We start from the raw sequence: 52577 nt of genomic DNA, 5'->3' as shown, positions 1-52577 counted from the left end.
TGAATGATCGTTCAAATCGTCGGCAAGGGAGGACTTCAATGCTTGCACTGGCGATCGCAATGCTCGCCGCGCAGACGGCGCAGACGCCGGCGCTGGCCACCGAGTTGCAGCCTTTGGCCTTCCTCGTCGGCTCTTGCTGGCGCGCGACCTTCCCGAACAGCACGAGCACCGACACCCATTGCTACACGGCGATGCTCGGCGGCCGCTACATCCGCGACGTTCATGTCGTCGAGGGCGGGCCGACGCCTTATGGCGGTGAGGCAATCTACCGCTGGGATCCGCAGGCCCGGCGGCTCCGCTTCGAATATTATGCGACCGACGGCGGCTATAGCAGCGGTTTCGCCGATCCCGCCCCGCTCGGAATCAATTTCCCCGAGGAGAATTATGTCGGCGGCAACGGCCAGGCGATGACCCTGCGCACGGTGCAGAGCGGCCAGGGCGACGCCTATTCGCGCACGACCTCCGCCCGCCAGGCCGACGGCAGCTGGCGCGAGATGTGGACGATGCGTTTCACCCGCGTCGGGCCGGCGACGGCACCGCGCTAGACCAGGCCGTAAATCCCCGGCTCATCTTCCCGCGCCCACCATGGCCTGATCGAGCGTCCGGGGAGCTTCGCCATGTCGCTGCTGCTGGCCATGATGCTGACGTCGATCACGGCGCGCGGACCCATCAATCCGATCGTCGTCGCCGCCCCCGCGGGGGCGAACGCCGCGCTCTATTTCACGCTCCGCAATTCGAGCCACCAGGAGGACCGGCTGGTCCGCGTGACCTGCGACTGCGCCGAGCGGATCGAACTTCTCGCCGCGGGCGATGGCGGCCTTCACCTGGAAGGGGAGTCCCTCTTCATGCCGCCGGAGCGGCTACTGGAGCTCAGGCCGGGGGCGAGCCGTCACCTGATGCTGCTCCGCCTCCGCCGTCGCCTGGTCGCGGGCGAGACGGTCGAGATGGTCTTTCATTATGCCCAGGGCTCCGAGGAAGAGACTGTCCTGGTCGTGGCGGACTCCCAGGCGGGCTGGACGACGGGCATGGCGGCGATCAGGCCGCGGATCATGGCGCTGGCCGGCCTCGCCGGCTGGTGCTGGCGCGGTACCTTCCCCGGCGGGCGGCGGACCGACATGCGCTGCTTCTCGCCGGCCTACGGCATGTTCATGCAGGACCGCTACCTCATCGAGGGCGGGGCGGCACCCGTCTCGGGCTACACCAGCTATCTCCACGACATCATGGCCAGGTCGACCGGCTACCGCTACCGCGCGCCCGACGGCGGGCAGCGCTATGGCCGCCTCGTCCCGATGGGCACGGGCGTGCAGTTCCTGGATTATGCCGACCCGCCCACGGCGGAACCCGATCGCCGCACGTCATGGACCCCCGACGGAACCGATGCCTGGCTCGTCACCGGTGAGGTGCGGCGGTCCTCCGGCTGGCGGGAAAGCTGGCGCCTGCGCATGGTCCGCGCGGGGCCGTCGCCGCCGTTTCTCTGGCCCTAGATCAGCCCCTCCGCGCGCAGGCTCTTGTGGCCGTTCGCGCCCATGATGATGTGGTCGTGGAGGGTGACGTTGAGGTGGCGCCCCGCCTCGGCAAGGTCGCGGGTGAGGCGAATGTCCTGCTGGCTCGGCGAGGGATCGCCCGACGGGTGGTTGTGGACGACGATGATCGCGGTCGCGTGCAGGTCGAGCGCGCGGCGCATGATCTCTCGGATATAGACCGCGGATTCGTCGACCGAGCCCTCCCACATCTGCTCGTTGGCGATCAGGATGTTGCGGGAGTTCAGGAAGAGCACGCGGACATGCTCGACCGGCAGGTGCGCCATGTCGGCGCGCAGATAGTCGAGCAGGGCCTGCCAGGAGGCGAGCACGGGCCGTGCCTTCACCCCCTGCTCGAGCAGGCGCAGCGCCGAGGCCTGGGCGATCTTCAGCGCCGCCACCGCGCCCTCGCTCAGCTCGCCGACCCGCGCGATCGCGGCCGGGTCCGCGGCCATCAGCCCGCCATAGCCGCCGAACTCGCGCAGCAATTTCTTGGCGAGCGGCTTGGTGTCGCGGCGGGGAATCGCCAGGGCGAGCAGATATTCGACCAGCTCATGGTCGAGCAAAGCGTCCGGCCCGCCCTCGAACAGGCGCTGCCGCAACCGGGCGCGATGCCCGCTGCCGTCTTCGGAGGCGTCGGCCATGCGTGGAAATTAGGCCGGGACGTAAGCCGAAGTAAATGCAGGATAATTCCTCCATTTCGGAGGAATCCGCGGGTCAGGCGCCCGGACAGCTCCGCCGCCGCCGTCCCCGCGTCTCGCCGGGGAGGCCGAAGGCGACGCGGTAGCGCTGCTTCATCACCCCGATCATCTCGGCGGTCATGTCGAAATCGATCGCGTAAGGACGCGGCGCGTCCGGATCGACCGCCCGCGAATCCTCCGGCGTCACATAAGCCCGCATGGCGAGGATGCGGCCGCGGCCGTTGCAGATCGGGGCGACCTGCTGATCCTCGATGTCCGGGCAGGCCATGTCGAGCTCGCGCAGCTGCAGCTCGGCGCGACGGGCGCGGACCGCTTCCGACAGCGCATGGCAGAAGCTGTCCTGCGCCGCCCTGATGCCGCGCGGCCGGCTCCAGAAGAAGAAATTGTCGAACGTCTCGGCGCCGAAGAGATTGACCAGGTCGAGCCGCTCGCGGTTACGCGGATCGAACATGATCGTCTCGACCCGTTGCCCGTCCCAGGCGTCGGTGGTGCCGGTCAGCGCGACGATCTCCGGCAGCTCCGCGTCCAGGCGGTAATTTGTCTCGAAGCGCAGCCGTCCGTTTTGACCATTCTCGGCCGCCGCCTCGGCGAGCGCGGCCTCGGCCTCGGTCGCCCGCTCGCGCAGGAGCCCGTCCAGCCCCGCGATCCGCGCCGCCGCCATCGGATAGGTGAAGCGGAAGCTGTACGTCTCGGTGTCGCGGATGACGCAGGCCGTGTCGGCCGGGCAGGGGGCCGGGGCCGCGGCGCTCAGGGCGAGCGAAAAGAGAAGCGGATTCAACATTGCCGCCCGATTATCCTGCCGCGCGTTGTTACGCCAGCCTCCGCGCGATGATGCGGTGCAGCATGGATGTGTTGACTTGGCCCCCTGCCTTGCTAAAGGGACCGCGCCTTGGCGGGTTCGTTCGCCGGCATGTCCCCCGCCCTCGTGCATCGCGCTTTCCCAAGCGTGCGGCGGCACAGGAGAAGGACGACGTGCAGGAAGACGAGCCCGGGCAGGACCCGAAGTCTCCCCAGGATGCGCGACTGGCCTCGCTCGATGAGCGGCTCGCCAGAGCGCAGGCCGAAGAGGCGAAGCGGACCGGCGCGAACGGCCCGATGGCGGACAATATGGTCTACTATCGGTCGCCCGCCTACCGCGTTCTCTCGGTTCTGGTCGGGTTTCCGCTCGGTGCGGCGCTGATCGGTCTGCTGATCGATCGTCTCGCCGGCACGCGGGGCGCCTGGGTCGTGGCGGTGCTGCTCGGCTTCATCGCCGCGGTCTGGGAAGTGTGGAAGATTTCAACGCAGAAGCCCGGACGGGCTGAGGGAAGCGACTAAGTGGCGGCCGAATCCAGAATCGACCCGATGCACCAGTTCCAGATCAACCCGCTCGCGGGCAATCTGGACGGGAGCCCCTTCGTCTTCACCAACAGCGCCTTGTGGATGCTCATCATCCTCGCGCTCCTCTGGCTGTTCATGCTCGGCGGGATGAAGCGCCAGCTCGTTCCCGGCCGCTGGCAGGCGATGGTCGAGGGTGTCACCGGCTTCGTCGAATCGATGCTGTCGATGAGCGTCGGACCGCAGGGACGCAAGTTCGTCCCCTGGGTCTTCACCATCTTCATGTTCATCCTCTTCGCCAATTTGCTCGGGCTGATGCCGCTCGCTCTGGTCGGCGTGCATCCCTTCACCGTGACGAGCCAGTTCACGATCACCGGCGTGATGGCGGTGATGAGCTTCTCGATCGTGCTGATCACCGGCTTCTGGCGGCACAAGCTGCACTTCTTCTCACTGTTCGTGCCCCACGGCACGCCATTCCTGCTCAAGCTGCTGATCGTGCCGATCGAGTTCATCTCCTTCATGGTGCGTCCGTTCAGCCTCGCCATCCGACTGTTCGTGGCGATGATCGCCGGCCACATCCTGGTCGAGGTGTTTGCCAATTTCGTCGTGCAGGGGCTCAATGCCGGCGGCGCGATCGGGCCGGCGATCAGCGCTGTCTCGTTCGTCTTCATCATCGGCGTGATGGCGCTCGAGATCCTCGTCTGCGCGATCCAGGCCTATGTCTTCGCCTTGCTGACGTCGCTCTACATCAACGACGCCGTGAATCTTCACTAGCTTTCCAACCGTTTCACAAAGGAGATTATCAATGGAACTTCTCGCAGCCAAAGTGATCGGCGCCGGCCTCGCGGCCATCGGCGTCGGTGCGGCCGCCATCGGCGTCGGCATCGTCTTCGGTCAGTTCCTCAACAGCGCGATCCGCAACCCCGCGGCTGCCGACGGTCAGCAGGGCCGCCTGTTCATCGGCTTCGCGGCCGCCGAGCTGCTCGGCCTGATGGCCTTCGTCGTCGCCATGATCATCCTCTACGCCGTTTAGGAGCGGACGCGGCGGGCCGGGGCGCAGGCCCCGCCCGCTGCCGGAGGAAGGCCGATGCCTCAGCTCAATCAGATCGCGCTCGTCGCCTATTCGCAGCTCTTCTGGCTGCTGCTCGTCCTTGCCGTCATCTATTTCGGCATCGGCAAGCTGATGCTGCCGAAGATCCAGTCGACCGTTGAGGCGCGCGACAAGCGCATCGCGGACGATCTCGCCGCCGCCCAGGCGGCAAGGCTCGCGGCCGACGAGACGGAGGCGGCCTATCGCGCCCGCATCGACGAGAGCCGGGCCGAGGCGCTGAAGGTGTCGGCCGCCGCCAAGGCCTCCTCCGCCAGGGCGACCGAGGAGCGGATGCGGGTCGCCGCCGAGGCGAACCAGGCGAAGGTCGAGGAAGCCGAAGCGCGGATCCGCGCGGCGGCCGATGCGGCGCTCGCCGAGATCGAGGACGTCGCCGCCGGGGCGGCGCAGGACATGGTGAGCCGACTGGCGGGGGTGAGCGTCTCCGCCGCCGACGCGAAGCGGGCCGTGAAGGCGGCAATGGCCAATGGCTAATCACAACCTCCCGGTAGCGAACGACGCCCATCCCGCCCCCGCGGCGGGCGAGACCCATGCGACCACCGAGGCGCATGGCGGCGCGGCCGCGCATCACGAGGAACCGACCGCCCTCGGCCTCACCCCGCCGATGTGGATCGCCCTCGCCATGGTCGCCGTCTTCGCGATCCTGCTCTGGAAGCGCGTCCCGTCGCTGATCGGCAAGGCGCTCGACAAGAAGATCGCCGGCATCCGCGAGCAGCTGGACGAGGCCGCGACCCTGCGCGCCGAGGCCGAGGCGCTGAAGGCCGAATATGAGGCCAAGTCGGCCCAGGCCGGGGCCGAGGCCGCGACCATGCTGGAGCGCGCCCGCGCCGAGGCCGATTCGATCGTCTCCAAGGCCGAAGCCGACGCCGCCGCGCTGGTCGAGCGCCGCACCCGCATGGCCGAGGACAAGATCGCCGCCGCCGAGCGCGCCGCCCTGGACGAGGTCCGCGCCAGGGCCGCCCTTGCCGCCTCTGCCGCCGCCGAGATGCTGATCCGTGACAAGCTCGACGCCGCCGCCGACAAGGCGATGATCGACTCGACGATCGCGGAGCTCGGCCGGCGCTGATTTCTTCTCCCCAATCGGCGATTGGGGAGGGGGCCACCAATTTTGGTGGTGGAGGGGTAAGGCCCTCCGACTCCCCGCTTGTTACCCCTCCACCGGCAAATTGCCGGTTCTCCTCCCCATCGGCACGATGGAGAGGAAACTCACTTGGGCGCCCGTTTCGCCCAAGCCCAGGCCAGCGCCCGCTCCAGCCACTCGTCGGACACCTCGGCGAGGCCCACCACGGTCGATCCGTCGCGCCCCCACGCCCCCGCGGCCGGCCGGAACGCCTCGGGCTCCGCGGCCATCGCCAGCTCCTGCTGCTCGGGCAGAAGCATCACCGCGCCAGTGCCCTTGCCGGCGCCGTGCAGCGTCGCGAAGATCTTACCGCCCACCCGGAAATCCGGATGGCCCATATGCGCCTGCTCCTCGGCGCCGGGGAAGGCGAGGGCGAGGCGGCGGAAATCGTCGGCGCTGGCCATGGCGCAGGCTTATCATGGTGGCGGGAGGCGCGCCAAATCCCTAGATCGTCCCCATGTCCGCCGACCGCCCCGACTTTCCCAACGCGGCCACCCGCTTCAACGAGGAGAAGGCGACCTATGCGCTGAAGGGTTCCGACAAGCCTGACCTCGATGCGGGCGTCGCGGCGATCCGCGCCGTGGTGAAGACGCTGCCGGTGCGCCCCGGCGTCTACCGGATGCTCGATGCGCGCGGCGACGTCCTCTATGTCGGCAAGGCGCGGGCGCTGAAGAACCGCGTCACCCAATATACCCAGGTCGCACGCCAGCCGAAGCGGATCCAGCGCATGGTCTCGCAGACCCGCGCCATGCAGATCGTGACCACGCACAGCGAGGCCGAGGCCTTGCTGCTCGAGGCGCAGCTGATCAAGCGCTACCGGCCGCCCTACAACGTCCTGCTGCGCGACGACAAAAGCTTTCCCTTCATCCTGCTGCGCGAGGATCACGATTTCCCCCGCGTCCAGCTCCACCGCGGCGCGCGCCGCTACAAGGGCCAATATTACGGGCCGTTCGCAAGCGCCGGCTCGGTCCGCAACACGCTTAACAGCCTGCAGAAGCTCTTCCTGCTAAGAAGCTGCACCGACAGCTTTTTCGCCAACCGGACGCGGCCCTGCCTGCTCTACCAGATCCGCCGCTGCAGCGCGCCCTGCGTCGGCCGGATCGACGCGGCCGGCTATGACGAACTGGTCCAGGACGCCAAGGATTTCCTCGGCGGCAAGTCGACCAAGATCCAGCAGAAGCTCGGCACGCTCATGTCCGAAGCGTCGGAGGCGATGAACTTCGAGCTGGCCGCGGTCTATCGCGACCGCCTGCGCGCGCTCACCTATGTCCAGGGCAGCCAGGTCATCCATGCCGAGCGGCTCGGCGATGCCGACATTTTCGCATTGGCCTGCAAGGGCGGGACGATGTGCATCCAGGCCTTCTTCATCCGCGGCGGGCAGAATTGGGGGCATCGCAGCTTCTTCCCGGCCCATACGAACGACGTGCCGGAAGCTGAGGTTCTGCAAAGCTTTCTTGTCCAGTTCTACGAGGAGGTCCCGCCGCCGCCTCTGGTCCTGACCGACCGGGCCATGCCCGAGACCGCCTTGCTCGCCGAGGCCTTTACCGAACGCGCCGGCCGCAAGGTGCAGCTCAGGGTGCCGCAACGCGGCGACCAGGTGCGGATGATCAGGCAGGCCGCGCGCAATGCCGAGGAGGAACTGGACCGCCGCCTCGCCGAGACCTCGACCATGGCCAGGAACCTGCGCGAGATCGCCGACGCCTTCGAGTTGCCCGAGCCGCCCGAGCGGATCGAGGTCTATGACAACAGCCATGTCATGGGCACGAATGCGGTCGGCGCGATGATCGTCGCCGGGCCCGAGGGCTTCCGCAAGAACCAGTATCGCAAGTTCAACATCCGCCGGGCCGAGACCACGCCCGGCGACGATTTCGCGATGATGCGCGAGATGCTCGGCCGCCGCTTCGCCCGGCTCGAGAAGGAGGATCCGGACCGCTCGAAAGGCGACTGGCCGGACCTCTTGCTGATCGACGGCGGCAAGGGCCAGCTCAGCGCCGTCTGCGAGGTGATGGAGGATGCCGGCGTCCACGACGTCCCCGTCGTCGCCGTCTCCAAGGGCCCGGACCGCAATGCCGGCCGCGAGATCTTCCATCTCCCCGGCGGGCGCGAGATCACCTTCCCGATGAACGCGCCGGTGCTCTTCTACCTGCAGCGTCTTCGCGACGAGGCCCACCGCTTCGCCATCGGTGCCCACCGCCAAAAGCGCGCCAAGGCCTTCACCGGCAGCACGCTCGACGACGTGCCGGGCATCGGCCCGGGCCGCAAGCGCGCGCTGCTGATGCATTTCGGGACTGCGCGGGCGGTGCGGAACGCGGCTCTGCAGGATCTGGAGAAAGCGCCCGGAATCTCATCTTCGGTGGCGCGCAAGGTCTACGATTATTTCCACCCTGGCGGATAATTTCCTCCCCAATCGCCGATTGGGGAGGAAGTTACGCCCCCTTGGGCAGCACGCCCGCCTTGCGCAGCGCCCGATAGGCATAGGCCTTGCCGGCACTCCGTTTCGGGAAGGCGGCGGGCGAGGCCGGGTTCATCCCCCATTTGCGCAGCAGATGGTTCATCCCCCGCGCATCCGCCTCCTCATAGACCCAGCGCGACTTCCAGGTGATCGAGAAGCTGATCGACGGCTCCGGTCCGTTCTTCACCCAGTGCGGCCACATCAAGGGCACGTGCACGGCATCGCCTGGCGTCAGCTCGAACTTGTGGCCGCGGCCTTCGTAATCGTCCTGCCAGGGCACGTTGCGGTGGCCGCCGACATGATAGGCCTCGTGCTTCTCGTCGGGCACCACGTCCTTCTCGCCGGGGACGATCATCATCGTCTTGGAACCGCGGATCTGGAGCAGGACGTTGTGTTCGGGATCGAGGTGGAAGGGGGTCACCGCGTCGGGCGAGGAGACGAAGATGAAGCCGACCCGGGTCAGCATCTCGCCCGAGACCGGCTCGATCACCGGCGCCAGCTCGTTCAGCGCCTCGTCGAGCAGGGCCTTGTAGGCCGGGTCCTGGTCGACATTCTTCAGCACCATCCAGCTGCCGCATTCCTCGATGCCGCGGATCGTGTCCTCGACCGAGAGCCCGGTGTGGCTCACCTTGTCCGGATCGACCCCATAGGGAAGGTCGCCGGCATTATATTCGACGCTCTTGCGCGGCAGGCGCTTGCCGAGCTCGACCAGCGATTCGAGCGTCAGCAAAGGATGGCCGGTCAGCGTGTGGCTCAGCTCCCCCGGGCGCTCGGGATAATAGGACCTGAGCCGGTCGAGATCGTCGTCGCTGAAGATGGCCATGGATACTCCTTCGCGCTGCGCGGGCCCGCCTAGCGCAAAGTCGTATGCAAGGGGTTACCGCCGGGCCTGCGGCGGCGCCCCTGTGCCGGAATGGGCCATTTACGATTGCTTTCCTTCACCTGGTTTATGGCCGGCCGATGCAGGCGCCCGTGCTTCTCAGCGTGGATACCGAGCTCACCTGGCGCCATTACGAGCCGGGCGATTGCTGGCGCGCCAATTTCGAGCGCAGCATCGAGCCGGCGGGCGTCGGGCTGGCCTGCCAGCTCGAGACGCTCGCGCGGCACCGGCTCAAGGCCTGCTTCTTCGTCGATCCGATGCCGGCCTTGCTCTACGGGATCGAACCGATCCGCCAGATCGTTGCGCCGATCCTCGCCGCCGGGCAGGAGGTCCAGCTCCATCTCCATGCCCAATGGCAAGCCGTCGCCGAGGGCCGCGATCCCGCCGGCATCGAGCTGACCTCTTTCGGCAGGGCGGAGCAGAAGCGCCTGATCGCCCTCGGACGGGACCTGCTGGTCGCCGCCGGCGCGCCGCGCCCGACCGCCTTTCGCGGCGGCTCCTATGCCGCCAATGCCGACACGCTCGCGGCGCTTGCCGAGCTCGGCTTCATCGCCGATTCGAGCCACAACGGCAGCCATCATCCCTTCCCGAGCGACCTGCCCTTGCCGCCGCGCGCGATCGCACCGGTCCGCATCGGCGGGCTGGTCGAGCTTCCGGTTTCGCAAATCGGCGGGCGGAACGGCGGGCTCCGCCACCTCCAGCTCTGCGCGGTCTCGACCAATGAGATGCGCGCCGCGCTCGGCCATGCGCTCGCCGATGGCCACCCGCTGACCACGATCGTAAGCCACAGCTTCGAGCTGGCGACGCGCGACGGCCGGCGCGTCAACGCGCTGGTTCGCGGCCGCTTCGAAAGCCTGTGCCGGCTGCTCGACGATCGCCGCGACAGCCATCCCACTTTCAGCTTCGATCAGCTTGACTCGCTCCGGCTGGGTGCTGCCGCGACCCTGATGCCGCACCGCCGCCGGCGCACGGTCCGCCGCTTCGCCGAGCAGCTCTGGGCCGGTGCCCGCTACGAGCGCCCGGTCGAGGCCGCGACCGCCACCGCCGGCTCCTCCGTCCAAGGCCTGGAACTGCTGCTCCCCGCCCTGGGCCTCTAAGCTGCTGGCCCATCGGGGCCCGCGTGCCTAAATGCCCCGGTGCATCTCGACACCCAGGCCATCATCCTAGCCGTCCGCCCGCATGGCGAGCATGGCGCAATCGTCCGCGCGCTGACCCCCGCGGAGGGCCTGCGTCCCGGCTATGTGCGCGGCGGCAAGTCGCGGCGGCTGCGGCCGGTGCTGGTGCCCGGCAATGTCGTCCAGGCTGATTACCGGGCGCGCACCGAGGAGCAATTGCCGCACCTCGCCGTCGAATTGATCCACAGCCGCGCCTTCCTGCTCTCCGAGCCGCTCGCGTCGGCGGCTATCGACTGGACGACGGCCCTGACCGCGGCGGCGCTGCCCGAAGGCCAGCCTTATCCCGCCCTCTATCAAGGGCTGGACGGCGTGCTGACCGCGATCGAGGCGGCGCCCAGCGCGCGGGGCTGGGCGCTGGCCCTTGTCCGCTACGAGCTGCTGCTGCTCGGCCAGCTCGGCTTCGGCCTCGACGAGGCAGAGATGGCGGCCATTCCGCGTACCATCCGCGCCGCGATGCGGGTCACCGGCGACCTGCTCGCGGAGCATGTGCTGACCGACCGCCGACAGGAGATTCTCGCCGCTCGCGAGCGGCTGGTGGAACGCCTCAGGCGCATGGGCGCTTCATCCTCCCCATCCGGAACACCGGCGGGGAGTTGACCTTGCCGCCCGCCCGGCACAGGAAAAGGATGTGAAAGAGCTCTTCCCCCACAGCGCGACCACGAACGACATCACCGTCCGGGTCTCGGTCAGCTTCCTTCCCGAGCAGTCGGAGCCGGGGCAGGGGCGCTGGTTCTGGGCCTATCATGTCCGCATCGAGAATGACGGCGGGCAGGCGGTGCAGCTGGTCAGCCGCGAATGGGTGATCTCGGACGGCCGCGGCTCCCGCCAGGAGGTGCGCGGCGAGGGCGTGGTCGGCGAGCAGCCGGTGCTCGAGCCGGGCGCTTCGTTCGACTATGTCTCGGGCTGTCCCCTGGGCACGCCGACCGGGTCGATGGAGGGCCGCTACTTCATGATCGCAGCGGACGGCTCCAGCTTCCCCGTCGACATCCCCCGCTTCCCGCTGATCGCGCCGGCGGTCGCGAGCTAGACCTCGACGAGCTCCGCGCCCCTGGGCGTGCCCACCGCCTCGGCGTGCATCTGTTTGAGCCTCATGCCGTCGACGAGCATCCATAGCCACGACAGGACCAGGCCTGCAAAGGCCGGGTAGATCTGGAAGCCGAAGACCGCGGTGACGCAGGCGAGGAAGATCGCCGCCTGGATGGCCCCGCTCGCATAGCGGCCGAGATAAAGGCGGTGGGCGCCGGCCAGGCCCCACGGGAACCAGAGCGCCCAGGCCAGGGTCAGCGAGCGCGGCCCCACGGGCGCGCGCACCTTCTTCGGCTTCTCGACGAACTCGATCCGGTCGGCGATCGTCCTCACCGGCCCGGCCGCGGGGAAGACGTCGGTTTCAGCGACCCGGCTCTCGCCGTCGGCCCGCGCCCGCTCCTGCGCGAGGAAGGCGGCGCGGCGCGAGGCAGCGGCACTCTCGCCGCTGGCAGTGCCCTTTTTCCCGAAGGTGCGCGCGTTCATCGTCCGCTCCCGAAAGTCAGGCGCGCGAGCCTAGCCGCGGAGGGCAAAGATAGGGTTAATCAGCCCGCCGTCATTGTGGGCGAAGGGAAGCGATGCCGGTAAACTAACGAAGCAGCATCACCGCGCGCGCCGCGAGCCCCGCGAGCCGGTTCTCGTCCACGGGCGCGGCCGGATTGTTCCAGCCCAGGCTGACCGCATACCAGCCGCCCGCCCGCGTCCGGACGAGATAGGTGAGGTTGGCGACGCCGGGCTCCGAGCCGCCCTTGAAGCCCGCATAGGCATGGCTGCCGCGCTGTTGCGGCGGCAGGCCCGGATTGATCGCGAGGATCGCCCTGGCGCTCTCGTCCGCATGGCGGCGCAGCCAGTCCATCACCCGCGTCAGGTCGCTCGCCGACGCGAACCATTCGACGCTGTCGATCCGGATCGGGTTGCCCGCGAACAGCGCGATATTGATCCGCGACGGATCGCGCGCCGCATATTCGTTGGCGAGCAGCTGCCGCCGCGTCGCCTCGTCCGCCTGCTGCCAGAGCGCGAAACTGATGGCGGGCGCGGTCTTGAGCAGGCCGAGCTCCAGCGTCGACAGCAGGGGCCGGTTCCGGGCCGGGTCGCGCACGCCCATCGTCGCCATCATCCGCTCGACATTCTCGCGGCCGGCAACGTGCAGCAGGATGTCCGTCGCACTATTATCGCTGATCGAGATCATCAGCGAGGCGAGCGTGTGCAGCGTCACCGGCGCGCCCTGCGGCAGGCCGCCGACGATGCCGCCGGCCAGCGAGCGGCGGTCGACCGCGACGACATCGCTCCAGCGCCTTTGGCCGGCCTGCACCTGCCGGCTGAGTTCCGCGAGGATGAAGAGCTTGTAGGTCGAGCCGATCGCCAGCGCCCGGTCCGGGCCCAAGCTGGAGGTCAGCACCGGGGCGCCGTCGCCGAGCCGGGCGACCGCGAAGCTCACCTGCCCGGGCAGTGCGCCAAGCTCGGCGAGCACCGCCTCCATCGTGTCGCCCGCCATGTCGGCGCCGGTCAGCTGCAGGCCCTGGACGAGATGCGGCGGCGCCGGCTCGATGGCGAGCTGCATGTGTACGATCGCCCGTTCGTAGCGGATGTGGATCACGCCCGCCTCCGCCGAGGCGGGATCGACGCCTTGGAGTCCCTGCACCGCGCCATACTGGGCAGTGAACTGGGCGATCACGCCCTGGATCTGCGCCTCGGGCACCTGGGCGCGGAAGGCGGGAGTGAAGATCGCCGCGGGTTGCGCCTCGCCCCTGAGCAGCGCCACCACCCGCTCGGCCGCGCCGCGGAGCGCCGGGCTGGCGACCGGCTGCGGCTGCGCCAGGACGGGCGCGGCGACCATGACGAGCAAGACGACAAGCAGGCGTTTCAGCATGAGATCCTCCCCGGTCGCGCGAACATAGGCGAAACCCTCCCGCCGCTCCACCGTTACACCTCCGGGACTTCTTGAGGAGCTTGCCATGCCGGTTTCCAACCTTGACGTCGTCGAGCGGATCGCGAGGGTGATCGCCGGCCGCGTGCTCAGCGCCAATGCGGAGGGCGAGGATTGCTCCGCCTCCGCGGAGGTCGACGCCACCTGGCGCGACTATCGCGACGACGCCATCGCGATCCTCAAGACCCTGCGCGAGCCCGATCCGGCCATGGCCCAGGCCGGCGACCTCGCCACCTGGCAGCGGATGATCGAGGCCGCGCTCAGCGAGGCCGGCGCCGACGCCTCATAGGCCCGGGCCTATAGACCCAGCAGCGCCCAGATCCGGTACAGCCCCCAGCCCGCCGGCAGCACGAGCAAGGCGCCCATCGTCAGGTCGAACATCCGGATCGGCCGCACCCTCTCGCCGCGCTGCCGAGCATGGGCGTCGACCAGGCTGATCAGGAGGATCGAGGCGCCGCAGACCATGGTCAGCAGCAGCAAGGCCGCATAGACCCAGAGCATCGCCCGGCTCTCCGCGAAGGCGGAGACGAGCAAAGCGGCGAGCCCGAAGCCGAGCCCCGTCACCGTCGCCCGCTGGATCGTCCAGGCGGAGAGCGCGCCTTGCGGCGGCGGTGGCAGCTTGCGGCGCCTGCGACTCATCAGGCGTCGATCGCTTCCTCGTCCAGCTCGGCCGCATGATGCTGGATGAAGTGGTAGCGGTGTTCGGGATTGCGGCCCATCAGCCGGTCGACCAGGTCGCGAACGCGGTCGCGTTCCTCGTAGGTCTGGGGCAGACAGATCTTGATCAGCCCGCGCGACTTCGGGTCCATCGTCGTCTCGCGCAGCTGCGAGGGGTTCATCTCGCCGAGGCCCTTGAAGCGCGACACCTCGACCTTCTTCCCCTTGAACAGGCTCGCTTCCAGCTCGGCGCGATGCGCATCGTCCCGCGCATAGGCGACCGTCCCGCCCGCGGAGAGCCGGTAGAGCGGCGGCTGGGCGAGGAAGAGATGCCCGTCGCGGACGATGGGGGCCATTTCCTGGAAGAAGAAGGTCATCAACAGGGTCGCGATATGGGCGCCGTCGACGTCGGCGTCGGTCATGATCACCACCCGCTCGTAGCGCAGATCGTCGACATTGCACCGGTCCCGGGTGCCGCAGCCCAGAGCCAGGATCAGGTCGGCAATCTCCGTATTGGCGCGGATCTTGTCGGCGGTCGCGCTGGCGACGTTCAGGATCTTGCCCCGGATCGGCAGGATCGCCTGCGTCTTGCGGTCCCGCGCCTGCTTGGCGCTCCCGCCGGCGCTGTCGCCCTCGACGATGAACAATTCCGTCCCCGCCGGATCGTCATTGGCGCAGTCGGTGAGCTTGCCAGGCAGCCGCAATTTCCGCGCCGAGGTGGCGGTCTTGCGCTTGATCTCGCGCTCCTGCCGCCGCTTCAGCCGTTCGTCCATCCGGTCGAGGACGAAGCCCAATAAGGCACGCCCGCGCTCCATATGGTCGGCGAGGAAATGATCGAAATGGTCCCTGACCGCGGTCTCGACCAGCCGCGCCGCGTCGGGCGAGGTCAGCCGGTCCTTGGTCTGGCTCTGGAATTGCGGCTCGCGAATGAAGACGGAGAGCATGATCTCGGCGCCCGTCACCACGTCCTCGGCCTGGATGTCCTTGGCCTTCTTCTGCCCGACCAATTCCCCGAAGGCCCGAAGCCCCCGGGTCAGCGCCAGCCGGAAGCCCTGCTCGTGCGTGCCGCCGTCGGGCGTGGGAATCGTGTTGCAATACCAGCTCTGGTCGCCCTCGCCCCAGACCGGCCAGGCCACCGCCCATTCGACACTGCCCTGCTCGTTGGGGAAAGCGTGCCGCCCGGTGAAGGGGACGTTGGTCGCCACCTCCTTGTCGCCGACCTGCTCCCTGAGGTGGTCGGCGAGCCCGCCCGGAAACTGGAAGACCGCCTCCTCGGGCACCTCCTCGGTGGCGAGCGCGGGATCGCAGCGCCAGCGTATCTCGACGCCCGCGAACAGATAGGCCTTGGACCGCGCCAGCCGGTAGAGGCGCGCCGGCTTGAAGCGGGCGTCGGCCCCGAAAATCTCCGGGTCCGGGGTGAAGCTGGTCGTCGTCCCGCGCCTGTTCTGGGTGCTGCCCACCTCGATCAGCTTCGAGGTCGGCAGGCCGCGCGCGAAGGTCTGGCGGAAGACCTGCTTGTTGCGCGCCACCTCGATCACCGTCTCGATCGACAGCGCGTTCACCACCGAGACGCCGACGCCGTGCAGGCCGCCCGACGTGGCATAGGCCTTGTCCGAGAATTTTCCGCCCGAATGCAAAGTGGTGAGGATCACCTCCAGCGCGGACTTGCCCGGATATCTGGGATGCTCGTCGACCGGGATGCCCCGGCCATTGTCGATCACGGTCAGCCGCCCCGGCGTGCCCTCGACGGCCTCCAGGATGACCTCGATCCGCGTCGCATGGCCGGCGACCGCCTCGTCCATGCTGTTGTCGATGACCTCGGCGGCGAGATGGTGCAGCGCCCGCTCGTCCGTGCCGCCGATATACATGCCGGGGCGCCGGCGGACGGGCTCCAGGCCTTCGAGCACCTCGATGGCGGAGGCGTCGTAGTCGGTGCCGGGGCGGGTGGAGGACGCGAACAGGTCTGACATGGGGGAGGTATAGGAGGGTGGGAGTCCGTGGGGCAAGGTTCTTGGAGTGTTCTATCCACAGGAAGGAGGTGTGCGAAGCACCTCAGTCCCAGCCCCCGATCAGCCAGACCGTTGCCCGGCCGCCGGCCGGAACCAGCAGCAACTTGACGTTCAGCTGCTGCCGATCGCTGCTCCAGCTCCCGGCCTCGGATTGGGGCGTTCGGCGGGGCTGCCACCAGGACGGCGCCATATCTCCCCCATCCACGCTCGCAACCCCGTCTCGCGTTGGAGGCATACGCAGGATTTGGGTCGCGAAGCGGCGGGCATCAGCTTCGCTGGCCTCGAAGGACAACATCATGAGGGTGTCCTGAAAACGTGTTTCGAAGACGCGAACATTGGTGGCGCTGGCAGGCAACCTCGTGTCAGCCACCTGAAAGCCCTCGATCTCATTCTGCCGCAAAACCCGATCGCTCTCCGTGCCTGAGAACCCGCAAGAGGGCAGCAGGAGGACAGCGGCAAGAATAGCGTGACGAAACACAGCCTCGGTATAATGGCTGGCGCTTCCCGGCGACAAGGCTGTGATCGCTCCGCCCACAGAAGAGAAGAAGGTTGATCTCACGCAAAGACGCAAAGGCGCAAAGGTGCCGAGAAAGTGCCGAAGCAGCGCGTTTCCGGCGAAGCCGGCACACTCTCCACGGCTTTCGATATGATGCGCTTCGCGACGAGAAGGACTGGAGCCTCTTCGCGCCTTCGCGCCTTCGCGTGAACCAAATCCCCGGGCCCGCCGAAGACCTGCGGGTGGAGGACCCGCCCAAACACCACCCTTGCCGGCTTTCCCGAGACATGACAGAGACTTGCTCATCCGTCTCTGGGGGGAGAATCACGTTGATCAGGAAACATATGCTCGTCCTTGCCGGCGTCGCGGCGCTCAATGTCGGCGCGGCCGTCTGGGCGCAGGGCAATAATAGCGACGCGCTGCCGCCGACGCCGGCCACCTGGGCCGAGGTCGTCGCGGCGCGGCCGCCGGTGACCGACCAGGACATTACCGACCGGCCCTACCGGATCCTCGGCGAGGTCCGGGCCGAGGTCCGCAAGGCCACGATCTTCAGCCGCTCGCCGTCGCGCGACAAGGTCTTCCGCGAGCTCTGGGAGCGCGCGGTGCGGCTCGGCGCCGACGCCGTGGTCAACGCCCGTTCGGGCGGCGCCCGCGTCACCGCCATGAGCTGGGGCTCGCGCCGCTCGATCGGCCAGGCGGTGAAGTTCCTGACCGACGCGGAGATCGCGGCGGGGCAGACGGGGGAGCGGCGGCCGCTGACCCGGGATCCCGAGGCGCCGAACGACTGACCGTCACCGGGTAAGGAAGGGGGCGGTGGCCGGCGGCCGCCGCCCCTTTGTCTTGGACGTCCGGCGCCGCCGGGCGGATCGCCCGCTTCCCGGCCTCAGGGTGCGGGGCGCGCCTGTTCGAGCCGGGGCGACCAGTCCGCGGGGATGGGTCTGACCGTGATCAGAGCCGGTGCCTGCCATGGCGGCATATGTCTGAGAAAACGGCCATCGGCGCTTCTGAACAGGGTGAAACAGCCCTCCCGGTTCGCCGACATGCAGACCCGCTCGCGATGAACGACATAGGCCCCGCGGCCATGGCCAAGCCGGAAGCGGCTCCAGTAATAGGTGCGGCCATCGGCGGCGAACCAGGCGCCGTCCGCGTGCGAGGTGCCGGAATCGAAGACCACCGACGGGTCGAGGAAGATCATGTTGCCAACCACCGCGCGCCGGAGCTCCGCACCGGTCAGGCGCCGGAACAGCGTGCCCGCGACGCGGATTTCCTGCGCATTCGCCCGGATTGCGGGCGGCTGGGGACCGTCCAGGTTGAACGGAATGCCGCTGGCCTCGGGGACAATGCCCGCGCATCCCGCGGACAGGGTCAGGGCCAGGACGGAAAGCAGACAACGCACGCCTCACTCTGGACCCCTGCGGATTAACGGATCGCTTATGCCTGGCCGGGACACTCCAGGCGCGCCCATCCGTTACCCTGCTCATCGCCTCATGCGGCAGGAGAACGCATCATGGCATGCATCCGCTACATCGCGCCCGACGTCGACGCGGCGCTCGCTTTCTACCGGGACCAGCTCGATTTCGCGGTCGACAAGCATAACCCCGGCAAGTTCGCAGCGCTCGTGCGCGACGACCTCATCCTCTACCTCAGCGCGCCGGGCGCGGGCAGTGGCGGGCAGGCTGGCGGGACCCCGGAGCCGGGCAGGTGGAACCGGTTCATGCTGGTGACGGAGGGGCTGGACGATGTGCTCGCGCGGCTGCGGGCGGCGGGGGTAAGATTCCGCGGCGAGCTCAGCGGCGGCGGGGCAGGGCGGGCGCAGCTGGTCGAGGATCCGGCGGGGAATCTGGTGGAGCTGTTCGAGTTCAAGCGGGGGTAAGAGGGAAAGGATTGGTTCACGCGGAGGCGCGGAGACGTCTACACCATCTGGAAATGAGCGAGGGGCAGCCTCGATTGCTCCGCGCTTCTCGGGCGGGCACGGTTACTCCCGACGCCCAAGATTAATGCGATTAGGCGCTGGCGCGCGGGTGAGGCCGGGTGCTGATTTCACGTCAGCGACCCAACACGTCTTGGGTGTGAAGCCATGGGTCGCCTTCACCCGGTCCTGAATTTCTGGATAGGTTGCCATTTGCTCTGACTTCCGCATTGCAAATTGAAGGAATAGTCTTAGCCACACGTTGGAACAGGACTATAGGCTTTCATGGGTGATAGCAGGCACGAGTTCGGGGGAGACTGGACCGAGGTAAAGCTCGAAGCAATCAGCGCCTATAGCAAGTTCTTCACTGGGGCCATTGGGGGCATCTTCGATCTCTGGTACGTCGATCCTTTTGCCGGCACTGGGGAGAGGACGGCGAAGGAGCAGGCGGGAGGCTTGTTTGATCAGCAACCACTCTCAACAATCGAAAGACAATATCCAGGCAGTGCCGCGAGAGCGCTCGCACTCAAACCACCATTCGATCACCTGCGGTTCGGTGATGCAAAAAGGAGGCACGCCAAGGCATTGCAGGCCTTGGTTGCTCTTCATCCCACTAGGGATGCCAGCGTCATTCCCGGCGACGCAAACCACTTCATTCAGAAAATGTTCTCGGAGCCGCCTTGGACGGCACCGGACAGGGGGGCGGTAAGGAGCCGAGCCCTGGTTTTTCTCGATCCGTATGGAATGGAAGTGAAATGGCGGACGCTGGAAGTGCTGGCAGCGTCAAAGAAGGCCGACGTTTGGTTCCTCGCCAATCTGAAAGCAGCCGTGCAGCAGCTGTCCCATAAGCACGGCATGCTCACCGAGGAGAAACGAGCTGCACTCTGTGAGTATTTCGGCACTCCCCACTGGGAGGAACGGTTTTATGAGCTGCATAAGGATGAGTCTGACCTATTCGGAAATCCAACCAACAGCTCAAGGCGGCAGGCAACAAAGCAGGAAGTGGCCCTGTTCCACAAAGAGTGCCTAGGCACGATATTTTGCTATGTTTCTAACCCGTTGCCTCTCGCCGTGGGGTCGATCGATGACTATTTTCTCCTTTACTGCTTAAGCAATAACTCCACTCCGGCGGCCAGAAACCTAATTCACAAGGGAGCAGATTGGGTCATCCGGCGATACAAGCAGGCATCTCATCATAGGTCTGCCCTCCGAGGAGGCGGCCAGTAGCCTTCTTGTTGACGCCTCCCCATTGTTTAAAAAAGAATGCTGTGCCGTAGGAGCGGCAGAGGCGTTGGATCGCCCAAACCCACTCTTCCTTGATGGGCCGGGCGCCGGGGCCAGACTCACCGCCTACAATTGCCCACGCAATTCCCGCGAGATTAGCCTCTGAGATGGGGCCGATCAGCGGTTCGAATGATATGAACCGGATTGCGGCGGGTGTGTGCCGTAGCTCGTCAATCCGCCGAGCAACTTCCGAGTTCTCGACGCTCGTTCCAAGCCATGCATTTGGCAGAACCTCGAAGCCAGGCTTGGAGAGGACCTGTCGCATGCGGTCAGGGCGCTTGGTGAGGAGCTGATAATCGTGACGAGGAGTATCCTTCATCACCTGCCAGACGCGTCGGATAAACTCTTCGGGGACCTCAGGGTGGAAAAGGTCCGACATCGAATTGACGAAGACCTTACGGGCCTTTCGCCAGCGGTGCGGGACATCAAGAGCCTTGTCGTCACAACGGACCTTGCCAGTCCATTTTGCTCGTCCCGCACTCTTACGGGTAAGTGCTCGGTACTTTTCGACACCCATCGCATCCAAGCGTGCTGCCATCCGCATGGCATAACAGTTGGTGCACCCCGCTGAGGCGATCGAACAACCAGCCACGGGGTTCCACGTCGCGTCAGTCCATTCGATTGGTGAATTTTCGGCCATTAGGCCTTCTCCATCCCGCGAGCCCGGAACATCCAGAATTTGGCGCTTGAATCATGAAGAGTCCCGCGCTGCAATCGATTTCATCGCGAAGCTCTTTGCAGGATCCTTGGGGTACCGACCAAACTGAACTCAAGAAGCGCCGCTTCTGGAACTCAAAAGTACCAAAAGGGTTCAAGAATGTTGCAATGTAGGAATTCATCTGGTTTCCTGATCCGCTGCCGCCGCAACGGAAGAGGAGAGACGGATGAAGGACGAGTCGCGGATCACGGGGGGCAATAAGAGAAAAATCCAGAAGCGCCGCGCGCCGCGGCAGAGCTTCACCGCCGCGCGGCGGCAAGTGTTTCTCGATACGCTCGCGTCCTGCGCGAACGTCACTGCCTCTGCCGCGGCGGCCGGGGTGGGGGTGAGCACCGTCTACGACGCGCGGCGGCGCGAGCCGGACTTTGCGGAGCAATGGGCGGACGCGCTGGACGCGGGCTATGCGACGCTGGAGGCCTTGCTGATCGAGCGGGCGGCAAAGGGCGCGCATTATGTGCCCGGGCAGACGGTGGTGCCGGGGCCGGAGACGATCGACACCTGGCTGGCGCTGGACCTGCTGCGGCTCAGCAAGCTGGCGAAGGCGCCGCGCAAGGCGCCGGGGGCGCCGGCGCGCCGGGCGAGCGAGCAGCAGGTGGCGGAATCGATCATGGCGAAGCTGGCCGTGCTGGAGAGGCGGCGGAAGGGGGCGAAGGGGAAGGGGACGAAGGGAGGTGAAGCGACAGCTTCTGCCAATTGTCCGCGCCGCCGAGCCCCCTCTCCCCGACCAGAGGTGGGCCGACCGCGCCCCGCGCGGTCTGAAGACTGCCGGGGGCAGCCTTTACCCACCTCTCCCCGGCGGGGAGAGGGAGATTTGCCGCGTAGCCGGTGAACCGGGGCGAGCGGGCGCTGAAGCGGGCTTTGGCGGCGCTGGCGGGCAAGCCTGAACATTGGGCGCGGGTGGTGAATTCACTGCCGATCACCGAGCAGCGGACGCTGGACGAGTTCTGGCCGGCATGGGCGCATGACGGGCAGGAGGTTCCCGACGCGGCGCGGTCTCGCACCGCTCCGGCCTTCGCCGGAGCACAGGCGGCGGCCGGGCTGCCGACATGGCTGATCATGGCCGGGCGGGGATTCGGGAAGACGCGGGCCGGGGCGGAGTGGGTGAGCGCGCTCGCGCGGCGGCTGGGGCCGATCCGCATCGCCCTGGTCGGGGCGACGATCGAGGATGCGCTGGGCGTGATGGTGACCGGACGGAGCGGGCTGATCGCGGTGGCGCGGACCGGGGAGAAAGTGGTGCTGAACCGGTCGCAGCGGGTGGTGCGCTTTTCCTCGGGGGCGGAGGCCTTTCTCTATTCGGGGGCGTGCCCGGAGAAATTGCGCGGGCCCGAGCATCACTTCGCCTGGTGCGACGAGATCGCCAAATGGCGGCATGCGGAGGCGGCGTGGGACAATCTGCAGCTGGGGCTGCGGCTCGGGGAGGCGCCGATGAGCCTGGTGACCACGACTCCGAAGGCGTCGTCGGCGTTGCTGCGGCGGCTCGCCGAGGGGGCGGAGGCGGCGGGGCTGCTGACCGGCGGGCGGACGCGGGACAATCTCAACCTGCCCGGGAGCTTCGTTGCGGGGATGGAGGCGGCCTATGGCGGCACGCGGAAGGGACGCGAGGAGCTGGACGGGGAGTTGCTCGGCGAGGCGGAGGGGGCGCTGTGGACGCGGGATCTGCTGGAGGCGTGCCGGATGATCCTCCCCGATGATCCGGTACGAACTGCCCCCGGCAGTCCGCAGCCCGTCCGGGGGACGGGCGACCGGATCATGGGGAGGGGGACCGCCGAAGGCGGTGGGGGGGGCTCTGTGCAGGTCTCTGAACCCCCTCCGTCAGCCCCGCGGGCTGCCACCTCCCCGTCCCGGGGAGGATTTGTGCGCATCGTCATCGGCGTCGATCCGCCGGCCTCGGCCGAGGGCGATGCGTGCGGGATCGTGGCGTGCGGGGTGGATGATGCGGGGATCGGCTACGTGCTGGCGGATCATACAGTGAGCGGGCTGTCGCCGGAGGGGTGGGCGTCGGCGGTGGTGGCGGCGGCGCGGACCTGGGGAGCGGAATGCGTCATCGTCGAGAAGAACCAGGGCGGGGACATGGTGAAATCGGTGCTGCACGCCGCCGACCGGACGCTGCCGGTGCGCGACGTGTTCGCGCGCTTCGGCAAGGGCGACCGGGCCGAGCCGGTGGCGATGCTGTTCGAGGCAAAGCGGGTGCGGATTGCGGGGCGGTTCGACGCGCTGGAGGACGAGCTCTGCGCGATGGTGCGGGGCAAGGGCTGGGCGGGGCCGGGGCGCTCGCCCGACCGGGCGGACGCGATGGTCTGGGCGCTGACGGAATTGCTGCTGGGGAGGGAGCGGGTGGCGCCGAGAATCAGGGGGTTCTAGGCCGGCGGTTCTAGCGCAGCAGCCCCTCGGAGATCGCGCCGAACAGCAGGCCGACGGCCAGCGCGAACAGCCCGGCCACGCGATAGCGCCAGGGGGCGCCGCTATCGACCCTGGACTGGGCGCGGAGGAGCGGGCCGGGGGCGAGGAGGTTGGCGGCGGTCTTGGCGAGGAGGAGCCAGCCGGTGATCGTGATCAGGAGGGCGGGCCAGGTGTAGAGCTGGTGGCCGCCAACGATCAGCAAAGCGAGCGGGGCGTTGAGCAGGCCGTTCTTGAGGCCGCCCGTCGCGCCCTCGGCCCGCCAGGCGGCGAACAGGCTCGCCCAGGCGGCGGGCGCGGCCAGGTGCGAGAGGCCGGTCAGGATGAAGGACAAAGCGGCAATGCGCTCGACCGCAAGCTCCACAGGCGCCTCCCGCGCGCATGGTCGCATCCGCGCCGCCGCGGCGCAAGCGCGGGCATGGATAAGCAGCGCTTATGCCAGCCTCCGCCCATTTCGTTGGCGCTGCCGCCGCCCTTCGCCCAGATTCGGGGGACAGGGCCGCCCTGTAAACCCCTTGCGGGGCGGCCCGACCAGGAGCTGCGACCATGAATGCCCAGACCGCGATCCGCGCCCTCTTCGCCCCGCCCTTCGGCGCCGTCACCCTCGCGCCGCTCAATTTCCTGAAGCCGATGCAGGAGCGGCTGGTGTCCTACCAGTACGATCCGCCGCCGGGCATTCCGCAGCGCAACGGCGAGGACGAGCCGCATCTGGTCGCGATCGCCGACGCGCGGCCGCTGGCGGCGGACCTGTCGCTCGACGCGGAGGGCTTCGAATTGCTGCAGGCCGCGAGTGCCTTCGCCTCGTTCGACGATAATGACGCGATCAGGACGGCTTATTATGCCGAGGTGGAGGCCCTGCTCGCCGACGCGACCGGCGCGCAGAAGGTGATCGCCTTCGACCATAATGTCCGCAGCATGGCGCGCGCGGCCGGCGGCGAGGCGGGGATCCGCGGGCCGGTGCCGCGCACGCACAACGATTTCACCGCCAGATCCGGGCCGGAGCGGGCGGCGGCGGAGCTGGCCGCGCGGGGGATCGACCCGCTCGCGCTCGAGGGCCGGCGCTTCGCCATCATCAATCTCTGGCGGCCGATCGGGCGCGCCGTCGAGAAATCGCCGCTCGCGCTCGCCGACGCGCGCAGCATCGCGCCGGGCGACTGGGTCGAGACCGACCTCGTCTATCGCGACCGGGTCGGCGAGACCTATGCGCTCGGCTACAGCGCGGGCCAGCTCTGGTACTGGTTCCCGCGGCTCGCGCCGGACGAGGCGATATTGATCAAGGGCTTCGATTCGGCCCCGGACGTCGCCCGCTTCACCCCGCACAGCGCCTTCGACGACCCCGCGGCGCGCGCCGACGCGCCCGCGCGCGAAAGCATCGAGGTCAGGGCCCTGGTGATCTACTGAGCGGCCGCGAGGCCACGCGTGGTGACGTGGAGGAGCCGGAAGTCGGCGGCGGCACGAGCCAGCCGCCAGGGCCGGCCCGGCGGGATCGTGAAGGCGTCGGCCGGGCCGAGTTCATGCTCGCCCTGATGGTCGAGGCGGGCCGCGCCGTCGAGGACGAAGCCGAAGACCAGCTCGCCCCGATGCGGCGGCACCGCGATCGCCGCGGCCGCGCCGGGCCTGACGAGCCGCGCGGCGGCAAGGCCGTTGGTGGCCGCCTCGAGCCCCGTCTCCTGCGCCGCGCCGCCATGCCAGGCGGTCCAGCGCGTGATGGCGGCGACATGGCGGAGGAAAGGCTGGCCGCCCCAGGTCCGCGCTGGATCGGCGGTACCGTCGGGCAGGGCCAGGTCGTGATCGGCGAAGGTCTCGTGCACCGCGGGGCTGCCGAGCTCGATCACCTCGAGCCCCGGCGAGGCCTCCAGCACAAGGTGGCGGATGCCCGGCGGCTGCAGCACCATGTCGCCGGCCCGCATCACGAAGGGCGCGCCCTGGCCCTCATAAACCAGGCGGACCCAGCCCTTCGCGACGACGATCAGCTGGAAGGCGATGCGGTGGTAATGGACCCAGTCGGCGACGGGCCCGCCCTCGGGAATCGTGATGTGCGAGGCGATCACGTGGCCGCCGAGCCGGCCCGGGATCAGGTCGCGGTAGCGCATGCCGGCGCGGCCTTCGCCGCCGGCGGCCCCGGCCCTGGTCAGGACGAATTCGGGCCGGAAGGCGGGCAGCGCGGCGGGGAGCGGGGGCGCTTCGGGCCTTGAGGTCAGGCGGACGCGCCGGCCCTCGCGGGTGAGGATCGCTGTATGCGGATCGTCCGCGGGCCAGATCATGTCCAGCCGGGCCCCGCTGTCGCGCAGCCGCCCGAGCGCGGCATTGAAGTCCGCGCAGACCAGCAATTCCGTGTCGGGCGTCCCGGCCATGAAGCCACCCTAGCGGCACAAGCTTGCGCGCGCGATCCCGCGGGTTCAATGTCCCCCGGGGGACGCGGCCATGCTGATCATCCTGCTCATCCTGCTCGGCCTGGCGGTGCTCGCCTACGGCACTGCGCTGATCCGCGCGGCCATCGCCAGGCGAGTCGCGCCGAACCCCGAGGCGCTCGCCCTCGGCGCGGTCGTGAACTTCCTCGACACGCTCGGCATCGGCTCGTTCGCGCCGACCACGGCCTGGTTCAAGTTCCGACGCATGGTGCCCGACCGGCTGATCCCGCAGACCATGCTCTGCGGGCTGACGCCGCCGGCGATGACCGAGAGCATCATCTTCCTGCTCATCCTGGGCGTACTGGTCGATCCGCTGCTGCTGTTCAGCTGCATCATCGCGGTCTTCATCGGCGGGCTGGTCGGCGTGGCGCTGGTCACGCGGGCGCGGGTCTGGGTGGTCCAGGCGATCGTCACGATCGGGCTGCTGCTCGCCGCGGCGGCCTATCTGATGACCAACCTGCACCTCTTCCCGGGCGGGGGCACCGCGAACAGCCTGCCGCCGGGGCTGATGATCCTCGCCATCCTCGTCAATTTCGCCTGCGGCATCCTCGCCAATTTCGGGGTCGGCAATTACGCGCCCACCCTCGTGATCCTCAGCCTGATGGGCATGGACCCGCGGCTCTGCTTTCCGATCATGGCCGGCGGCGCCTGTTTGATGGGCGCGGGCGCCAGCATCAGACATATCGGCATCGGCGAGGTCGACATGCGGGTCGTGCTCGGCCTCGCCATCGGCGGCATTCCCGCGGTCTTCGTCGCCGCCTATATCGTCAAGGAAATGCCGCTCGAATATCTGCGCTGGCTGGTCTTCGTCGTCGTGCTCTATGCGGCGGCGGTGATGGCCCATTCGGCGCTGAAGGGCTGGCGCGAGCACAAGGCCCGGCCGGGGACGGCGCCGCTCGCCCCGGAGGCGGAGGCCGCGTCGTGACCCGCGACCTTGCCGAGCCGGCGGTGAACCAGCAGTTCAGCCGCTACGACCAGGTCAGGAAGACCCACACCTACAGCCTGGCGGAGCAGGAGAGCGACGCGTTCGACGAGGATTATGCGATCGCGACGCTGGATTTCGCCCGCTTCCTGCGCGGCGATGCCGGGGACCGGGCCCGCTTCGCGGCCGATTTCGCAGGCGCGCTGCAGGAGATCGGCTTCGCCGTGCTCACCGGCCATGGCGTGGATCCCGCGCTCTATGACGAGATGCACGAGACGGTGCTCGACCTGTTCACGGCGACGCCGCTTCGGGAGAAAATGCGGTTCCGCGCCGCCCGCCACGGCTCCGTCGCCCAGGGCTATTTCCCGATCGAGGAGACGAGCGACATCCATCCCGACCTGGTCGAGGGCTGGGTCTGGTGCCGGCGCGCCTTCGACATGCCGCAGCTTCGCTCCGAGCCCTTCCGGCCGGAGCGATTCTGGCCGCACGCCGGCTATGAACAGCGCTTTCGCCGGCTCGCGCTCGCGCACGAGGCTTTGTTCAGGCCGATCATGCAGGCGATGCTGCAGGGCCTGGGCTGCGATCCGCATCTCTACGACGGGAGGCTCACCGGGACGAATTTCGGCCTGCGCGCCAATTATTATCCGCCGATGAGCGCGGGCCAGGACCGCTCGGGCGCCGGCCGGCTGCTCGGCCATGAGGATGTCGACCTCTTCACCATCCTGCCGGCGACCCGGGCCGAGGGCCTGCAGATCTGGAACCACCGCAGCCGCGCCTGGGTGCGCCTGCAGGCGCCGCCGGGCGCGCTCATCATCAACACCGGCGACTATATGCAGCGTCTCTCCAACGACCTGCTGCCCTCGACCACGCACCGCGTCGGCAAACCACGCGACGGCTCGCACCGCGAGGAGGCGCGCGTCTCCGTGCCGATCGCCGTCTATCTCTGGGAGAATGAGCTGCTGGAAGTGCTGCCGGGACTCGGCCCGCCGAAATACGAACCGGTCAAGGCGATCGCCTTCCACACGCGCAGCACGAGCAAATTCTACGGCGACGATTATGCGGTGGAGGGGGACTGAGGGCCGGGCGCGGCTCCGCGTAACCGCCCCCTTGCTTCCCACCTGACCCGCGGACCGATCAGGACGCCTGTCCGGGCTGCGGGACGGCAAGCCTGTAGCCCACCGCGGGTTCGTTGATCAGTCCGGGGACTGCGCATCATGTCGAAGGATGAAGAGCTCCGAAAGCGCGATGGAGTTCTTCAGGCTTCCCTCCAACCGGGTTGTCGAGCTGGGAAGCCTGCTGCAGATTTAGCCGCCGTCAGCGCGTCCGCGGCCCGCCGGACGGCAGCGGGAGGACGCGGATGCGAATCCGATTGCCTTCCACGGTCATGATCGCCGGCCGGTCCAGGCGCAGGTCCAGCCCCTCGCCGCGGATCGTCCCGCCCTCGATCCTTCGCTCGCCCGCCGGCGCAGTCCGGCCGTCGAGCAAGGGCGGCGCGGGCAGCAGCACGGTGATCGTCGAACCGGCGCCGCGGCTGTCGAGGAGAACCGGCCGCCCCTCGACGGCAAGCTCCACGCCGGGTCCGTTGCTGGCCAGCCGGTCGGCCCGGGGAAGGGCGACGATGGCCGGCGAAAGCGGGACCAGCGCCCGGCCGGAGAAGCCCGTTCCGGTCCGCTCCATCTCCACGACCAGCTGGACCGGGGCAAGCGCCAGGAATTCCGCGACGCTCTTGATCTCGGTCCGCTCGGCGGCGCGGATGACCGGGCCGAGCGCGGCGGCGATGGCGGCATGGCCGAACTCGGCCCGCGCCGCGGCGGCGAGCCGCCCGGGGTTGCGGATCGGCCCGATCCGGCGTTCGAGCAGCAGGTCGAGCTGGCCGCCGCTCTCGACGGCCCGCTGCCAACCGGCGGGATCATAGAGGCTCAGCAGGTAAGAGAGCGCCGCTCCGTTGCCATAGGCGCGCGACCGGAACCAGGTGGTGAGAAAGGGCGTCGAGTCGCTCGGCACGAGCGGTGAGAGCTCCGCCCGCAGCAGGGCCGGCAGGGCCGTCGGCCGCTCCGAGAAAATGGCGTGCGCCCGCCGGTCGACATATTTGGCGACGCCCTCGCTGCGCTCGAACCCGCGTTCGACGCGCACCACCGCCTCCGGCACCGACGCCTCGCGGGCGCGACGCAGGGCGAAATATTGGCGCAGCCGCCGGCTTCGGGAGGCCTCGGTCGTGGCGGCGAGCGCGGCGTCGAGGACGCGCCGCTCGACCTGCGCGTCGGCCGCGAACGCCACCCGGTCCCGGATCGCAAGCGGATCGACGAATTGCGGCGCCGCGGGGCCGAAAGCCGCAAGCTGGAAGGAATGGAACTGCTCATGAAAGAGCAGGGTGAGGATGTCCTCGCTGCTGACATCGACGATGACCGCGGTGCGGCCGTCCCCGATCGGAAGATCGATGTCGAAGGGCCGGCGCATTCCCGGCAGGCGGCCCCGGTGGAAGAAGAGGCGCCCGCGGAGGGAGGCGGGAACGTCCGCTTCCCGAAGCGGCGCATAGGAGGCCGGATGCGCGCCGGGCGAGACCAAAAGGGCGCCGGCCTCCGGATCGTAGAGGATGAAGGCCTGGTCTTCCGGCCAGTAGCCGGGCCAGATCGCCGCAAGCGCGTGCGATCGCGACTGGATACGGGCCGCCAGATCGATGAGTCGCCGGGGCGCCTGGACCGGCGCGGTCGTTCCCGCCTCCGGTGGCGGTTGCGCCGAGACGGCGCAGGCGAGCGCCGCCAGCAGGAGAGCGACCTTGCCGCCGCGGATACGCGCCGAACCCCGGAAGCGCTTCGCCCTCGCCATGCCGGACCCCTATCGCACGAGCCTCGATGTTACAAGTGTAGCGCCCCGGGCGAAGCCGCCCGGGCCGATCGAGCGGGCCATGGGCCCGGCCGGCGCGGCGGGGGCAGGCGGGGCGGCGCTCTCGCGGGAACCTTACAAACGTTAGCGAATTGACCAGCGCGTCCGTGAACTCGCCGCCCCGGGGGAGAATGAATCGCGCATGTCCGAGACGCTTTCCGAAAAGGCCGCATTCGGCATCGAAGGACTGGACGACATCAGCGCGGGCGGGCTGACGCGCGGGCGCCTGTTCCTGCTCGAAGGCCATCCGGGCACCGGCAAGACCACGATCGCCACCCAGTTCCTGCTCGCCGGCGCCGCGGCCGGGGAGCGCGGGCTCTATGTCAGCCTGTCCGAGACGGACAGCGAGTTCCGGGCCGGCGCGGAGTCGCACGGCTGGTCGCTCGAGGGAATCGAGATCTTCGAGCTGATCCCGCCCGAGAGCCTGCTCGACGAGGACCAGCAGCAGAGCCTGCTCTATTCGTCCGACCTCGAGCTCGGCGAAACCACGAAGCGCATCTTCGAGGCCTTCGAGCGGGTGAGGCCGCACCGCGTGGTGATCGACAGCCTCTCGGAAATCCGGCTGCTCGCGCAAAGCTCGCTGCGCTACCGCCGCCAGATTCTCGCCCTCAAACACTATTTCGCGCAGCACGAGACCACCGTCCTCATGCTCGACGATCTCACCAGCGAGGCCAATGACAAGACGATGCACAGCGTCGCCCATGGCGTGATCCGGCTCGAGGAGCTGTCGCCCGATTATGGCGCCGAACGCCGGCGGCTCAGGATCCACAAATATCGCGGCCAGCGCTACCGCGGCGGCTTCCACGATTTCGTCATCGAGACCGGCGGCGTGCGCGCCTTTCCGCGGCTCGTCTCCGCCGAGTATAAGGGAGGGTTCAAGCGGGATGTCCTGCCGAGCGGATCTGCCGAGCTGAACGCGCTGCTCGGCGGCGGCGTCGAGCGGGGCTCCAGCGCGCTCATCCTCGGGCCGGCGGGAACCGGCAAATCGCTGCTGGCGCTCTCCTTCATCCTCTCCGCCTGCACGCGCGGCGAGCCGTCGGCGATGTTCGTGTTCGATGAGGAGCTGGGTCTGCTGTTCGACCGGGCGAAGGGGCTGGGCATCGACCTGCAGGCCATGGTCGATGCGAACCAGCTGGTGATCGAGCAGGTCGATGCCGCCGAGCTCAGCCCCGGCGAGTTTTCCCAGCGGGTGCGCCGCTGCGTCGAGATGCACAACGTCCGCACCGTGGTGATCGACAGCCTCAACGGCTATCAGGCGGCCATGCCAGCAGAGCAGGCGCTGATCCTCCACATGCACGAGCTGCTCCAGTTCCTGAACCGCCACGGGGTCTCAACCTTCCTGACCGTTGCGCAGCACGGGCTGGTCGGCGACATGAAAGCGCCGGTTGACGTCACCTATCTCGCCGACACGGTCATCCTGCTGCGTTATTTCGAGGCGGCCGGCCACGTTCGCCGGGCCATCTCGGTGATCAAGAAGCGCACCAGCGCGCACGAGCATACCATCCGCGAATATCGGATTGGTGCGAGCGGCATCAGCGTCGGCGAGCCGCTGACCGGCTTCCACGGCGTGCTGCGCGGCGTGCCAATGCTCGTCGACGACGACAATTCCAGGCTGATGGCGGCGGATTGATCCCGCATCTCTCCGAGCGGGCCCTGATCCAGATGCCCCATGGCCGCGACGCGCCGGTCGCGGCGGCCATTCTTCGCGAGGCCGGGTTCCTCGCTGCGATCTGCGACAGCATCACCGGGCTGGTCGCCGAGATGGAGAAAGGCGCGGGCTTCGGGTTGCTGACCGAGGAGGCGATGGCCACGGCGGACCTGCACGCGCTGTCCGCCTGGATCGCGCGCCAGCCCGAATGGTCCGACTTTCCGTTCATTCTCGTGACCCAGCGCGGCGGCGGGCTGGAGCGCAACCCCGCCGCGAGGCGCTATCTCGAGATGCTGGGCAACGTGACCTTTCTGGAGCGGCCCTTTCATCCGACCACCCTGATCAGCCTGGCGCAGTCGGCGCGGCGCGGACGGCGCCGCCAATATGAGGCGCGCGCCCGCCTGGACGAGCTGCACGCTCTGGCCGCCGATCTGGAGAAGCGCGTCGAGGAGCGCACCGCCGAGCGCGGGGAGGCGCTGCGCCAGTTGCACGAGGCGCAGAAGCTCGAGACGATCGGGCAGCTGACCGGCGGCGTCGCGCACGACTTCAACAATCTGCTCACCCCGATTATCGGCGCGCTCGATCTGCTCAGCCGGAAGATGCCGGGCGACGACCCGCGCCTCAGCCGGCTGATCGGCAACGCCCTGCAGTCCGGCGAGCGTGCCAAGGTGCTGGTGCAGCGCCTGCTCGGCTTCGCGCGCCGGCAGGATCTGCAGGCGCGCGCCACCGACGTCGGCGCCCTGCTCGACGGCATGCGCGACCTGATCGCCAGCTCGGTCGGCCCGGTCATCGAGGTGCATATCCGGCGCGAGCCCGACCTGCCGCACGCGCTCGCCGATCCCAATCAGCTGGAGCTTGCCGTCCTCAACCTTTGCGTGAACGCGCGCGACGCGATGCCCGAGGGCGGGCGGCTGACCATTGCGCTCGAAGAGGTCCTGCTCGGCCCCGGGTCGGAGCCGCGCCTGTCCCCCGGCCCCTATATCCGGCTGTCGGTGATCGATGCCGGCGTCGGCATGGACAGCGACACCCTGGCGCATGCGGTCGAGCCCTTCTTCTCCACCAAGGAGACGGGCCGGGGTACCGGCCTCGGCCTCTCCATGGTCCACGGCCTCGCGGCGCAGCTTGGCGGCGGCTTCCGGCTCACCAGCGCGCCCGGCGAGGGCACCCGCGCCGATCTCTATCTGCCGGTCGCCTCCACGCGCGCCGAGGGCGGCGCGATCCTGTCGCGGCGCGAGCTCGTCACTCCCCGGACGCTTCGCATCCTGCTCGTCGACGACGAGGACCTGGTCCGGGAGGGCACGGCGGAGATGTTGCGGGACATGGGCCATGAGGTGCATTGCGCGGCGGGCGGCGCGTCGGCGCTCGCCTGGCTTGCCGACGGGGCGCCCGCCGATGTCGTGGTCACCGACTTCAAGATGCCCCAGATGGACGGGGCCGAGCTCGCGGCCGAGGTCCGCCGGCTTCGGCCCGACCTGCCGGTGCTGCTGATTACCGGCTATACCGGCGCGAGCGGGCAGGCGCACGATCTGCCGCGCCTGTCCAAGCCGTTCGGGCTGCACGAGCTGGCGGATGCGCTCGCCGCCCTGTGCGAGGCCGACCGGAAGGTCGTGCCCTTCCGGCCTCGCTAGCGAACGGACCGGCCTAGCGTACCCGCGGCCCGCCGAACGGCAGCGGGGGCGGCGGCTTGCGGTCGCGGCGGGGGAGCTGCGCCTGATAGGCGACGCCGCAATGCTCGACGCAATAGGGAAAGCCCGGATTGGCCTGGTTGCCGCAGAAGTGGAAGTCCGGCTCCCCGGGATGGCCGATCGGCCATTTGCAGATCCGCTCGTTGAGATCGAGCAGGCTGGTCTTGTCGGCGACCTCGGGACTCGGCTTGGCGGGCACGAGGCGGCGCGGCGGCGCCGGCGGGATCGGCGCCTGCTGGTCGCTCGGCCCCTGGCGGACGAAGCCGCCCGGGCCGATCGAGCGGACGATCGGTTCCGCGGCCTTGTCGGACGCGGCGGCGGGCTGGGCCGGCTCGCGGACGGTTTTGGCGGGGGCGGGCGCAGCGGCGCCGTCATCCTCCCAGGGCGCGGCCGGAGCGGGGGCGGGCGCGGCAGTCCTGGGCGCCGGCGCGGCGGCCTCGGCCTTCTCGCGCGGCTTCGCCTTCGCCTTGGGCGCCGGCTCGTTCGGCTTCACCGGCGAGGGGCGCGACTGCAGGCCGAGCCGGTGCGCCTTGCCGATCACGGCGTTGCGGGAGACCCCGCCAAGCTCGTCGGCGATGTAGCTCGCGGTCTTGCCCTGGCTCCAGAGCTCCTTCAGGCGGTCGATCCGTTCGTCGGTCCAGGACAGGGACATGCATCTTCCTCGGCGTCATGGCTTGCGGGTCACGGCGTCTGCGACTAGCGACGGCGCCGTGAGCGACCAGCCTTCGAATTGGGTCCGGACCGCCCCGGGCGTCCCCGTCATCAGGAACGTCAATTGGGGCGGCCTTGCGACCCTCTATGTGAAGGAGGTGAGGCGTTTCTTCAAGGTCCAGCTGCAGACGATCTGGGCGCCCGCGGTCACGACCCTCCTGTTCCTGGTCATTTTCACCGTCGCTCTCGGCCGTTCGGGACGGACCGTGCCGCTCGATCATCTGCAGATCCACTTCGCGGATTTCCTCGCGCCCGGCCTGATCGTCATGGGCATGCTGCAGAACGCCTTCGCCAATTCCTCCTTCTCCCTGCTGGTCGGCAAGGTGCAGGGGACGATCGTCGACTATCTGATGCCGCCGCTCTCCACCGGCGAGCTGATGCTGGGGATGATCGGCGCCTCGGTGACGCGCGCCTTCCTGGTGGGGCTGGCGGTGTGGCTGGCGATGCTGTTCTGGCCCGGCGTCCATGTCGCCCCGCAGCAGCTCTGGGCGGTGTTCTGGTTCGGATTGATGGGAAGCATGATGCTGTCCCTGCTCGGCCTGATCACCTCGATCTGGGCGGAGAAGTTCGACCATGCTGCGGCGGTCGGCAATTTCGTGGTGGCGCCGCTCTCCCTGCTGTCCGGCACCTTCTATTCGGTCGACGCGCTCTCGCCGACCTTTGTCGCGATCAGCCACGCCAACCCCTTCTTCTACGTGATCTCTGGCTTCCGCTACGGCTTCCTCGGCGTCGCCGATTCGCCTGTGATGTTCGGGGCGCTGCTGCTGCTGGCGATCAACGTCGCGCTGGGCCTGCTCTGCTACGCGCTCCTGCGGGCGGGCTGGAAGATCAAGGCCTGAGGGACCTCCTGGATCCGACCGCTATATGGGGCGTGCCCCCTGGGCGCAGCAGGCATGGGTCGGCTCCGCGCCGGGGCGGTCAGGCTGCCCTGCCGGCCTCGTCGGCGGCAACCGCTTCGAGTGACGCGGGGACGCGCCATGTGATCGTGCCGTCCCGCCTGCGCAAGGCCTGTCCTGCCCGTATCGCGTCCGCAATCGCCATATGGGCACTGCTGTACCAGGCTCCATAAAGAACAGCGGTCCGATATCGATAACGCATTCCGCAATATCCGACTTTTCCCGGCGTTCGGCCAGACAGTAATAATACGATGATCGAGCGGCTTGTCTTCCCGGATCATTTCCCCACAAGGAAGAAGAACGGAGTCGATTGTTGCTCGTATTAAGGAGCAACTTGCTTCGACGACTGACGGCCAGTTCGATTTGGTTGCCCCGGATCGAGCGTAGCCTGCCGACTGCGATTTCGTCCGGCGCGTTCGCGCGCACATGGCCGCCTGGCCGGGAAACTGGAGCGCAGGGGCATGGACGCCCTCGTTGACCCGCGCGCCGCTCCGTCCTTGTCAGTCGCTGCTGGCATACGTCGCGCTCGGCCTGCTCTGCTCTGCGCTGCTCGGGACGGGCTGGAAGATCAAGGCCTGAGGCCCGTTTACCCGATCTTGGCGCGGCAGCGTTAGGCCCTGTCCGAATGCAGATTACGGAAAAGATGCTCGCGCCGGTCCGGCGGCAGTTCGGCGATGCCGACGGGGCGCTGCCGGTTCGCCGGCTCGAAGACTTCTACAACGAGGCGATACACAACATCCTGCCGCTGTTCGACGAGAGGAAGCCGCTCGACTTCTGGAAACATCATGTCCGCGCGCACGGCATGCGGCCAACCGGCGAGCGGATTTTCAGCTATATCGACTGGCCCGACGCCGCCGGGCAGGGCGTCGCCCTGCTGCTGGCCTTCGTGGACCGAGTCCCCCGGCTTTCGGACCGCTATCGCTGGCAGGCGCTGGCGCACTGCCATGGCGGCGTGGGTCTGGACTATCTAAACCTCATCGGGACCGCACTGACGCCCCGGCCCGACATGGTCGGGCAGCTGCAGGCGATTGCAGACCGCTGGTCAGGGTCGATCCTGTGCGATTCGACGCAGGCCATGCCGCAACTTCGCGTCGAGGCGAAAGCGAGGCTGGCCGAATATCGCGCTCAGCTCGCCGCGCTCGGGGTCCGCTGGACCGGGGCCGCGCCGTCGCCCCGGGACGCGCTCTATCCGATCGACGCGACGCAGGAGGCGCTCGATCGGCTGGCGGTCGATCCGCCGCTGCTCTGGGCTGTCTCGCAATCCGAGACCGTCGCTCCGGTCATCCTGTTGCTGAGCGAGAACAGCGACTGAAGGAGCGAACGCGACGCGCCGGGAAGATCAAGGTCTGACCGGCCTCAGGGCCTGCTGTCGAGCCAGGCGAAATTGTTGAGCGTGACGAGCAAATTTCCCGCCGCATGCAGCGCCAGCGGCAGGTAGAGCGAGCCGCTCAGAAGGCGGATGATCGCCAGCACCACGCCGGAGCCCATGATTGACGCGATGAACCAGGCTTCGTAGCCCCAATGCCAAAGCCCCCAGAGGATGCTCGGCACGATCGCCGCGGCCCAGAATCCCCAGCGGCGCAGCAAGCCGGAGAACAGCACGCCGCGGAACATGAACTCCTCGAAGAGCGGGCCGGTCACGACGATCAGGACGAGCGCGCCCGCCAGGCCGAGCTCGCGGAGCATCGCGTCCAGGGCCGGATCCTCCTCGGACGGAAAGACGGTGAAGGCCAGCCATTCGACCGCAAACCAGACCATATAGAGCAGGATCCACGGCCATGCCGCCCGGAAGGCGGGCGCCCGCAGGCCGAGGCCGAGCTTTGCGACGTGCGCCCACAGCAGGGCGATGGCGATGAAGATCAGGTCCTGGGCGAGCCATGCCGCGAACATCCGGGAGGAATAAGCGACGGACGGGCGGGCGGGAAGATCGGGGCCCGGCGCGATGTCGCCGGGCCGGCTTGCGGCCTTGCCCGCGGGCGGCCAAAAGCCGGTTCGGGCTGAAGGAGCGAATGAATGGGCGAGCTGATCCTCACCACCTTCGACTGGGTGCCGGAGCCGCCGCGCGGCTTTGTGCGCGACATTCGCGTGCGCTGGGCGCTCGAGGAGGCGGGCCTGCCCTACCGGGTCGAGACCGTGGAATTCGGGGACCACAAGGCCGCGCCGACGGCGCACCAGCCCTTCGGCCAGGTGCCCTGGCTCACCGACGGCGACCTCTCGGTCTTCGAGAGCGGCGCGATCCTGCTCCATCTGGGCGAGCGCAGCCCGCCATTGCTGCCCGCGGACGAGCCCGCCCGCGGCGAGGCGATCGAATGGCTGTTCGCGGCGCTCAATTCGGTGGAAGCGGCGAGCCTGCCCTGGTCGCTCTGCATCTTCACCGGCGACACGGAATCGGCCGCCTACCGGATGTTCGACGATTTCCTGAAGGTGCATCGGCTGAAGCATCTCGAGCCAGTGCTGGCGGCACGGGAGTGGCTGGCCGGCACTTTCTCCGTCGCCGACATCATGATGGCGGACGTGCTGCGCCTGGTCGACCGCTTCGGCGGGCTGGCCGACTTCCCCGCCTGCCGCGCCTATGTGACGCGCGCGACGACCCGCCCGGCCTTCCGGAAGGCGCATGCCGACCAGCTCGCCCATTTCGCCGCGGGGGACGAGGCCCGTCGGTAGGGATTCCCCGAGCCGCCGTACCGAAGCGGGACGGCCGAATCTTCGCGATTGTGGAGCCGGAATTCCTTCGTCATTCGAGCGACATGGGGGCCGGAAGGGCTCTCCCGAAGGAGGTTCAGATGCGCACTCTTCACGCTTTCGAGCTCAAGTTCGTCACCGGTGCCGGCGGGTCGTGCTACGATCCCTGCGCGAAGACCAAGAACAATAACGGCTATGGCAACGGTCCCGAATCCGGTCCGCCTCCGGGCAATAGCGGCGATCACAACCCGCAGCTGACGACCTGGAATTCCGGCCCCAAGGGCCCGCGCTGAGGACAGCTCCGGCCGGCCGGCTGAAGCCGGCCTGCCCATCCCGGCAAGCGCCCCGGTCATCACTGGCCGGGGCGTTTTCCCGTCAGCGCTTCGGCTGCTTCCTCACCCTGTTCGGCGCGACGGCCGCGCGGACCAGCGCCTTGAACGCCTCGGCGTCGACCGTGCCGCCTTCCGCAATGTCGATCGCGCGCCGGCTATTGCCGTCCAGGCTGGAGCTGAACAGGTTCGCCGGATCGTCGAGCGAGGCGCCATAAGCGAAGGTCAGCGAGGACCAGGGAGAATGAAGCGCCTGCGTTCATGCGGGGCACAGGTTCGCCGCCGTAACGTTGCCGGCAACGTCACCGGAGGACCGCCATGCGCCTTGCCTTCCCGACGCTCGCTTTCGCCTTCGTCCTCGCGGCGGGCCCCGCCAGCGCCCAGCTCGGCATCAACGGCACCCGCCAGGCCGATGCCAGCCAGCGCGAGCGGCCGGTGCTGATCGTGCGCGGGCAGGGCCATCGCAGCGATCTTCGCCGGATAGGCCACCGCGTCCAGCAGGCGCGCAACCGGGGCGAGATCAGCCGCTGCGAGGCGCGCTCGGTCCGGCGGCAGGTCGCCGCGATCCGGTCCACCGACAGCTATGCGGGCGGCGGTCTCAGCGATGCGGAGCTTGCCGTGCTGGACCATCAGACCTTTGCGCTGCGCGACGCGTATCAGGCGCCGGCCCGGCCCAGGGCGTCCTGCCGCAGGCGCTGAGGCCGAGACAGAGAGTCGTCCCGGCGAAGGCCGGGACCCCTGAACGCAGCATCGACCGGCCCGACGGAAGCGGCAGCGCCCTGCTCTCCTTGACGACGTTCATTGGGTCCCGGCTTCCGCCGGGATGACTCATTTCGTCGCATTCCCGTTTCCGTTCATACAACTTGCGACATTTATGAACGGATTCTGTCGAGCCCATTCAGGAGCTTAACAGCGCCCGGTGCGTAGAAGCGCTCATGCAATTGAGCAGCAAAGGAGTAGTTCACATGCGTAAGTTGCTTATCTCCGCCGCCCTGGCGACCGCCACGATCGCCGCGGCTGTTCCCACCGCTGCGATGGCCCAGCCGGGCTATGGCTGGCAGCGTGGCGGCCCGACCCGGGCCCAGGTCGTTGACCTGCTTCGCGATCTCAGCCGCGCCGAGCAGCGGATCGACCGGGCGCCGGGCATCTCCCGCCGCGAGGCCGCGACCCTGCGCCGCCAGGCGACGCAGATCCGGTTCCAGCTGAACCGCGCGCAGCGCTACGGGATCAATGCCCGCGAATTCAACAGCCTGCGAGCCCAGGTCAACCGCCTGCAGCTTCGCGTCCGGCTCGAGAATCGTGACCGCGACAACCGCCGCTACTAAGCCGGCATGAAATGGGGGGCGCCGAATTGACGCGGCGCCCCCCAAATCCCTATAGCGGGGGAGTGGAAGGCGGCCTTACGGGTCGCCTTTTTCCTTTGTCCCATTCTCGCTTCAGGAGCCCCTCATGGCCATCACGCCGCTCATGCCCGTCTACCCGCGCTCGCCGGTGCGGCCCGTGCGAGGCGAGGGGGTCTATCTCTATGGCGAGGGCGGCGAGAAATATCTCGACTTCGCGAGCGGCATCGCGGTCAACCTGCTCGGCCACGGCCACCCGCATCTGACCAAGGCGATCCAGGAGCAGGCGGCGACCCTGATCCACGTCTCCAACCTCTATGGCAGCCCGCAGGGCGAGGCCTTCGCCCGGCGCCTCTGCGACCTCACCTTCGCCGACACCGTCTTCCTCACCAATTCGGGGGCCGAGGCGGTCGAGTGCGCGATCAAGACGGCGCGCCGCTACCATCATCATCATGGCCGGCCGGACAAGCACGAGCTGATCACCTTCACCAACGCCTTTCACGGCCGCACGCTCGGCGCGATCAGCGCCACCAACCAGCCGAAGATGCGCGACGGCTTCGCGCCGTTGCTGCCCGGCTTCACCGTCGTCGAGTTCGACAATCTGGACGCGGTCAAGGCGGCGATGGGCCCGCACACGGCCGGCTTCCTGGTCGAGCCGGTGCAGGGCGAGGGCGGCATCCGCCCGGGCAGCCCCGAATTCATCCGCGGCCTGCGCGCGCTCGCCGACGAGCACGATCTGATGCTCGTCCATGACGAGGTGCAGTGCGGCTATGGCCGGACCGGCAAGATGTTCGCCTATGAGCATTATGGCATCGAGCCCGACATCATGGCGGTGGCCAAGGGCATTGGCGGCGGCTTCCCGCTCGGCGCCTGCCTTGCCAGCGAGAAAGCCGCGGCCGGCATGGTGATCGGCACGCACGGCTCGACCTATGGCGGCGGCCCGCTCGCCTGCGCCGCCGGCCAGGCGGTGCTCGACGTGGTCGCGAACGACGAGTTCCTCGCCCATGTCACGCGGATGGGCGAGCGGCTGCGCGGCGCGCTCGAGCAGATGATCCCCAATCACGACCATCTGTTCGAGAGCGTGCGCGGCCTGGGGCTGATGCTCGGCGTCAAGATGAAGACCGACAGCCGCGCCTTCGTGAACTATCTGCGCGAGCAGGGCCTGCTGACCGTGGCGGCGGGCGACAATGTGATGCGCGTGCTGCCGCCTTTGGTGATCGAAGACGCCCACGTCACCGAGTTCGTCGAGCGCCTGTCCGAGGCGGCGCGGCGCTACGAGGTGCCTCAGGCGGCGTGAAGCAACCCTGCAGCCGCTGCGGCGTAGGTGCCGCATGGCGCTGCCCTTCTTCACCGTCGGCCATTCGACCCGCCCGATCCCGGAATTCGTGGACCTGTTGCGGGCGGGGCAGGTGGAGCTGGTGATCGACATCCGCACCGTGCCGCGCTCGCGGACCAACCCGCAATTCAATGCGGACGGCCTACCGGAGACTCTCGCGCCGTATCAGATCGCGCATGGCCGCATCGACGCGCTGGGCGGTCTCAGGGGCCGGTCCCGCGACGTGCCGCCGGAGACGAACGGCTGGTGGCAGAATCGCAGCTTCCACAATTATGCCGATCATGCCCTCTCGCCCGAATTCCGCTCCGGGCTGCAGGAGCTGGTGCGGCTCGGCCGGCGGCGGCGGACGGCGATGATGTGCGCCGAGGCGGTCTGGTGGCGCTGTCACCGGCGCATCGTGGCCGACCATCTGCTCGCCGCCGGCGAAACCGTCTATCACCTGCTGGACAGCGACCGCGTCGAGCCCGCGAGGCTCTCGGCCGGCGCCTCGGTCGGCGATGGTGTCGTGACCTATCCGAAAGTCTAACGCGCCGCCGTCCGCAGCGACGCCGAGCCGAAGTCCAGCTCGCCGATCGGGATCACCTCGACGTTGGAATGCTGCGCGCGGAGCGCCTCCAGGAACTCGCTGGCGCGGCCGACGATGACGATGCTGGCCCGGGCCGGGTCGATCTCGGCGGCGACGGAGGCGGTGACCTGTTCGGGCGTCACCGCCTGCAGGCTCGGGATGTAGCGCGCATAGTCGCTCATCGGCAGGCCCTGGACGGCGAGGCCGGCGAGGAAGTTGCCGAGGCCGTTCGTGGTCTCCACCTGCCGGCCGAAGGCGCCGACCAGGAGGGTACGGCGCTTGCCGAGCACGTCCGCGGCGATCGGCTCGTCGCGCATCCGCCGGATCTCGGCCATCATCACCTGCGCGACCTCGGGTGCGGCATTGTTGCGGGTCTGGGCGAGCGCGACCAGCACGCCCTCGTCGCGATAGGAAGGCAGGCCGCTGTTCGCCCCATAGCTGAGCGCGCGGCGCACGCGCACCTCCTGGAACAGGCGTGCGGTCGAGGAGCCGCCGAGCGCGGAATTGGCGACCACCAAAGGAAAATAATCGGTGTCGCTGCGGGCGACGCCGCGCGTGACGATCGCGACCGCCGACTGGTCCGAGGCCGGATTGTCGACCACGATCACCCGCGGCGCGGCGGCGGTCCCGGCCCGGTTCGCGGGCAGCTGCGGCATGGCCTCGGCGGGCGCCTGCCACTGGCCGAACAGCCGCTCCGCCAGCGCGAAGCCGGCCGCGGCGTCCATCGAACCGGTGATCACCAGGGTGGCATTGTCCGGCCGCCACCAGGCGCGGTGATAGGCGACCACGTCGTCGCGGGTCAGCGCGGCGAGCGAGGCGGCGGTGCCGGTATTGGGCGAGCCATAAGGCGCATCGCCATAGACGGCGCGCCAGGCGACGCGCTGCGCGACGAAGCTCGGATCGCGCATGCTGACCCGCAGCTGATCGAGCGCGCGGCGGCGCTCGCGGTCGAGCTCGGCCTGGGCGAAGGCGGGCTCGCGCACCACCCGGGCGAGGATCTCGGCCGCCGCGCCGATATTGGCGGTCGGCGCGTTGACGAAGGCGAAGCTCGAATCCTGGTTGATCGCGCTGCCGATCTGCCCGCCGAGCGATTCGATGCGGGCGGCGATTTCGGGCGCAGTCATGCCGCCGGCGCCATTGTCGGCAAGCACGGCCATCATGCTGGCGAGGCCGGCCCGGCCCGCCGGATCGGCCGAGGCGCCGCCGCCGAAGACCAGCTGCATCGAGGTGACCGGCACCTCGGTCGAGCGGGCGACGACGACGCGCAGGCCGTTGGCGAGGCGCCGCTCGGCGAAGGCGGGCGCGGCGAAAGGCTGCTGCGGGCCGGGCGCGGGCGGCGCCATCCGCTCGGCTTCGGGCGCGAGCGTGTTCGGCGTGCGCGTGTCGGGCGGGAAGGTGCGGCCGAGCGCCGGATCGGTCGCCTGGGCCGAGGGATCCCAGGCGGCCTGGCCGGCGGGCCGCTGCGCTTCGTCGAGATAGCGCAGGGAGACGCGGCGATTGTCGGCGAAATAGAGGCGGGCGACGCGCTGCACGTCGGCCGCGGTCACGCGGCGCACCGCCGCGACCAGCCGGTCGCCCCAGCGCGGATCGTTGGCGCCGGTCAGCGCCTGGCCGAGCTCGAAGGCGCGGCCCTCGGGCGTCTCGCGGCCGAACAGGGTTTCGGAGACGATCTCGTTGCGCGCCTCCTCGAGCTCCGCGGCGCTGACCGGCTGGTCGCGCAGCCGCGCCACCTCGGCGGCGAGCGCGGCCTCGACCTCGGCAATGTCCTTGCCGCTGGCGACGGTCGCCTGCAGCGCGAAGATGCCGGCATCCTCGAGCCCGAAATCGAAGGTGTTCGCATTCTGGGCGAGCTGCCGCTCGTAGACGAGGCTGCGGAACAGGCGCGAGGACTGGCCGCCGGAGAGGATCTTGTCGATCACCGCCAGGGCCGCCGAATCCGGATGGTTCTGGCGCGGCCGCTGCCAGGTGAACACGACCGCGGGGAGCGGCACGTTCGGCCCGTAGGCGATGATCGAGCGCGGCCGGGTGCGCGGCGGCTCGACCATGCGATGGCGCAGGATCGGCGTCGCCGGCCGGGGCAGGCTGCCGAGATGCCGGTCGATCCAGCGGTCGAGCTGGGCCTGGTCGAAATTGCCGGAGACGATCAGCGTGGCATTGTCCGGCCGGTAGAAATTGGCGTGGAAGGCGCGCGCATCGTCCAGCGTCGCCGCGTTGAGGTCGGCCATCGTGCCGATGCCGGAGCGGCGATAGGGATGGCCGGTGAAGCCGGTGTCGAACGAATAATAACGCTGCAGCCGGCCATAGGGCTGGGAGAGGACGCGCTGGCGCATCTCCTCCTGCACGATGCTTCGCTCCGCCTCGAAGACCGACTGGTCCAGCACCGAGCGGCCCATGCGCTCGGCATGCGCCCAGAGCATCGCCTCGACCTGGTTGGCCGGGACGGTCTCGTAATAATTGGTGGTGTCCGGGCCGGTGGAGGCGTTGCGGGTGCCGCCCGCGCCTTCCTCGACGATGCGGCTGAGCTGGCCGTGCGGGATGTTGCGCGTGACGCGGCTCAATATGTGCTCGAACAGATGGGCGAAGCCCGAGCGGCCCGCAGGATCGTCCTTGGAGCCGACATTGTACCACATCTGCACCGAGACGTTGGCGGTGCGGGTGTCGCGGATCGTGTACACGTTGAGTCCGTTGGGGAGGACGCGGTGGGTGTAGCCCAGCGCCGGCACCGCGTTCGTCGCGGCGGCCGCTGCGGGCGCGCGCCGCTGCGCGATCGCCGGCGCCGCCAGCAGGGACGCGCTGCCCGCGAGCAAAGCCGCGACGATGAATTTACCCCTCCGCATGATCCAACTCCCTGAAAGTGATCGGCCTTCCGGCGTCCCGCCCAGCCTGCCCGGCTGTGTTAGTCATGTAAAGCGGCACGCGGCGAAAAGCGCAAGCGCGATCAAGTGGCGGGACCACTCGCCGGCGTCCGGGAATGGGGGCGGGATGATGATGGACCCCAGATCAGGTTCGGGGTGGCGGCTGAGGAGAGGACCGTATTTCCTTCCTCGTCATGCCGGTCCCGAATCAGGTCCGGGATGATCCGGCATCCACCTGCCTTGGCGACGACGTCCGCCAAGGGTTGGAAAGCTGACGTTGGCTACCCCGTGCCTACGTCGCGGTTGAACAGCTTGCCGACCGGGCAAGAATAAATTCTGGCAGGCCGCCTCGGCCCTCGATTTCCATCAACGAGTCGAGGCCCGGCGATCTGGCGTCAGGCCTGCTGCCAAGTATAGCCCGATAAGCCCTGAGCGCCCCCGCGACGCCCGCCACCTGTCTTGCATTCGGATCGGCCGCGATTTCCGGATGCTGGATGACAAGAACGGCCATGGAAAACGTGTATTGAAGCATAATCTCACCGGCGTACTGATAGCCTTCCTCCATACCCCCCAATGAGCTGAGGCAGATGTTCACGGACACATCGGGTACCTCGGTGAGCCAGCGCAACGCCCACTCGCGGTCCCCTCTGGCGCCGGGTCGCAGCGGAGCCTCTTCCAGCGTTCGGGTGATGGAGACGAAGCGCGCACGGTCCTCGGGTGATGAAGGCGCGCCCTGCGCAGTCGCTGGAAAGAGCCCGGAGATCAGTGCCAAACCTAGCGCAAGAACTCCAACCAGTGAGCGGCCAGGCACAAGTTGGGTTTTTGACATTCTCGTCTCCAAAGAGAGCTCATGCTTCACCAGCTTCCCCATGGCTCGTGATATCGCCAGAGCGCGGACGTCCGCAATGGGTCGAAGGCGGACATTCGCATGGGGGCGCTTGCATGCCTATGCCCTGATCAGCGCCATCCCGCGTCCCTGAGCGCGGCGGCGCAGCTGCGGCTCACCGGCGCCATGAGCCCGCCTGCAAGCCGCGCCTCGCCCGTGCCGCGCTTCCACTTCACCGCCTCGATCGCATCGGCCGCAGCCCACCAGGAGCGGTGCAGCCGGTAGCCATGGGCCAGAGCGAGCTCCTCGATCGCCTCGGCGAAGCGCATCGCGACGAGCTCGGAGCCCATGTCCGTATGGACCCGGACATAGTGATCCTCCGCCTCGACCGCGATCAGCCGCCCCGCGCGCCGTTTCGCTGAGAGACGCATGCGGAAGGCGCGCTCGGCCTCGGGGAGCGGCGGCACGACGAGCGTTCGGGTCTCGACCACCCGCCGCCAGGCCAGAGCGCGCAGGGCCATGAGCAGCAGCGCGACGACCAGCACCTGCCAGGCGAGCTGCGGCAGCAGCCACCAGCGCCGCGGCAGGTCGAGCAGCCAGGCGTTGAGCCCGTAGACGTAGAGGGTGACCGGCGGGGTCATCACCAGCGAGACCATAACCACGCGCAGCCAGAAGGCGCGGATGCGCGGCCCGAGCGTGGCGTCGATCAGGATTCCGACCAGCCCGCTGCCGATCGTCGCCAGCAGCCAATACGCCGTCCGCAGCAAGGGCGGGACGTCGAGCGTGCGATAGGGGCCGAGCAGCCCAAGCACCAGGCCGAGCCCGCCGAGCAGCGCCAGCTCGAGCGAGAAGCGCCGCCAGCGCACCACTCGCGAAGCAGATGCACCGTTCACGGAAATGGCCCTTTCCCCCCTGGCGCGGCCCGGCAAGCAGGACGCGACACCGCCGAACGGAGCCTAACATGATCCGCAAGCTCATCCCAATCTACTCGGCCGCATGGCGCCTGGTCGTCGTCCTGCTGATCCTCGAGATCGCCTTCGTCTCGGCACTCCGCTACGTCATCGGCAGCGAGGCGCAGCCGCCGCCGATCCTCGCCAACGCCTTCGCGCATCCCTTCCTCGTCATCCACGTCGTCGCGGCGATGATCGCTTTGCTGGTCGGGCCGCTGCAGTTCGTGCGCCGGCTCCGGACGCGGCGGCCCGCCGTGCACCGCGCCTTCGGGAAGGCCTACGTCGCCGCCATCGCGATCGGCTCGCCGGCCGGCTTCGTGCTTGCCCTGGGGACGAGCGCCGGGCCGCTCGCCGCCACCGGCTTCGCCGCGGTCGCCGTGCTCTCGATCGCCTTCACCTGGCTCGGCTGGCGCGCGGCCGTGCAGCGCCGCTTCGCCGAGCACCGGGCCTGGATGCTCCGCTCCTGGGCGATGACGGCGGGCGCGATCACCCTGCGCCTGCTGCTGCCCGCCTCGGCGATGCTGGGGCTCGGCTTCTACACGGCCTATCCGGTCATCGCCTGGCTGTCCTGGCTCACCAATCTCGCGCTCGTCGAATATCTGATCCGCCGCGCGCGCGGGCCGAAGGCCGTCGCGGGGAGGCTCGCACCCGCCCAGGGCTATTGACCACGGGCCATTCATTGCCACATCGGCGCCATGGCCTTCCCGAACCAGCAACCCATCGCCGCCGCGGCGAGCCTCGACAATGCCGTCGGCTTCGCGCTGCCCGGCCGCCATGCCCGCGGCCGGCTGGTGCGGCTCGGGCCGGTGCTGGAGGAGATCCTCTCCGCGCACGCCTATCCCGCGCCGATCGCGCGGGTGCTCGGCGAGGCGCTGGTGCTCACCGCCCTCCTCGGCGCGACGCTCAAGGATGCCGGCGGGCAGCTGACCCTGCAGGCGCAGACCGAGAACGGCATCGTCGACCTGCTCGTCGCCGATTATCGCGGCGGCGAGCTGCGCGGCTATGTGCGTTTCGATCCGGAGCGGCTCGCGGAGGAGCCGGGCCAGCCCTCGCTCTCGGCTTTGTTCGGCAAAGGCTATCTGGCGATCACCTTCGACCAGGCGGTTTCCAACGAGCGCTACCAGGGGATCGTGCCGCTGGAGGGCGAAAGCCTCGCCGAGGCGGCCGAGCATTTCTTCGGCCAGTCCGAGCAGATTCCGAGCCTGGTCCGGATCGCGGTCGGCGACAGCGGGCGGATCGCGGGCGGCATCCTGCTCCAGCACCTTCCCGAGGGCGAGGAGGGGCGCGAGCGTCTGCACACCAGGCTCGACCATCCCGAATGGGACCATGTCCGCATCCTCGGCGAGACCGTCCGCGCCGGCGAGCTCACCGATCCGGCGCTGCCGCTCGAGGACCTGCTCTGGCGCCTGTTCCACGACGAGGAGGAGGTGCGGCTGCTCTCGACGACGCCGCTCGTCCGCGGCTGCCGCTGCAATGCCGAGCATGTCCGCTCGGTCCTTGCCCGATTCGCACCCGAGGAACGGGCCGAAATGGCAGACGAATCCGGCAATATCGGCGTCGACTGCGAGTTCTGCTCGAAGGTTTTCGTCGTCCGGAACAGCGAGTTGGACGCATAAGCCTGCGTTCATTGGGGCGCCGCAATTATGCTACATTTGTGACCGACACTGGCACGTTCGCAGGCGGCGTATCCGCCATCGGGAGTTGTGATGCGTAACCTGTTCGTCTGGCGGCTGCTGGCCGCCTCTGGATTGAGCATGCTCCTTGCCGGGCCGGGCCAGACCCAGCCCGAAAACGGCGCGCATCCGATGCTGACCCGGCTCGAGGCCGGCCAGTGGGAGCTCAGGGGCGGTTCGGGCAATGCCCGGATCGGCGCGATCTGCCTCGGCAATCCGATCCTGCTCACCCAGCCGCGCCACCGTGCCGCCGCCTGCACGCGCGACGTTGTCGCCGCCGACGCGGACAGCATGACGGTCAATTATTCCTGCCCGGGGCAGGGCCGCGGCCGCACCACCCTGCGCTTCGAGACGCCGCGGCTGGTGCAGATCGACAGCCAGGGGCTCGACCGTGGCATGCCCTTCGCGCTCCGCGCCGAGGCCCGGCGGGTGGGGCCCTGCGCCTGACAGTCATCCCGGCGCTGCTGCCTTGCTCTCACATGACCCTGGTCATGGGTCCCGGCTTGCGCCGGGATGACTCACAGGGTGATCGTTCCCCCTCCGCAATTTTACCGATCGAGGTTAACGGGTTGGTAACCACGAAAGGGTAGAGCGATGGCTGTGCCGCGAGCGGCACGCTTTCCTCCCTAGCAGGCTTCGATGCCTGAACTGGGCCGTCCCTTCGGGGGCGGCCCATTCTTTTTGTGCGCGAGGTCGCTATATGCGCCCGCGATGAGCAAGCAGGCAGTCGTTCTCCTTTCCGGCGGCATGGATTCCATGGTCGTCGCCGGCCTCGCGCGCGAGGCGGGCTATCGACTGCTTGCGCTGACTGTGGACTACAATCAGCGCCACCGCATCGAGCTGGAGGCGGCGGCGCGGATCGCGGCGCAGCTCGGCGCCGAGCGGCACATCGTGCTTCCGCTCGATCTCAGCCGCTTCGGCGGCTCCGCGCTGACCGACGATATCGCGGTGCCCAAAGCGGGCGTTGCGGAGGATGTGATTCCGGTCACCTACGTCCCCGCGCGCAATACCATCTTCCTCTCGCTCTGCCTGGGCTGGGCCGAGGCGGCGGGCGCGCGCGACCTGTTCATCGGCGTCAACGCGCTCGATTATTCGGGTTATCCCGACTGCCGGCCGGACTTCGTCGCCGCCTTCGAGGCGATGGCGAACCTCGCCACCAAGGCGGGCGTCGAGGGCGATCGCTTCACCGTCCACACGCCGCTCATGCGCATGACCAAGGCCGACATCGCCGCCGAGGCGGCGCGGCTCGGCCTCGACGCGGGGATGAGCTGGTCCTGCTACGATCCCGCCCCGGGCGGCCTACATTGCGGCCTCTGCGATGCCTGCCGCCTGCGCAGCAAAGGCTTCCAGGAAGCGGGCCTGCCCGATCCGACCCTTTATGCAGCAAGCCCGCCCCTGACCGGGACCGGGCTATGAGCTACGCGGTCAAGGAGATTTTCCTGACCCTGCAGGGCGAGGGGATGCAGGCCGGGCGGCGGGCGGTCTTCCTGCGGTTCGCGGGCTGCAACCTGTGGACCGGGCGCGAAGCGGACCGGGCGAGCGCCCAATGCACGTTCTGCGACACCGATTTCGTCGGCATGGACGGCAAGAATGGCGGCCGCTACGGGGCGGCGGCGCTCGCGGACAAGGTGGCGGCGCTCTGGGCGAGCGGCGAGCGCCCGCTGGTCGTGATCACCGGCGGCGAGCCGATGCTGCAGCTCGACGCCGCCCTGATCGACGCGCTGCACGACCGGGGCTTCGAGATCGCCGTCGAGACCAACGGCACCTTGCCCGCGCCGGCGGGGATCGACTGGATCTGCGTCAGCCCCAAGGCCGGCACCGAGATCGTCCAGCGCGCCGGCGACGAGCTGAAGCTGGTCTGGCCGCAGGCCGGCCTGGATCCCGAGGCCCTGCTCGGCTGGGACTTCCGCCACTTCCTGATCCAGCCCATGGATTGCGCCGACGCGGCGGCGGCGCGCGCGGCGGCGATCGACTATGTGCTCGGCCACCCGCAATGGCGGCTCAGCCTGCAGACGCACAAGTTGCTGGGGCTGCCCTGAGGTCAGATCCTCCCCGGCACGGGGAGGGGGACCGCGACGCGTAGCGGCGCGGTGGAGGGGGCCCGGCGTGTTGCACAGAGCCCCCTCCGTCAGCGCTTCGCGCTGCCACCTCCCCGTGAACGGGGAGGATCAAAATTTTACCTCTGCCGCTCGCACTCCCGCCGCTCGTTGCGCGGCAGGCTCGAGCAGTCGCGCGGGCTGAGCGCGATCGGGGTGAGCCGGACCGGGGCGCGGGTGAAATTGTAGCCGTCGGGCGCCGGGATCAGGCTGCCGCGGAACTCGCGCATCCGGGTGGCGGCGAGCTGGGCGAACTGGCCCTTGGGGGTCGCCAGCGCCTCCTTCCCGATCCGCGACGCCGTCTGGCAGAAGCCGAGCTGGGCGTTGAGGGCCGAGAAGCCGTTATAGGTCTGGGTCGAATAGAGATCGAACTCGCGCGGACCCGTGCGGCCGTGCCGGCGGCGGAAATAGCCCTCGAGCGTCGTATAGGCGGCCGCGAGCTCGCGATTATGGTGCGCGAGCAAGGCATTGTAATTGCCGACCGTCCGCAGGAAGGGCGAGAATTGGCACTGCAGCGCCGCGACGTTGAGGCCCGAGCGCAGGTTCCAGAGCAGGTGCGCGCGATATTCGGCCGGGGTCGCGCCGGGCAAAGGCAGGCCGACCAGGGGGTCGCTGCCGTCGATCGGCCCGGAGGGGAAGCTGGGCGGCACCAGGAAGAGCTGCGCCGAGGCGGGTGCGGCGAGCCCGGTCGCCGCGAGGACGGCGAGCGCCGCCTGGTTCAGCCTGGTCCTGACCGATACGCGCATCTCACCCTCCGCTCACATGTCGGCCAACGCCTTAGCGCGCCGCGAAAAAAGGCGCCAGAGGCAGGAACGGGCACGGCGCGCGCGCGGCACGGCGCGGCGCTGTCCGTCCCCGCCGGTCGCTCACATGCCGGCGACGTTGCTCTCGACGTTCGGGGTCGAGGGCGGCGGCGGCGTCGTGTCCGGCGTGGCCTCGTTCGCCATGTTGGTCTCGGCGGGCGGAGGCGGCAGCGGCGCGTTCGTCACCGATTCCATCGCGCTGGCGTCGTTGCCGGGCACGGCGAGGCCGCCATTGTCGACCAGCTCGCCCGCGGCATTGTTCGCGGCCGGGGCGCCGCGGTTGCAGCCCGAAACGGCCAGAGCGGCGCCGGCGAGCAAAGCGAGCTTCATCAGGTGACGCATTCTTGTCCTCCCTTGTCCGGCCCCGATCTTATCGCGGCGATCGGCCGGCGGAAGCGGAAAATGAGGACATTGATGGTGAACGCCGCCTTAGCCTGCATCCTTTCCGCGCGCGGCCCGTTGCTGGCCTGGAGAGGGGTGCCCAGTTGCTTTCAACCGGCCAGGCGTCAGGCTTCCAGCGCAAGGACCTTCGCATCGCGTTCGATGCGGAGGCGGTCGTGATCCACGACGGGGTGCCGTTCAGCGCGCGCGTCGCGGATGTCTCGCGCGGCGGCGCCGCGCTCTCCGCGCCCTTGCCGCCGCCGAAGGATGCGACGGTGACGCTCGAGCTGGGCAGTCACGCGCTCGTCGCCCGCGTCGCCTGGCGGGGCGGCCGCCGCTTCGGGCTTCATTTCGAGACCCGGCTGCGGGCGAGCGACGTCTTCCTGCTCACCCGTCAATGTCGCGGCACCTCTGCGCCCTAGCAGCTCGCCTGCCGGCCAAAAAAGAAGGCCGCCGGTCGCCCGGCGGCCTTCTCCAACCTGAAATCGCGTGGTGCGATTACATGCCGTTCGTGGTGTTGCCCGGAGCCGCCATGTTGGCGTCGGCCGGAGCAGCCGGAGCGGCCATGTTGTTGTCCATCGGCATGCCCTCGTTCATCGGGGCCATGGCCGGCTCGTTCATGACGGCCGGCTCGTTGCTGGTGGCGTTGGCGGTGTTGTTGGCCGCACCGCCGCCGCAGGCCGCGACGAGGAGAGCGGCGCCGGCAATCATCACACCGGTGGTCGCTTTGGAAAGAATGCGCATTAGAAGGTCTCCCTAGATTGATGATTTGGTCGGGTAGGCCCCTTTTTCGCCCAAATCAGCTGCAGCTTCTATACGGAAAGCCGGAGCCCCTCAAGCCTGCCTATTCCGCCTCGATCGCGGTCAGGAAGGCGCCGAGCCCGCGCCGCAGCGCCAGGTCGAATTCGCCATGATCCTCGACCCCCAGCTGCGCCAGGCTGGTGACCGGGGCGTCGGCGATGCCGCAGGGCACGATCCCTGAAAAATGAGACAGTTGCGGGGCGAGGTTGACCGAGAAGCCGTGCAGGGTGACCCAGCGCTTCACGCGGAGGCCGAGCGCGCCGATCTTGGCCTCGCCGCCGCCATCCGTCCCCGCGACCCAGATGCCGATCCGGCCGGGCGAGCGATGCGCGGCGACGCCAAGTTTCGCCAGCGAATCGATCAGCCAGCCTTCCAGCGCATGGACGAAGCGGCGGACGTCGCGGCCGCGCCTGTCGAGATCGAGCATCAGATAGCCGACCCGCTGCCCCGGCCCGTGATAGGTGTAGCGCCCGCCGCGCCCGGCCGCATAGACCGGGAAATTCTCCGGATTGAACAATTCGGCGGGGTCGGCGCTGGTCCCGGCCGTGTAGAGCGGCGGATGCTCGAGCAGCCAGATCAGCTCGGCCGCGTCGCCGGCCCGAATCGCCGCCGCGCGCGCCTCCATCCCGGCAAGCGCCTCGGGATAGGGGACGAGCCCCGGCGACACCCGCCATTCGATCGCGTTTTCATCCATCGCCGCCCATGTCGTGCAGGCGGGCCCCGTACGCAAGCGCCGCTTGCTGGCGCGCGCCACCCTCTTTTCATATGCCGGGACCTTGATTCACGTTTCAGGCGGCTTCCGCCTGAAACGATCAGGGTCTAGGGCAGGGGCAAGGAGAGGCGCGTGGCGAAATTCACCCAGAATGACGTGTGGACCGATACGCTGCGGCTGATGCGGGCCCATTGGGCGGCGCTGGTCGCGATCGCGGGCGCGCTGGTCTTCCTGCCCACCCTGCTGGTGAACCACTTCTTCCCGATGGGCGATCCGCCCACCGGCACGGATCTCCAGGCCTATGTCCAGTTCGTGCTCGATTATTACCGGCAGAACGCCTTGCCGGTGGTGCTGCAGAGCTTCGTGGTGATGGCCGGCAGCGCCACGATGCTGCGGCTGGTCTTCGCGCAGGGCGGGACGGTGGGCGGCGCCCTGCTCTTCGCGATCGCGCTGCTGCCGGTCTATTCGATCCTGGTCGTGCTCGTGAACCTTGCGGTCGGCGCGGGCCTGATGCTGCTGATCGTGCCCGGCCTCTACCTCTGGGGCCGGCTGCTGCCCGCCGGACCGGCAATGGTCGCCGAGGAGAGGCGCAACCCGATCGACGCCCTGAAGCGCGGCTGGGCGCTCAGCGAGGGCCATGGCTGGCTGATCATCGCCCTCTATCTGCTGGTGATGATCCCGGCCGCCATCCTGATGCTGGTGGTCAGCCAGCTGACGGGCATCGGCTTCATCCTCGCCGCCGGCCAGCAGCTCGGCACCCTGCTCGGCATGATCCTGCTCTGCGCGATGCAGGCGCTGGTCACGACGCTGCTCACCATGCTCGCCGCCGCCATCTACCGTGCGCTCGCGCCAAAGAAGCCCTAGGCGCCGATCGCGCTGATATCGCACCGTTAATCCGGGCTGCGCTGGACTTCGGCGGGCGCCCGCTTCATGCTCGACGGCGCGGCGCGGGGGCGCCGCAGGGGGACATTATGGACAAGTTCAGCATCATCGGCGCCTGGTCGCTCGGCTTCCGATTCATCGCGCGGCACTGGCTGCTGCACCTCCTGATCCTGCTCGGGCTCGGCATCGCGCTGCCGCTCGGCCTGCAATTCGCACTGGTGGGCGGGCCGATGGAGACGGTGAACCTGGGCCGGATCGGGCCGGATCCGTTCGGCGGCGGCTGGCTGGTCGAGAATCCGCTCCTCCTCGCGATCCTCTTCGCCGGCTGGATCCTGCAGGTGGGGAGCTATTTCGCGTCCTGGCGGCTCGGCTTCGGCGCCCGGCTCGGCAACGCCCTGCTCTACGGCCTGCTCGCCGCCCTGGTCGCCATCGCCCTCGTCGCCGTCGCGCGGACCCTCGGCGAATATGGCTCGCGGCTGGTCGTGTCGCCCGACGCC

62 protein-coding genes (1 of these 62 running past the window's edge) are annotated in these 52577 nt (G+C 68.7%); 38 read left to right on the top strand and 24 right to left on the bottom strand.

Annotated elements, in window-relative coordinates:
• The first annotated feature begins 38 nt into the window (after positions 1-38).
• Both VEC11_RS16535 and VEC11_RS16530 read left to right on the top strand, forming a co-directional pair.
• A complete protein-coding gene (locus VEC11_RS16535; protein WP_464134483.1) occupies positions 39-545 on the top strand; it encodes a hypothetical protein in 507 nt (168 codons plus the stop codon).
• Between the two features lie 72 nt (positions 546-617).
• Complete coding sequence (locus tag VEC11_RS16530; RefSeq protein WP_464134478.1) at positions 618-1484, top strand: copper chaperone PCu(A)C domain-containing protein; 867 nt, start codon at positions 618-620, stop codon at positions 1482-1484.
• Here VEC11_RS16530 and radC read toward each other — a convergent pair.
• Both radC and VEC11_RS16520 read right to left on the bottom strand, forming a co-directional pair.
• On the bottom strand, positions 1481-2164 hold the full coding sequence (radC, locus tag VEC11_RS16525; protein ID WP_464134473.1) for a RadC family protein: 684 nt from the start codon (positions 2162-2164) through the stop codon (positions 1481-1483). The two genes, VEC11_RS16530 and radC, sit on opposite strands and share 4 nt — an antisense overlap.
• 73 nt (positions 2165-2237) lie before the next feature.
• The gene (locus VEC11_RS16520) at positions 2238-3002 is read right to left on the bottom strand and encodes a hypothetical protein (protein WP_464134469.1); all 765 of its coding nucleotides are present in this window, start codon (positions 3000-3002) and stop codon (positions 2238-2240) included.
• 191 nt (positions 3003-3193) lie between these two features.
• On the opposite strand from VEC11_RS16520, the gene VEC11_RS16515 reads away from it, so the two are divergent.
• The 5 genes from VEC11_RS16515 to VEC11_RS16495 are packed head-to-tail and all read left to right on the top strand — an operon-like array spanning position 3194 to position 5712.
• Positions 3194-3538 (top strand): AtpZ/AtpI family protein, encoded by a 345-nt coding sequence (locus tag VEC11_RS16515; RefSeq protein WP_464134467.1) that lies wholly within the window; start codon positions 3194-3196, stop codon positions 3536-3538.
• On the top strand, positions 3539-4312 hold the full coding sequence (locus VEC11_RS16510) for a F0F1 ATP synthase subunit A (protein WP_464134464.1): 774 nt from the start codon (positions 3539-3541) through the stop codon (positions 4310-4312). It begins immediately after the preceding gene.
• Positions 4313-4343: 31 nt separating this feature from the next.
• A complete protein-coding gene (locus VEC11_RS16505) occupies positions 4344-4571 on the top strand; it encodes a F0F1 ATP synthase subunit C (RefSeq protein ID WP_464134461.1) in 228 nt (75 codons plus the stop codon).
• Positions 4572-4625: 54 nt separating this feature from the next.
• Entirely contained in the window at positions 4626-5120 is a 495-nt protein-coding gene (locus tag VEC11_RS16500) for a F0F1 ATP synthase subunit B family protein (protein ID WP_464134459.1), read from the top strand.
• Entirely contained in the window at positions 5113-5712 is a 600-nt protein-coding gene (locus VEC11_RS16495; protein ID WP_464134456.1) for a F0F1 ATP synthase subunit B family protein, read from the top strand. The genes VEC11_RS16500 and VEC11_RS16495 overlap by 8 nt, the downstream gene beginning before the upstream one ends.
• 140 nt (positions 5713-5852) lie before the next feature.
• On the opposite strand, the gene VEC11_RS16490 is transcribed toward VEC11_RS16495, so the two are convergent.
• Positions 5853-6170: an MmcQ/YjbR family DNA-binding protein gene (locus VEC11_RS16490; protein WP_464134453.1), complete on the bottom strand. Its 318-nt coding sequence runs from the start codon at positions 6168-6170 to the stop codon at positions 5853-5855.
• Positions 6171-6223: 53 nt separating this feature from the next.
• Here VEC11_RS16490 and uvrC point away from each other — a divergent pair, with 53 nt between their 5' ends.
• The gene (gene uvrC, locus VEC11_RS16485) at positions 6224-8161 is read left to right on the top strand and encodes an excinuclease ABC subunit UvrC (RefSeq protein WP_464134450.1); all 1938 of its coding nucleotides are present in this window, start codon (positions 6224-6226) and stop codon (positions 8159-8161) included.
• 31 nt (positions 8162-8192) lie between these two features.
• On the opposite strand, the gene VEC11_RS16480 is transcribed toward uvrC, so the two are convergent.
• Positions 8193-9041 (bottom strand): cupin-like domain-containing protein, encoded by an 849-nt coding sequence (locus tag VEC11_RS16480; RefSeq protein WP_464134445.1) that lies wholly within the window; start codon positions 9039-9041, stop codon positions 8193-8195.
• Positions 9042-9178: 137 nt separating this feature from the next.
• Between VEC11_RS16480 and VEC11_RS16475 the strand changes: the two genes are divergently transcribed.
• The 3 genes from VEC11_RS16475 to apaG are packed head-to-tail and all read left to right on the top strand — an operon-like array spanning position 9179 to position 11300.
• Positions 9179-10195, top strand: a complete 1017-nt coding sequence (locus VEC11_RS16475) for a polysaccharide deacetylase family protein (RefSeq protein WP_464134441.1) — start codon at positions 9179-9181, stop codon at positions 10193-10195.
• 39 nt (positions 10196-10234) lie between these two features.
• Positions 10235-10870, top strand: coding sequence for a DNA repair protein RecO (recO, locus tag VEC11_RS16470; protein WP_464134436.1), 636 nt, complete (start codon positions 10235-10237; stop codon positions 10868-10870).
• Positions 10871-10901: 31 nt separating this feature from the next.
• Positions 10902-11300 (top strand): Co2+/Mg2+ efflux protein ApaG, encoded by a 399-nt coding sequence (apaG, locus tag VEC11_RS16465; protein WP_464134432.1) that lies wholly within the window; start codon positions 10902-10904, stop codon positions 11298-11300.
• Here the strand turns inward: apaG and VEC11_RS16460 are convergent.
• Together VEC11_RS16460 and VEC11_RS16455 are read right to left on the bottom strand one after the other, a co-directional pair.
• The gene (locus VEC11_RS16460) at positions 11297-11782 is read right to left on the bottom strand and encodes a TM2 domain-containing protein (protein WP_464134428.1); all 486 of its coding nucleotides are present in this window, start codon (positions 11780-11782) and stop codon (positions 11297-11299) included. The two genes, apaG and VEC11_RS16460, sit on opposite strands and share 4 nt — an antisense overlap.
• 103 nt (positions 11783-11885) lie before the next feature.
• A complete protein-coding gene (locus VEC11_RS16455) occupies positions 11886-13166 on the bottom strand; it encodes a serine hydrolase (protein WP_464134425.1) in 1281 nt (426 codons plus the stop codon).
• An 85-nt stretch (positions 13167-13251) separates the two neighbouring features.
• Between VEC11_RS16455 and VEC11_RS16450 the strand changes: the two genes are divergently transcribed.
• A complete protein-coding gene (locus tag VEC11_RS16450) occupies positions 13252-13512 on the top strand; it encodes a hypothetical protein (protein WP_464134419.1) in 261 nt (86 codons plus the stop codon).
• Between the two features lie 8 nt (positions 13513-13520).
• Here the strand turns inward: VEC11_RS16450 and VEC11_RS16445 are convergent, their stop codons facing one another.
• The 3 genes from VEC11_RS16445 to VEC11_RS16435 all read right to left on the bottom strand — a co-directional run bounded on the left by VEC11_RS16445 (position 13521) and on the right by VEC11_RS16435 (position 16691).
• Positions 13521-13862: a hypothetical protein gene (locus VEC11_RS16445; RefSeq protein WP_464134414.1), complete on the bottom strand. Its 342-nt coding sequence runs from the start codon at positions 13860-13862 to the stop codon at positions 13521-13523.
• Entirely contained in the window at positions 13862-15850 is a 1989-nt protein-coding gene (gene parE / locus VEC11_RS16440; RefSeq protein WP_464134410.1) for a DNA topoisomerase IV subunit B, read from the bottom strand. The genes VEC11_RS16445 and parE overlap by 1 nt, the downstream gene beginning before the upstream one ends.
• A gap of 82 nt (positions 15851-15932) precedes the next feature.
• Complete coding sequence (locus VEC11_RS16435) at positions 15933-16691, bottom strand: hypothetical protein (RefSeq protein WP_464134405.1); 759 nt, start codon at positions 16689-16691, stop codon at positions 15933-15935.
• Between the two features lie 23 nt (positions 16692-16714).
• Between VEC11_RS16435 and VEC11_RS16430 the strand changes: the two genes are divergently transcribed.
• Entirely contained in the window at positions 16715-17173 is a 459-nt protein-coding gene (locus VEC11_RS16430) for a hypothetical protein (protein WP_464134402.1), read from the top strand.
• Between the two features lie 95 nt (positions 17174-17268).
• Here the strand turns inward: VEC11_RS16430 and VEC11_RS16425 are convergent, their stop codons facing one another.
• Positions 17269-17781: a hypothetical protein gene (locus VEC11_RS16425; protein ID WP_464134399.1), complete on the bottom strand. Its 513-nt coding sequence runs from the start codon at positions 17779-17781 to the stop codon at positions 17269-17271.
• A 111-nt stretch (positions 17782-17892) separates the two neighbouring features.
• On the opposite strand from VEC11_RS16425, the gene VEC11_RS16420 reads away from it, so the two are divergent.
• Complete coding sequence (locus VEC11_RS16420; RefSeq protein ID WP_464134394.1) at positions 17893-18258, top strand: VOC family protein; 366 nt, start codon at positions 17893-17895, stop codon at positions 18256-18258.
• Positions 18259-18579: 321 nt separating this feature from the next.
• Positions 18580-19521, top strand: a complete 942-nt coding sequence (gene tcmP / locus VEC11_RS16415; RefSeq protein WP_464134390.1) for a three-Cys-motif partner protein TcmP — start codon at positions 18580-18582, stop codon at positions 19519-19521.
• Here the strand turns inward: tcmP and VEC11_RS16410 are convergent.
• Positions 19460-20218 carry a DUF5131 family protein gene (locus VEC11_RS16410; RefSeq protein ID WP_464134386.1) on the bottom strand — a complete coding sequence of 253 codons (759 nt, stop codon included), beginning with the start codon at positions 20216-20218 and terminating at the stop codon, positions 19460-19462. The two genes, tcmP and VEC11_RS16410, sit on opposite strands and share 62 nt — an antisense overlap.
• Positions 20219-20462: 244 nt before the next feature.
• Here VEC11_RS16410 and VEC11_RS16405 point away from each other — a divergent pair, with 244 nt between their 5' ends.
• Positions 20463-21125, top strand: coding sequence for a hypothetical protein (locus VEC11_RS16405; protein ID WP_464134383.1), 663 nt, complete (start codon positions 20463-20465; stop codon positions 21123-21125).
• Positions 21122-22657 (top strand): terminase large subunit domain-containing protein, encoded by a 1536-nt coding sequence (locus VEC11_RS16400; protein ID WP_464134378.1) that lies wholly within the window; start codon positions 21122-21124, stop codon positions 22655-22657. Before VEC11_RS16405 ends, VEC11_RS16400 begins: the two co-directional genes overlap by 4 nt.
• Before the next feature lie 10 nt (positions 22658-22667).
• Here the strand turns inward: VEC11_RS16400 and VEC11_RS16395 are convergent, their stop codons facing one another.
• Complete coding sequence (locus tag VEC11_RS16395) at positions 22668-23057, bottom strand: hypothetical protein (RefSeq protein WP_464134374.1); 390 nt, start codon at positions 23055-23057, stop codon at positions 22668-22670.
• A gap of 182 nt (positions 23058-23239) precedes the next feature.
• On the opposite strand from VEC11_RS16395, the gene VEC11_RS16390 reads away from it, so the two are divergent.
• Complete coding sequence (locus VEC11_RS16390; RefSeq protein WP_464134371.1) at positions 23240-24094, top strand: CmcJ/NvfI family oxidoreductase; 855 nt, start codon at positions 23240-23242, stop codon at positions 24092-24094.
• Here the strand turns inward: VEC11_RS16390 and VEC11_RS16385 are convergent.
• Entirely contained in the window at positions 24088-25047 is a 960-nt protein-coding gene (locus tag VEC11_RS16385; protein ID WP_464134367.1) for a cupin domain-containing protein, read from the bottom strand. The two genes, VEC11_RS16390 and VEC11_RS16385, sit on opposite strands and share 7 nt — an antisense overlap.
• A gap of 70 nt (positions 25048-25117) precedes the next feature.
• Here VEC11_RS16385 and VEC11_RS16380 point away from each other — a divergent pair, with 70 nt between their 5' ends.
• Both VEC11_RS16380 and VEC11_RS16375 read left to right on the top strand, forming a co-directional pair.
• Positions 25118-26029, top strand: a complete 912-nt coding sequence (locus VEC11_RS16380; protein WP_464134363.1) for a TSUP family transporter — start codon at positions 25118-25120, stop codon at positions 26027-26029.
• Complete coding sequence (locus VEC11_RS16375) at positions 26026-27102, top strand: 2-oxoglutarate and iron-dependent oxygenase domain-containing protein (RefSeq protein ID WP_464134358.1); 1077 nt, start codon at positions 26026-26028, stop codon at positions 27100-27102. The genes VEC11_RS16380 and VEC11_RS16375 overlap by 4 nt, the downstream gene beginning before the upstream one ends.
• Positions 27103-27340: 238 nt before the next feature.
• On the opposite strand, the gene VEC11_RS16370 is transcribed toward VEC11_RS16375, so the two are convergent.
• Positions 27341-28852: a hypothetical protein gene (locus VEC11_RS16370; RefSeq protein WP_464134352.1), complete on the bottom strand. Its 1512-nt coding sequence runs from the start codon at positions 28850-28852 to the stop codon at positions 27341-27343.
• 199 nt (positions 28853-29051) lie between these two features.
• Between VEC11_RS16370 and VEC11_RS16365 the strand changes: the two genes are divergently transcribed.
• Both VEC11_RS16365 and VEC11_RS16360 read left to right on the top strand, forming a co-directional pair.
• Positions 29052-30539 carry an ATPase domain-containing protein gene (locus VEC11_RS16365; protein ID WP_464134348.1) on the top strand — a complete coding sequence of 496 codons (1488 nt, stop codon included), beginning with the start codon at positions 29052-29054 and terminating at the stop codon, positions 30537-30539.
• A complete protein-coding gene (locus tag VEC11_RS16360; RefSeq protein ID WP_464134345.1) occupies positions 30536-32185 on the top strand; it encodes an ATP-binding protein in 1650 nt (549 codons plus the stop codon). The genes VEC11_RS16365 and VEC11_RS16360 overlap by 4 nt, the downstream gene beginning before the upstream one ends.
• 13 nt (positions 32186-32198) lie before the next feature.
• On the opposite strand, the gene VEC11_RS16355 is transcribed toward VEC11_RS16360, so the two are convergent.
• Positions 32199-32888, bottom strand: a complete 690-nt coding sequence (locus VEC11_RS16355) for a GcrA family cell cycle regulator (protein WP_464134529.1) — start codon at positions 32886-32888, stop codon at positions 32199-32201.
• Between the two features lie 64 nt (positions 32889-32952).
• On the opposite strand from VEC11_RS16355, the gene VEC11_RS16350 reads away from it, so the two are divergent.
• Complete coding sequence (locus VEC11_RS16350) at positions 32953-33792, top strand: ABC transporter permease (protein ID WP_464134342.1); 840 nt, start codon at positions 32953-32955, stop codon at positions 33790-33792.
• A gap of 682 nt (positions 33793-34474) precedes the next feature.
• The gene (locus tag VEC11_RS16345) at positions 34475-35161 is read left to right on the top strand and encodes a hypothetical protein (RefSeq protein ID WP_464134338.1); all 687 of its coding nucleotides are present in this window, start codon (positions 34475-34477) and stop codon (positions 35159-35161) included.
• Positions 35162-35205: 44 nt separating this feature from the next.
• Here VEC11_RS16345 and VEC11_RS16340 read toward each other — a convergent pair whose 3' ends face one another.
• Positions 35206-35739: a lysostaphin resistance A-like protein gene (locus tag VEC11_RS16340; RefSeq protein ID WP_464134335.1), complete on the bottom strand. Its 534-nt coding sequence runs from the start codon at positions 35737-35739 to the stop codon at positions 35206-35208.
• A 123-nt stretch (positions 35740-35862) separates the two neighbouring features.
• On the opposite strand from VEC11_RS16340, the gene VEC11_RS16335 reads away from it, so the two are divergent.
• Together VEC11_RS16335 and VEC11_RS16330 are read left to right on the top strand one after the other, a co-directional pair.
• Positions 35863-36513: a glutathione S-transferase family protein gene (locus VEC11_RS16335; protein ID WP_464134332.1), complete on the top strand. Its 651-nt coding sequence runs from the start codon at positions 35863-35865 to the stop codon at positions 36511-36513.
• 119 nt (positions 36514-36632) lie between these two features.
• On the top strand, positions 36633-36824 hold the full coding sequence (locus VEC11_RS16330) for a hypothetical protein (protein ID WP_464134327.1): 192 nt from the start codon (positions 36633-36635) through the stop codon (positions 36822-36824).
• Positions 36825-36906: 82 nt separating this feature from the next.
• Here the strand turns inward: VEC11_RS16330 and VEC11_RS16325 are convergent, their stop codons facing one another.
• A complete protein-coding gene (locus VEC11_RS16325; protein WP_464134525.1) occupies positions 36907-37089 on the bottom strand; it encodes a DUF1801 domain-containing protein in 183 nt (60 codons plus the stop codon).
• Positions 37090-37178: 89 nt separating this feature from the next.
• Between VEC11_RS16325 and VEC11_RS16320 the strand changes: the two genes are divergently transcribed.
• The 4 genes from VEC11_RS16320 to VEC11_RS16305 all read left to right on the top strand — a co-directional run bounded on the left by VEC11_RS16320 (position 37179) and on the right by VEC11_RS16305 (position 40062).
• Positions 37179-37559: a hypothetical protein gene (locus tag VEC11_RS16320; protein ID WP_464134324.1), complete on the top strand. Its 381-nt coding sequence runs from the start codon at positions 37179-37181 to the stop codon at positions 37557-37559.
• Positions 37560-37825: 266 nt separating this feature from the next.
• Positions 37826-38185, top strand: coding sequence for a hypothetical protein (locus VEC11_RS16315; protein WP_464134319.1), 360 nt, complete (start codon positions 37826-37828; stop codon positions 38183-38185).
• 124 nt (positions 38186-38309) lie between these two features.
• The gene (locus VEC11_RS16310) at positions 38310-39497 is read left to right on the top strand and encodes an acetylornithine transaminase (RefSeq protein WP_464134316.1); all 1188 of its coding nucleotides are present in this window, start codon (positions 38310-38312) and stop codon (positions 39495-39497) included.
• Positions 39498-39531: 34 nt separating this feature from the next.
• The gene (locus VEC11_RS16305; RefSeq protein ID WP_464134313.1) at positions 39532-40062 is read left to right on the top strand and encodes a DUF488 domain-containing protein; all 531 of its coding nucleotides are present in this window, start codon (positions 39532-39534) and stop codon (positions 40060-40062) included.
• Here VEC11_RS16305 and VEC11_RS16300 read toward each other — a convergent pair.
• The 3 genes from VEC11_RS16300 to VEC11_RS16290 form a co-directional block, all read right to left on the bottom strand.
• Entirely contained in the window at positions 40059-42938 is a 2880-nt protein-coding gene (locus VEC11_RS16300; protein WP_464134308.1) for a M16 family metallopeptidase, read from the bottom strand. The genes VEC11_RS16305 and VEC11_RS16300 overlap by 4 nt on opposite strands.
• 310 nt (positions 42939-43248) lie before the next feature.
• Entirely contained in the window at positions 43249-43827 is a 579-nt protein-coding gene (locus VEC11_RS16295) for a hypothetical protein (protein ID WP_464134301.1), read from the bottom strand.
• A gap of 86 nt (positions 43828-43913) precedes the next feature.
• Positions 43914-44675: a LytTR family DNA-binding domain-containing protein gene (locus VEC11_RS16290; protein WP_464134296.1), complete on the bottom strand. Its 762-nt coding sequence runs from the start codon at positions 44673-44675 to the stop codon at positions 43914-43916.
• Between the two features lie 68 nt (positions 44676-44743).
• Here VEC11_RS16290 and VEC11_RS16285 point away from each other — a divergent pair, with 68 nt between their 5' ends.
• The 5 genes from VEC11_RS16285 to queE all read left to right on the top strand — a co-directional run bounded on the left by VEC11_RS16285 (position 44744) and on the right by queE (position 48444).
• On the top strand, positions 44744-45397 hold the full coding sequence (locus VEC11_RS16285; protein WP_464134292.1) for a DUF2306 domain-containing protein: 654 nt from the start codon (positions 44744-44746) through the stop codon (positions 45395-45397).
• 30 nt (positions 45398-45427) lie between these two features.
• Entirely contained in the window at positions 45428-46348 is a 921-nt protein-coding gene (locus tag VEC11_RS16280) for an Hsp33 family molecular chaperone HslO (RefSeq protein ID WP_464134289.1), read from the top strand.
• A gap of 90 nt (positions 46349-46438) precedes the next feature.
• A complete protein-coding gene (locus VEC11_RS16275; RefSeq protein ID WP_464134286.1) occupies positions 46439-46852 on the top strand; it encodes a DUF3617 domain-containing protein in 414 nt (137 codons plus the stop codon).
• Between the two features lie 264 nt (positions 46853-47116).
• Positions 47117-47821, top strand: coding sequence for a 7-cyano-7-deazaguanine synthase QueC (gene queC, locus VEC11_RS16270; protein WP_464134281.1), 705 nt, complete (start codon positions 47117-47119; stop codon positions 47819-47821).
• Complete coding sequence (gene queE / locus VEC11_RS16265) at positions 47818-48444, top strand: 7-carboxy-7-deazaguanine synthase (protein WP_464134277.1); 627 nt, start codon at positions 47818-47820, stop codon at positions 48442-48444. Before queC ends, queE begins: the two co-directional genes overlap by 4 nt.
• 137 nt (positions 48445-48581) lie before the next feature.
• On the opposite strand, the gene VEC11_RS16260 is transcribed toward queE, so the two are convergent.
• Together VEC11_RS16260 and VEC11_RS16255 are read right to left on the bottom strand one after the other, a co-directional pair.
• Positions 48582-49247, bottom strand: a complete 666-nt coding sequence (locus VEC11_RS16260; RefSeq protein ID WP_464134272.1) for a hypothetical protein — start codon at positions 49245-49247, stop codon at positions 48582-48584.
• A 120-nt stretch (positions 49248-49367) separates the two neighbouring features.
• On the bottom strand, positions 49368-49646 hold the full coding sequence (locus VEC11_RS16255) for a hypothetical protein (protein WP_464134269.1): 279 nt from the start codon (positions 49644-49646) through the stop codon (positions 49368-49370).
• Between the two features lie 143 nt (positions 49647-49789).
• Here VEC11_RS16255 and VEC11_RS16250 point away from each other — a divergent pair, with 143 nt between their 5' ends.
• Positions 49790-50107, top strand: coding sequence for a PilZ domain-containing protein (locus tag VEC11_RS16250; RefSeq protein ID WP_464134267.1), 318 nt, complete (start codon positions 49790-49792; stop codon positions 50105-50107).
• Positions 50108-50183: 76 nt separating this feature from the next.
• Here the strand turns inward: VEC11_RS16250 and VEC11_RS16245 are convergent, their stop codons facing one another.
• Both VEC11_RS16245 and lipB read right to left on the bottom strand, forming a co-directional pair.
• Positions 50184-50429, bottom strand: coding sequence for a hypothetical protein (locus VEC11_RS16245; protein WP_464134261.1), 246 nt, complete (start codon positions 50427-50429; stop codon positions 50184-50186).
• Between the two features lie 100 nt (positions 50430-50529).
• A complete protein-coding gene (lipB, locus tag VEC11_RS16240) occupies positions 50530-51180 on the bottom strand; it encodes a lipoyl(octanoyl) transferase LipB (protein WP_464134257.1) in 651 nt (216 codons plus the stop codon).
• A gap of 150 nt (positions 51181-51330) precedes the next feature.
• Here lipB and VEC11_RS16235 point away from each other — a divergent pair, with 150 nt between their 5' ends.
• Positions 51331-52062 (top strand): hypothetical protein, encoded by a 732-nt coding sequence (locus VEC11_RS16235; RefSeq protein WP_464134251.1) that lies wholly within the window; start codon positions 51331-51333, stop codon positions 52060-52062.
• 107 nt (positions 52063-52169) lie between these two features.
• Positions 52170-52577, top strand: the 5' portion of a protein-coding gene (locus VEC11_RS16230) for a hypothetical protein (RefSeq protein WP_464134246.1). 576 nt of this gene lie beyond the right edge of the window; 408 of the gene's 984 nt are visible here — the first part of the coding sequence; the start codon lies at positions 52170-52172; the stop codon falls past the right edge of the window.

The sequence above is a fragment of the Allosphingosinicella sp. genome (genome assembly GCF_035626655.1).
GTDB lineage: Bacteria > Pseudomonadota > Alphaproteobacteria > Sphingomonadales > Sphingomonadaceae > Allosphingosinicella.
The sequence above is the reverse complement of the archived record's forward strand: the minus strand, read 5'-3'. Positions and strand labels throughout refer to the sequence as shown.

What these genes read in the sequence shown, in the direction of transcription:
- VEC11_RS16535 (WP_464134483.1), top strand. Translation starts at nt 39, where the DNA reads ATGCTTGCACTGGCGATCGCAATGCTCGCCGCGCAGACGGCGCAGACG.
- VEC11_RS16530 (WP_464134478.1), top strand. Translation starts at nt 618, where the DNA reads ATGTCGCTGCTGCTGGCCATGATGCTGACGTCGATCACGGCGCGCGGA.
- radC (WP_464134473.1), bottom strand. Translation starts at nt 2,164, where the DNA reads ATGGCCGACGCCTCCGAAGACGGCAGCGGGCATCGCGCCCGGTTGCGG.
- VEC11_RS16520 (WP_464134469.1), bottom strand. Translation starts at nt 3,002, where the DNA reads ATGTTGAATCCGCTTCTCTTTTCGCTCGCCCTGAGCGCCGCGGCCCCG.
- VEC11_RS16505 (WP_464134461.1), top strand. Translation starts at nt 4,344, where the DNA reads ATGGAACTTCTCGCAGCCAAAGTGATCGGCGCCGGCCTCGCGGCCATC.
- VEC11_RS16500 (WP_464134459.1), top strand. Translation starts at nt 4,626, where the DNA reads ATGCCTCAGCTCAATCAGATCGCGCTCGTCGCCTATTCGCAGCTCTTC.
- VEC11_RS16495 (WP_464134456.1), top strand. Translation starts at nt 5,113, where the DNA reads ATGGCTAATCACAACCTCCCGGTAGCGAACGACGCCCATCCCGCCCCC.
- VEC11_RS16490 (WP_464134453.1), bottom strand. Translation starts at nt 6,170, where the DNA reads ATGGCCAGCGCCGACGATTTCCGCCGCCTCGCCCTCGCCTTCCCCGGC.
- uvrC (WP_464134450.1), top strand. Translation starts at nt 6,224, where the DNA reads ATGTCCGCCGACCGCCCCGACTTTCCCAACGCGGCCACCCGCTTCAAC.
- VEC11_RS16480 (WP_464134445.1), bottom strand. Translation starts at nt 9,041, where the DNA reads ATGGCCATCTTCAGCGACGACGATCTCGACCGGCTCAGGTCCTATTAT.
- VEC11_RS16475 (WP_464134441.1), top strand. Translation starts at nt 9,179, where the DNA reads ATGCAGGCGCCCGTGCTTCTCAGCGTGGATACCGAGCTCACCTGGCGC.
- VEC11_RS16460 (WP_464134428.1), bottom strand. Translation starts at nt 11,782, where the DNA reads ATGAACGCGCGCACCTTCGGGAAAAAGGGCACTGCCAGCGGCGAGAGT.
- VEC11_RS16455 (WP_464134425.1), bottom strand. Translation starts at nt 13,166, where the DNA reads ATGCTGAAACGCCTGCTTGTCGTCTTGCTCGTCATGGTCGCCGCGCCC.
- VEC11_RS16450 (WP_464134419.1), top strand. Translation starts at nt 13,252, where the DNA reads ATGCCGGTTTCCAACCTTGACGTCGTCGAGCGGATCGCGAGGGTGATC.
- VEC11_RS16445 (WP_464134414.1), bottom strand. Translation starts at nt 13,862, where the DNA reads ATGAGTCGCAGGCGCCGCAAGCTGCCACCGCCGCCGCAAGGCGCGCTC.
- parE (WP_464134410.1), bottom strand. Translation starts at nt 15,850, where the DNA reads ATGTCAGACCTGTTCGCGTCCTCCACCCGCCCCGGCACCGACTACGAC.
- VEC11_RS16435 (WP_464134405.1), bottom strand. Translation starts at nt 16,691, where the DNA reads ATGAGCAAGTCTCTGTCATGTCTCGGGAAAGCCGGCAAGGGTGGTGTT.
- VEC11_RS16420 (WP_464134394.1), top strand. Translation starts at nt 17,893, where the DNA reads ATGGCATGCATCCGCTACATCGCGCCCGACGTCGACGCGGCGCTCGCT.
- tcmP (WP_464134390.1), top strand. Translation starts at nt 18,580, where the DNA reads ATGGGTGATAGCAGGCACGAGTTCGGGGGAGACTGGACCGAGGTAAAG.
- VEC11_RS16410 (WP_464134386.1), bottom strand. Translation starts at nt 20,218, where the DNA reads ATGGCCGAAAATTCACCAATCGAATGGACTGACGCGACGTGGAACCCC.
- VEC11_RS16405 (WP_464134383.1), top strand. Translation starts at nt 20,463, where the DNA reads ATGAAGGACGAGTCGCGGATCACGGGGGGCAATAAGAGAAAAATCCAG.
- VEC11_RS16390 (WP_464134371.1), top strand. Translation starts at nt 23,240, where the DNA reads ATGAATGCCCAGACCGCGATCCGCGCCCTCTTCGCCCCGCCCTTCGGC.
- VEC11_RS16385 (WP_464134367.1), bottom strand. Translation starts at nt 25,047, where the DNA reads ATGGCCGGGACGCCCGACACGGAATTGCTGGTCTGCGCGGACTTCAAT.
- VEC11_RS16380 (WP_464134363.1), top strand. Translation starts at nt 25,118, where the DNA reads ATGCTGATCATCCTGCTCATCCTGCTCGGCCTGGCGGTGCTCGCCTAC.
- VEC11_RS16370 (WP_464134352.1), bottom strand. Translation starts at nt 28,852, where the DNA reads ATGGCGAGGGCGAAGCGCTTCCGGGGTTCGGCGCGTATCCGCGGCGGC.
- VEC11_RS16365 (WP_464134348.1), top strand. Translation starts at nt 29,052, where the DNA reads ATGTCCGAGACGCTTTCCGAAAAGGCCGCATTCGGCATCGAAGGACTG.
- VEC11_RS16345 (WP_464134338.1), top strand. Translation starts at nt 34,475, where the DNA reads ATGCAGATTACGGAAAAGATGCTCGCGCCGGTCCGGCGGCAGTTCGGC.
- VEC11_RS16340 (WP_464134335.1), bottom strand. Translation starts at nt 35,739, where the DNA reads ATGTTCGCGGCATGGCTCGCCCAGGACCTGATCTTCATCGCCATCGCC.
- VEC11_RS16335 (WP_464134332.1), top strand. Translation starts at nt 35,863, where the DNA reads ATGGGCGAGCTGATCCTCACCACCTTCGACTGGGTGCCGGAGCCGCCG.
- VEC11_RS16330 (WP_464134327.1), top strand. Translation starts at nt 36,633, where the DNA reads ATGCGCACTCTTCACGCTTTCGAGCTCAAGTTCGTCACCGGTGCCGGC.
- VEC11_RS16320 (WP_464134324.1), top strand. Translation starts at nt 37,179, where the DNA reads ATGCGCCTTGCCTTCCCGACGCTCGCTTTCGCCTTCGTCCTCGCGGCG.
- VEC11_RS16315 (WP_464134319.1), top strand. Translation starts at nt 37,826, where the DNA reads ATGCGTAAGTTGCTTATCTCCGCCGCCCTGGCGACCGCCACGATCGCC.
- VEC11_RS16310 (WP_464134316.1), top strand. Translation starts at nt 38,310, where the DNA reads ATGGCCATCACGCCGCTCATGCCCGTCTACCCGCGCTCGCCGGTGCGG.
- VEC11_RS16305 (WP_464134313.1), top strand. Translation starts at nt 39,532, where the DNA reads ATGGCGCTGCCCTTCTTCACCGTCGGCCATTCGACCCGCCCGATCCCG.
- VEC11_RS16300 (WP_464134308.1), bottom strand. Translation starts at nt 42,938, where the DNA reads ATGCGGAGGGGTAAATTCATCGTCGCGGCTTTGCTCGCGGGCAGCGCG.
- VEC11_RS16295 (WP_464134301.1), bottom strand. Translation starts at nt 43,827, where the DNA reads ATGGGGAAGCTGGTGAAGCATGAGCTCTCTTTGGAGACGAGAATGTCA.
- VEC11_RS16285 (WP_464134292.1), top strand. Translation starts at nt 44,744, where the DNA reads ATGATCCGCAAGCTCATCCCAATCTACTCGGCCGCATGGCGCCTGGTC.
- VEC11_RS16280 (WP_464134289.1), top strand. Translation starts at nt 45,428, where the DNA reads ATGGCCTTCCCGAACCAGCAACCCATCGCCGCCGCGGCGAGCCTCGAC.
- VEC11_RS16275 (WP_464134286.1), top strand. Translation starts at nt 46,439, where the DNA reads ATGCGTAACCTGTTCGTCTGGCGGCTGCTGGCCGCCTCTGGATTGAGC.
- queC (WP_464134281.1), top strand. Translation starts at nt 47,117, where the DNA reads ATGAGCAAGCAGGCAGTCGTTCTCCTTTCCGGCGGCATGGATTCCATG.
- queE (WP_464134277.1), top strand. Translation starts at nt 47,818, where the DNA reads ATGAGCTACGCGGTCAAGGAGATTTTCCTGACCCTGCAGGGCGAGGGG.
- VEC11_RS16260 (WP_464134272.1), bottom strand. Translation starts at nt 49,247, where the DNA reads ATGCGCGTATCGGTCAGGACCAGGCTGAACCAGGCGGCGCTCGCCGTC.
- VEC11_RS16255 (WP_464134269.1), bottom strand. Translation starts at nt 49,646, where the DNA reads ATGCGTCACCTGATGAAGCTCGCTTTGCTCGCCGGCGCCGCTCTGGCC.
- VEC11_RS16245 (WP_464134261.1), bottom strand. Translation starts at nt 50,429, where the DNA reads ATGCGCATTCTTTCCAAAGCGACCACCGGTGTGATGATTGCCGGCGCC.
- lipB (WP_464134257.1), bottom strand. Translation starts at nt 51,180, where the DNA reads ATGGATGAAAACGCGATCGAATGGCGGGTGTCGCCGGGGCTCGTCCCC.